This is a genomic window from Paenibacillus wynnii, from assembly GCF_030812855.1.
Taxonomy (GTDB): Bacteria; Bacillota; Bacilli; order Paenibacillales; family Paenibacillaceae; genus Paenibacillus_AQ; species Paenibacillus_AQ wynnii_A.
On the sequence record NZ_JAUSTK010000033.1, the window covers coordinates 1 to 56,500 of the forward strand.

Genomic DNA, 56,500 nt, shown 5'->3' on the forward strand with positions numbered 1-56,500 from the left:
ATCACCCGATTTTAATTGTACAAAGTACATCTAAATGTTTGTGACAATAGCTTTATGCAATGCACCAGAATAGGACGGCAGTAGACGTAAGAATTTTGGAGTTGGAAGAGCGGCAGCGACCGCCACGAGGGGTGTCCCATTAGCCATGAAATGGCTACTTAGGACACCCCTCGTTTTTGGAGTTGGATAGATGGTTGTGCTTATAAGGACGCTCCGCGAACGGATCGTTGCTATAATCGCTGCCCATTATCCTTTAGTGTTGCTAATGGACTTGCACTTGGCTTCATTGCTTATCCTATTGTTAAACTGGCCGCCGGACGAAGAAAAGAAATATCGGCTACGATGTACGTGATCGCCGTCTTCTTCTTGCTTTACTTTATTCTTGGAGCGATATGAAAGATCGCCTATGTAAATACAGGTAAATAACAAGAACAAAAGGTTTTTCTAAAAAGAATATCTATTCTAAGGGTGTCTTGGAGTGTAAACTCCCGGGGCACCTTTTTTGATGATAAACAAAGGTATGTTTCACTCTCTATTTGTAAAATTATGCTATAATGACCTCACAGTTTTTGAGGACAAGCCGCCGGCCCATTTTGGTGATAGGGAGAGGGAGAATCGATGAGCACTACGTTGTTGTATATTGAGGATGATAGAGAGATCGGCAGCGTGGTAACTGCTGATTTAAGCGATCGGAATTACACTGTACGGTGGCTGCGGAGCGGAGAAGAGGCCACAGAGCAGGCAGAGGGCTGCCAGTTAGCGATTCTTGATGTTATGCTGCCCGGCTTGGATGGTTTTACGGTGGGCCAGCGGTTGAAGAAGGCGTATCCCAAGCTGCCCATATTGATGCTTTCTGCCAGAACCTCTATTGATGATAAGCTGCAGGGACTGCAATTTGCAGACGACTATTTAACGAAGCCTTTTCACCCTGAAGAACTGGCAGCACGGATAGAAGTGCTTCTTAGACGCGCAGGATCTTCTGGCTCAGGCGAATTATTATTGAAGCATCTTATTATATATGAAGAAGAAAACCGAATTGTCCATGCCGAGAACGGAGAAGAAATTCGGTTAACGGGCAAGCAATTTCAGATTTTCTTTTATTTATTGCGGCATTTAAATCAGATTATGACGAAGGAACAGATATATGAAGCGGTATGGGGTGAGCTGTATATGGAGGGTGATAAAACCTTGATGGTCCATATCCGGTATCTGCGTGAAAAATTGGAGTTGGATCCCGCTTCACCGCAAATCATTGAGACCATTCGCGGTGTGGGCTATCGGGTAAGGGCATGACAAAAAACAAGAGATTTTACCTGTTCAGACAATCGCTATTATTCCGCTACCTATTAATCATTATGGTGGCGTTACTCTTTCTGCCTATTATTTTCCCGATGAGCTATATCCTCTATAACCTTGTGAATGAATTAGTTGTGGGTAAACCCACATCCACCCTGACAGCGGAGGCAGGGCTCTATAACAACGGTCAAAAGCTGGAGCAAATGTGGCACACGGAAGCACTTCACTTAAAGGATGCCTCACCTGAAGAGGTAAATGAGCGGCTGCGGCAGCTAAGTGAAAGCTATAGCCGTGCTTTGATGTTCTGGGTGAATGGAGTAGGGGAATTAGAACATGTTTTTTCTCCACTTGATACCGCTACAGTAGAGGATGCTATGGATGAAGCTCATATCCCCGCTCAGTGGACTGCAACCGAGTCTATCGCCTTTATGAAGGCAAGCACGGACAGCAATCCGTTTACTGTAGTTGCCTTTGTTGGGGATAAGGCTGAGCTTGGGCAAGGCTTCATGGTGATGCAAATTCCCCGTTCGTTGATTAAGGCCGTGAGTTCTCCGGCCCCTGTTATTATATACGGTACGGTTCTGCTGGTTTTATTTCTTGGCTTCGCAGTTGTGTCCTGGCTGTTTTTTGATAGAATTCGCAGACGGTTACTGCGTTTGCAGACCGCCATGACAAGGGCTGAGAAAGACGGTTTTCCCGGTCTGATCCAGAAGGGTAAGACTGATGAAATTGGCAAGCTTGAGGAAGCCTTCAATACGATGGTAATTGAGCTTAAGGACAGCCGCAGGAGAGAATTAGATGAGGAACAACTGCGCAAGCGTCTGATCTCTGATTTGTCCCATGATTTGCGGACTCCGCTTACGGTTATTCGCAGTCATGTATATAATCTGGGAAAGGAAAAGCTGTCAGAAGAGGGTGCACGATCCCTAATTCTTATGGATGAACGTATTGCCGACCTTAGTGTTCTAATGGACAATCTGCTGTCCTATAACCTGCTGACAAGCGGCAGAATTACATTGAAGCTGGAGAGAAAGGATATACTTCGGCTGTTGAGAGAAAGTGCAGCGGCATGGTATCCGCTTTGGGAGAGGGAAGGATTCTCTGTAGAAATCGAACTGGACGAAGAATCACTCTATTGGCAGGTTGATGAAATCTGGTTTCGACGTGTTCTTGATAATTTATACCAGAATATTATGCGTCATGCACACGGGGGTCTTTATGTGGGATTATCCACGCAAATTCGCAACGGGGTACACGCCATTGTTATCTCCGATCACGGAAGCGGCATGAATAGCGATTCCAACACGAAAGGTGCAGGACTGGGATTATCTATCGTAGATTTGCTCCTTTCCCGAATGAACCTGAAATGGGAAGTCAAAAGTTCGTCAACGGGCACCTCGATTGTGATTTATTCGTCTGCTCTTACGAATATTTAACCAAAACTTAAACTTAACCCTGCCATCCTTTTAACCTCGGAGAGCTAAGCTGTATACCGAGGTGAATACATTGAGTGAAACAATCATTGAAACAAAAGGTTTGTTGAAGAACTACAAAGGCCGGGCGGCTGTGAAGGATTTGAATCTGAACATCCGTAAAGGTGAGATTTACGGTTTCCTTGGACCAAACGGTGCAGGAAAGACTACAACCATACGCCTGCTTCTGGGTCTGATCGCGCCATCTGCCGGAACGATTGAAATATTCGGCAAGGATCTTAGACATGAAAAGATGAATATCCTGCGTAAAGTAGGGTCTTTGGTTGAATCGCCCTCTTATTATGGGCATCTTACGGCGATTCAGAATCTGGAGGCTATTCGGCGGATATTGAATGTTCCCAAGTCTAGAATTTCAGAGGTATTGGATATTGTCTCGTTAACGGGGGAAGAAAAGCGTCCTGTGAAAGGATTCTCACTTGGTATGAAGCAACGTCTTGGCATAGCCTCTGCACTGCTTGGGAATCCGGAGCTGCTTATTCTGGACGAACCGACCAACGGACTTGATCCATCCGGCATTCAGGAAATTCGTGATCTCATTAAGCGGATGCCGCAAGAACATGGGATAACGGTTCTGGTGTCCAGCCACCTGTTAAGTGAGATTGAACTGATGGCAAATACCGTAGGCATCCTTCACCAAGGAAGCATGGTTTATCAGGACAGCATTACCAATCTCCAGCAGCGGGCAGCCGGAGAGATGAGACTGGTGGTCTCCGAACCGGAGATGGCGCTATCCTTCGTGGAGAATCGAGGATATACAGGAGTACTTCAGAATGGAACACTCTGCTTCACCCGGATGAATGACACCACAGTGGCCCAACTGGTTAAAGTCCTGGTAGAGAAAGGGCATGCGATTTACCGTGTGGAAGAACGAAGACAATCGCTGGAGGAATTCTTCCTGCAGGTTGTGGGCGGGGTAAGCCATGATTAGGCGCGTGATGTCGGCGGACTGGCTGAAAATTCATGGCAAGGGTCTTTGGTTTTTGGCAGGTCTGGGGCCGCTCGGGCTAGTAGCGATGCAGGCCTTGAACTTTGGCTTACGCTACGATTATATCAAGCAAGAGTATGCAATGGACTTATGGGGAGCACTCTTGGAAAACATCTCTTTTTTTGTTCCCGTTGCTTTGTACTTAGGCAGTACACTTATCTGTTCGTTAATGGCGAATATTGAACATCAGACTAGCTCATGGAAACAGCTTCTGGCGTTGCCGATATCTCGTGTTACCGTATTCTCGTCCAAGTTACTTCTCTGTCTAATTCTGCTGACCATATCTTGTGTTCTCTTATCAGCAGGGGTAATGATCCTAGGACTTGTCCTGGGCTTTGGCACGGATCATATTCCTTACGGAGAGATCGTACGCATCGGCCTTTGGCCTTATGGTGCAGCCTTACCCATTCTTTCCTTGCAGCTATGGCTGTCGTTGACATTCAGCAATCAGGCAATATCCGTTTCATTTGGACTGATCCTATCGATAGTGTCGCTGTTCTCTATTTATTTACCGGAATGGGTCCCCTTGGTCTGGCCGTATCTGGCTTGGAACAGTCTTCAGCCTATGTTCTACTCCATATTCGGAATTCTACTGGGAATGCTGCTTCTTCTACCCGGAGCACTGCACTTCGCTCGGAAGGATGTGATCTGAGTATGAGGACTTTAGGTAGAGTATTGTCTGCAGAGATTGTGAAAATGTCCAGCCGCTATTTATGGCTTCTTATTCTGGCCAGCCCAGCGTTTGCCGTACTTATAGGGATGTCGCAATCTGAGGAGGGGCCGATTTCATGGGAGTTTATACTGTCTGTGATGGGAGCTATTCATGGAATGCTGTTTTTGCCGATATTGTCCGGCCTGTTCACAGCGCTATTATGCCGCTATGAGCATCATAATGGAGGTTGGAAGCAACTGCTCTCCTTGCCTGTATCCAGAGGATCGGTCTATTTATCCAAGTTTATAGTAGCAGCGGTTCTGCTGGCTGCAGTACAACTACTATTTCTCGTATGTTTCCTGGGAGTAGGTTGGTGGCGTGAAGCCGGAGGGCCTCCTCCTTGGGAGATGGTGCTTCCGCGTATTCTTGGCAGTTGGCTGGCGACATTACCGCTTGCTGCGCTGCAGCTGGCTGTATCTCAAGCGTGGAGCAGCTTCGCAGCTCCTCTAGCCCTCAATGTAACCTTTACAATCCCGAACATGCTGGTGGCAAATTCCACCACATACGGCCCCTACTACCCTTGGGTACAGCCGTTAATAGCAATGTCTCCTTATGGAGCGGATGGGAATTTTGGCGCGCTTAATTTACCGCTTGAAAGTCTGATGATCGTTGTGTTAGGGAGTTTTGTATTGTTTTTCACAGCAGGGTTGCTCTCCTTCCGGCGCAAGGCCGTATAAATCTCTCCGAATGGACTTTGCAGGCAGTTTTCCATATAATTATGTAAAGAATATGGAGCCGGCAGTGCCGGATGATTCATCGGGGGGCGAGGAACGTGGAACCGGCAACAATTGAGGAATGTGACAATACCTGCAACGGATCGGAGCTGGAACTGGAGTCTTTGGAGCTGATCCTGCCGGACCGGGGAACGACCGACAAAATGGCGGAGATGTTCAAGGCACTGGGTGACCCTACAAGAGTGCGGCTTATTTACGCTTTATCCCGAAAAGAACTGTGTGTACATGATTTGTCGACCATTCTTGATATGGGGCAGTCAGCGGTATCCCACCAGCTTCGTTATTTGCGGAACCTGCGGATCGTTAAACGCCGCAAAGAAGGCAAGACCGTCTATTACTCGCTGAATGATGCCCATGTAGAGCAGATTTTTTTGCAGACACATGAACATATCAGTCACGAATAACCACATACAAAGCTAAGGCCGCCTTCGGGCGGTTTTTTTTATTTTAAAATAGGACCCAATCCTACCCGACAGACATTGACACTGCTGAAGGATAGGGAATATAATACAAGTAAGAATAACATATGAATAAGTGCTCATATATACAGTGATAGGGGAGTGGGACTACATGAATACCATTCAACAGAACTTGAAACGCCAATGGATATTGGAAGGTTTGGATTGTGCAAACTGCGCGATGAAAATTGAAGACAAAGTGAAGAACATTGAAGGTGTTTCCGACTGCTCCGTTAACTTTGCAACAAAGACACTGACGATGGAGACTGCCGCAGGTTATGCAGAATCTGCCTTATCAGAAGCGGAGAGAACCGTCACCGCGCTTGAACCACATGTGAAACTGAGAGAGAAGCAGGCTGGAGCTAGCTTGAAACATCAACATGCCCATGTTGATTCGGAGGGGCACAGTCATACTCATGAGCATGAGGAGAATAATACGCGCCGTACAATACTGCGTTTGGCAGGCGGCGGTATTCTAGCGGCAGCAGGAATGCTGCTCCCGGTAGGTGGTTTGACAGAGCTACTGATCTTCCTGCTGGGCTATTTTGTGGTAGGCGGTGAAATTGTATGGCGGGCAGCTAAGAATATCGTCCGGGGTCAGGTGTTTGACGAGAATTTCCTGATGGCACTGGCTACCATTGGTGCCTTCGCCATTGGTGAATATCCTGAAGGTGTTGCGGTTATGCTGTTCTATCAGATTGGTGAATTATTTCAGGGATTAGCTGTTAACCGCTCCCGTAGATCGATCACTGCATTGATGGATATTCGCCCCGAAAGTGCGAACCTTAAGGTGGGAGAGGATACACGGCGTGTCTCACCGGAGGAAGTTTCTATTGGAGACCGGATTGTGGTTAAACCCGGTGAGAAGGTTCCTCTGGACGGCATTATCCTTGAAGGCAGCACCATGATGGATACATCGGCTCTTACGGGAGAATCCGTACCACGTTCCGTTGGGCTTGGCAGCACTGTATTAAGCGGGTTCATTAATCGGAACGGCGTAATTACCGTAGAGGTAACCAAGACGTTCGGCGAATCAGCGGTTTCCAAAATATTAGAATTGGTTGAGAATGCATCCAGCCATAAAGCGAAGACTGAAAACTTCATACGTAAGTTTGCGCGGGGTTATACACCTGTAGTTGTAATTACAGCGCTGTTACTAGCCATTGTTCCTCCGTTGTTGATCAGCGGGGCCACCTTTTCAGACTGGATTTACCGTGCACTGATCTTTCTTGTCATCTCTTGTCCTTGTGCGCTTGTAGTTTCAATTCCACTCGGTTTCTTTGGCGGGATTGGAGCGGCCTCAAAAAGCGGTATCCTAATCAAAGGAAGCAACTATTTAGAGGCGCTGGGCGATGTTAAGGTTGTGGTTTTCGACAAAACAGGAACGTTAACAAAAGGGCAGTTCAAAGTCACCGGAATCTTTCCGGCTGAGGGACGCTCAGCGAACGAGCTGCTTCAAGTGGCTGCTTATGCAGAAAGCCATTCCAGCCATCCTATTGCAGAATCCATTCGGGAAGCCTACAATGCCGTCATCAATAATGAGCTTGTACGCAATTATAATGAAATATCCGGACATGGTATTGAGGTATCCGTGGACGGAAAGACTGTGCTGGCGGGAAATGCAAGATTGATGGAGCGTGAGGGTATTCCTTACCGGGTACCTGCGCAAGCGGGAACCACTGTTCATATTGCTGTCGACAAGCAGTACGCAGGTTCTCTCGTCATTGCGGATGAAGTGAAAGAGGATGCTGCCCGGGCGATTCAAGCCCTTAAGGGGCTGGGTATCACCAAGACGGTGATGCTGACGGGCGATACGGCTTCAGTGGCAGAGACTGTAGCGAAACAGTTAGGGCTGGATGAAGTCTATTCAGAACTATTGCCTCAGCATAAAGTCGAACAGATCGAACGGTTGGAGTCACTTAAAGCACAACGGGAGAAAATTATCTTTGTCGGAGACGGGATCAATGATACACCTGTCCTGGCAAGAGCGGATGTCGGGATCGCAATGGGGGGATTGGGCTCAGACGCAGCCATTGAAGCGGCGGATATCGTGATCATGAACGATGAGCCGTCCAAAATCGCGGTTGCCATCGGTATTGCCAAGCGTACAAGATCCATCGTATGGCAAAATATTATCTTCGCACTGGGAGTCAAGGCCATCTTCCTGCTATTGGGTGCCTTCGGATATGCTACCATGTGGGAGGCAGTCTTCTCAGATGTAGGGGTAACCATATTGGCTGTGCTTAATAGTGTTCGGGCATTGAAGGTAACGGATGTATTTCATTCCTAAATTCATTGAGTCTGTCCCACCATCCATTAGTATGGATGGGGCAGGCTTTTTTAAACTTAAACCAAATTGGAACACGTCATAGATCTCTGCTCAAAATGAATGCGTAAGCTTAACGGACCCAGCGGACGCTATTTACTCCATTTACCTGAATTCCCTATCTATGCGGACTCACTTACTTTTACACTATATTCAGCTCCGGTAGCTCGTTCCGCCCATTATGATGCACTTATACACTATATTCAGCTCCAGTAGCTCGTTTCTGCCAGTTATGATGCACTTTTACACTATATTCAGCTCCAGTAGCTCATTTCCACCAGTTATGAAGCATTTTTACACTATATTCCGCTCAGGTAGCTCGTTTCCGCCATTTATGATGCACTATCTGCATAAATTACTTATAGAGGTGTAACCCTTTTCTTTAAACATAGCCCGTTTCTTCTTGGTGTAAAACAAAGAATGACAATATTTATTACTATATAGTAAAATATTAGGGAATCAGTATATTACTGCGAAAGAGGCGATGAGTCTGGAATTGCAAACGACTACAAGCGTTACACCTCTGAGAAGACCGAACTTCTACAGAAGACGCAACACTGCAGCCTATACTTTTATGGCGTGGACGGCTTTTGTCCTTGCAGCAGGCTTTGAATTCGTTGGAATCTACACCCTTAAAGAGCCCTTGTCTGTTCAAGGATATTACGCCGTAAGTGGTGTGCTGATTATCATTTCCTCATTTATGCTTCAGAAGGTTGTCCGTGATAATGATGAAGACGAGTTCTTGCAGGAGCAGAACATGAACCACCGCAAGCGGAATACCTCAGCGTTTACGTTCCTCTCTTGGTCAGGCTTCGTCATTGCCGTGCTTTTCGAATACATAGGATTATATACATTGGAGGAGCCGCTATATGTAAAAGGCTACTACGCAATAGCTGCTGCCTTCCTGATCGTATCTTGCTTCGTACTGCAAAAGACAATTCGCGATAATGAAGAAGATGACTTTAACCTGGGAGCTAATCCGGCAACCACGGAATAAAAATAAGACCGCACCCTTTAATTAGGGTACGGTCTTATTTTTGGTGCAAGGATATTAACCTCTTTCTTTTAAGTGAAGGCTGTGGATACCCGCCCGAATGATATCACAGGAAGCGCTGAATTTACCAACTTCCTCCGCATTCAGATTAAGCTCCAGCAATTCCTTGACTCCATCGCTGCCAATGATAGCAGGGACGCCGGAGCAGACATCACTTTGCCCATATTCTCCGTCTAGAATTGACGAAACGGCAATGATTTTATGTTCATCGTTTAGGATAGAACGGGTAATATAGGCCAATGCGCTGCCGATTCCGAAATGAGTTGAGCCTTTGCGGGTGAAAATCTCCCATCCGGCATCCTTGGTTTTGCGGGCGATATCCTCGAGATCCAGATGGCTGAACCGCTCGCGGTGCTGCTCGATAATCTGCAGAATCGGTTTGCCTCCAATCGTTACATGCGACCAGGCCACAAACTGGGATTCGCCATGCTCCCCAAGAGCATAGCCGTTAACACTGCGTGGATCAATGGAGAACACATCCGAGAGCAATGTCTTCAGACGCGATGAATCAATAGAGGTTCCTGTACCAATGACCCTGTGACGCGGTAAACCCGATATTTTCCAGACCATATAAGTTACAATATCAACTGGATTAGCGGCAATAACGAAGATACCGTCAAAGCCTCCAGCCATAATTTTGCGCACGATGTCTTCCGTAATGACCGCAGCAGCATCTAATACATCCAACCGTGTCTGTCCATGCTTCGGATTGGCCCCGGCTGTAATAATGATAACATCCATAGCGGAGCAGTCTTTGTAAGTTCCAGCGTATACCTTGGTGCGTGTACCTGTGAAATCCATACAATGGGAGAGATCAAGAGCTTGTGCCATCGCGCGGTCATAGGTGCGGTCAATCATCATGATCTCATCACAGATGGCCTGATTAACCATGGAGTAGGCACAGCTTGAGCCGACCATGCCGGAGCCTACGATTGCAACTTTCCTCGATTTACTTTTCAAATCCAATCCCCCCTCTCTATAAAAATTTGCAATGCCTATGCGGTGTAAGGTATTGCTCAGAGCAAGAACCTACTTCGGTTGCATATGCGTAGTTTTGCTCTTATTTTAACGTATCCTGCCGTAACTTACCTGACATAGGGAACAGGAAATCCGTGTACATTTATTTATAATTGACATTAACTATACGGATGATGGGAACTAACCGAACAGTTATATGTATTATTGTATGCGAAAAAAGTAAAGATGCGCCCAAAAAAACGCCGGAAACAGGGCGGAATGACTCAGCTCCTTGCGATCCGGCGAATGGTATAGAGGTGAAGATTTAGGGGGTAGAAGGCGATTTTTTGGGGGAGACAAGAACATTGTATCGTTTATACATGAAGAGTCTCCAGTGAACGATCATCCCGAAGGCAAGAATGAAAAAAAGTCCGCCTGATTGCGGTACCGAAATATACCGGTTGATAAATTCATGCAGTAGCGTACGGACTAAAAGCAGTCCAAGCAATATAAAGGCAAAGCTCTTGGAGCGTTGTGCGTAAACTTCTCCCTCTCGTTGTTCAAACGTTGTGCTGCGTATTAAAGGATAAGCAAAGATAAACCACCCGATGACAAAGGCGATAACGGCCCACCATAAGGGGAACCTAACCTGAGGAGCGACAAACATGGCAAAGCCGGTAGACATACCGAGCGGTGGTATCCATATTTTTCGGATAGTAACTGGACGTGCACTTGCCTTGAGGCGAATAAATATAACCATCAGAGCCATGAATACGGCACCTAAGGTAGAGCCAATATGAAGATACGAAGGGTTAATATTGCCCATGATTCACGACCTCTCTGTGATTTGAGTCACTTGTGCCTACATTATAACAGAAAAGTCGATGGCAAAACATTGAACTCATCTGCCTCGATTAGGGGGTTAATGTGTTGGGATTGTACAGGAGATCTGCATAAAAAGCAGGGGGCTGTCCCGGCAGCCATTGTTATGGCTTTCGGGACAGCCCCCCTAGTTATTAATTAACTACCTACTTTATTGTAGGCATTAAGAACGGCTTCGTCCACCGACCGAACGGAGGATTAGACTCACGATGAAGATGAGTACAATCGCCCCGATTAATGAAGGAAGGACAAAGAATCCGCCAACCTCTGGTCCCCAACTACCTAGGATCAATCCACCTAACCATGAGCCCAAAATACCGGCAATGATATTACCGATAACTCCTCCCGGAATATCACGACCCATGATCAATCCTGCCAACCAACCAATAATACCGCCAACAATCAGCATCCATAAAAAACTCATTATGCTTCAGCTCCTTTAGTTTATTGTTGTCTTGGATGGTAACTATTAACCTAATGCTGAGCGTTTAAATCAGGTGTAATATTTTGGTGAATTAAGTATTAGTATGTCCTAGAATAAGCGGAGAAATACTCAGATGAATGCAAAACCTAAACATGCTATAGTGGTGAAATATAACTATGTACCTGTACAATTTCATTCACTCTAACTTAAAGGAGTCGCTGTCATGGAACGCTCTGATCAAGTTTTATTCTATGTTGGAACTTACAGCTCAGAAGAAAAGGAATCCCTATTCTTATGCGCCTTGAATCTTGATGGAGGTGAAATGAGGATTCTTGCCGGGACCAAAGGTATAGAGAATCCTTCTTATTTAGCACTGAACGAGGCAGGAACTATTCTGTATGCTGTTAGTGAAAAAGATGCGGGAGAAATTCATGCCTATTCTGTGGATCACGACACTAAAGCCCTCATCTCTCTTGGGGGTCGATCAACCGGTGGAGGGTCTCCTTGTTATGTGTCAATCAGTCAGAAAGAGGATTACGTATTCGTCTCTAATTACTCTGGGGGTAACGTGAATGTATTTCCTGTAAATAGTGACGGCTCGCTTCAGAAGATGTCTTCCCAGGTACGGCATACAGGCCAAGGCATTCGTGAGGATCGTCAGGACGCTCCTCATCCGCACTCGATCATTCCGGACAGCAGCGGGGAGCGAGTGATGGTATGTGATCTGGGTTTGGATCAAATTATTTTCTACAGTATGGAAGGCGGTCTGCTGACCACTCATCGCGAAGTGAACTTGCCACCGGGATCAGGACCGCGCCATCTGGCGTTACATCCTTCCGGAAAGTGGGTATATGTAGTCAATGAGTTAAATAATACGGTAACGGTATTTACGAATGATGATACATTTGGGAATCTGAACATTCTACAGCATATTCCAACGCTTCCGGAGCATTATATAGCGGGAAGTGATGATACGGCAGCTGATATTCATATCTCATCCTGCGGGAGATTCCTTTATGCCTCCAACAGGGGTCATGATAGCATTGTGTTGTTCACTATTGACGATTCAAGCGGTCTGCTGACAGCTTCCGATTGGCAAACCTCAGGTGGACGGGATCCGCGTAACTTCGCGATCTTTAATAATATTATGTTGGTTGCCAATCAGAACAGCAGTACTATTACGTCTTATACGATAGATGCTGATAACGGGCGACTTATTCCTACGGGAAATGAACTGGGAGTTTCGGCTCCGGTTTGCATTAAATTTCTCTAATTAAATCGACTTATATAGACTGAACTTTTGATTTACAGGTGAATTTAAAGCCAATCAATGATTTCCAACGGATTCGCATGGATGCATCTAATAAATGTAGTAACGTTAATCCGAATGTGATGAGAACTTCTGTGAAACATGTATGAACAACAACCAGGTGCTTCATTAGTTCAGTCTAAATTTAGAAGGAATTTTTCCTACTATATAGACTGAACTTTTGATTTACAGGTGAATTCAAAGCCCATCATTAACTTCCAACAGGTTCGTATTGATGCTTCTCATAAACGTAGTAACGTTAATTCGGATACAAGGCGCTTGCTACCGCTCCTATGGTTTTCATATTACCTTTCATTCCTTCTCACTCTTTGAATTTTTTTTCTTCAGCTTATTCAGCTTATTTAGAAGGAATTTTTCCTACTAATTTAAGGATTCAAACCCTTTGGTTTTATTTAGAGGGAATCTTCCCCTCTAATATCAGGTTTTAGTACAATATAGATAATTTTGTTGAATTTATAGGGATTTTTCCCCTCTATATGTTGATTAAACGGTTTTATTTATGATTTACAGGGAAGCTTTCCCTCTAAACTTTATTTATGACAGGTACAGAGTCCTCGTAGCAAACTGGTTCTAAAACAAACTTGTAATTATCAGTTACTAGAGAACAAACAAATCTGTGAGTGGTTCTCACCGCTTGGTCCTATATGAACTCCTAAACATCTTCGTAAGGCCTCTCACGGTTGGAAACTCAAAGCCTAACATACTCCATAGTTACTACTACATTCCCAATTCCCAAGGAGTAAATCTTTTAGTACAATTTATATAATTTAAGGATTGAACCACTTATCGAGTTATTTTGAGGGAATATTTCCCTCTAAATTCAGGTTTTAGCCTCAAAAAGCATCAAAGTGGATAAATTCCTAGCATTTAGAGGGGATATTTCCCTCTAAATGTTGATTATAAGGTTTTATTTATGATTTACAGGTAAATTTTCCCTCTAAACTTTATTTCCCACGGTTGTCCTACATGAACACCTAATTATTTTCGTATGGCTGCTCTCGGCTCGAAGTCTAAACATTCGCCGTTGTTATTACACACTCCCAAAGAGAAATCTTAAGTACAATCTATGTATATAGACTGAACTAAATAACAACCTCGGGTTGGTAGTAACGAAAGGGGATTTTGGAACTGGAAGAGCGTCAGCGACCGCCCGAAAGCTTTCCGTAGGAAAGCTCGCATCGTAAGCGTAAGCATAAGCTGTCTCTGGATTTCATCCGCGGACAGCGGTACAAATCAAAGAAATCGGGAGACAATAGCGGCTGGAAGTCTAAACATTCACTGTAGTAACTACCACACTCCCAACAAGTAAGTCTTTGGTACAATTTATATAGTATTTTATACAACAAAAGAGTCCGCACCTTATCATGTATTAGACCAAGGATCGGACTCTTTTCAGAGAAATAAAGTTATATATTAGGGATGAAGATCGCTAACCATTTTTACTTCACACCTCTGTGCTGCGGACTGTATAGCCGCTATTTAAGTCTCAAGGGGTTATGCGAAACATGAAGCGGACTCAGGAGACGTTATTCCATCAAAAACATCCTCGTTTGGGAAGAAAACTGCTCAATAGTGTCCCTGGAGTCCGTTTAACTCCTCAATCTTCCGGTTTTGCTCAAATAAGGTCTTCTCTGTCCGTTTACTGACGGGCTTCTATCTTTAGGTCCAGCATGAGCCAAATAGTTATTGGTATAACGTGTCTTCGTCATAGAAGCCTATATCATCCAGCATAATTTTATCCCCGGGGCCTTGGAGGTAAAAGGTGATCTCCGTAATATTCTTCGGCTCGAAGGAGGGAAACTCCTGTGCAAATCTACTGAACGGAAGCTCATACGTTTGAAAAACGGCCTCAGATGGATCGCCGTATTTATGATCACTTATTCGATCTTCCAACCAGGGAGTCAACGTGAACAGGGTTCGTGGAAGCGGTAAAACTTCCCTAACCTCTGCAAGTGCCAGACGCGCTGTGTTATGGTTGCTGTCCCTTAACTCCACCTCTATAACAGGCGGACTTACGGAGTGGCTTGTATCCCCGGAAGTGAAATTATTAAGGTTAGACATAGAGAAGGTTAAGCCCATTGCACCGGATAATGCAGCATCCTTTACAGCACTTGATTGAAGTTGAATACTGTAAGCGGCCTTGGCATCCTTCAGGGCAGTCCGCTCCAGGACAAGTCCATAGGTGGCTTTGCTCTTGGATTCACGGTCTTTAGCCAAATCCTCCGTCCATCGCAGGCCTTCAGCAGTAGCAGTTCCGCTTCGTCCGGCTGTAGTCTTATTGCGGTCCTCATCAAAGGATACAATCTGCCTGTAACCCCCGCTTTGGAATCGGTTGTAATAGGAGGTCTCCGGCAGCCACTCCAGTCCACTGCGGTAGTCGCGGAACAACCCGAGATAATCTTTATTTCCATGAAGTGTAGTTTCCAGAAATGCAGATACATAAACCTTGGCGATTTGCCTTTGTTCGTTCGGGTCCATGATGCCGCTTCGGCTAAGAAATAACCCTGCCGGGAGTGATTGATCACGCAGTCCCCAATCGCTGTTGAATTGGCTATGGTTGGCATCAGCGATGTACAAGGAACTCTTAAAAGCGGTTGAACCCCGGGAGTAGGACGAGCGAATATACTGCCGATCTCCATAGAAATCATGTACATCTCCGTCACGGGCACCCTGCAGTGTTAAATAGTTAACATCGTTTAGCCGGGCTTGTTGGCTGTCTATTGATTTGTCGGTAGGCGCTAAGGCAATGACCGAAGTAATATGAAACTGCTTGGTTACAGCCAATGCTGAATCTCCCTTGAACCAACGTCCGGCGTCTGCAGCCATAGCGACGGCCTGCCCGCCACGGCTATGCCCCAGCAGTGCCGTTTGCCCGTAATCAACTTTATGGTAGAAGGGATTGTCCGGCTTCTCCGAATAGTCTCGAATTTGCTCCAGATGCTTCAATATCATCCAAGCCCTAACTTCGAAATCTTTGTCGGGTATGCCTGACCAAGCGGAGTAATTCAAAAAGTTCTCATCCAGAGAGACCGCGATGAAGCCGCGGCTTGCCAGCTGTTCCCCCAGGTAGGCATATCCCCCATCTGAAAAGTCCTCCATCATATGATTGCCATGCACCATGAGCAGGATGGGAAAAGGACCTTCTCCATCGGGCATCCAGACGCGCCCGTTGAGTGGAAGAGAGCTGTAATCAAATCCCCAGAACAGAGAACGCAGCTGCGGCCAATCTTTAATATAAGCAGAAGCGTCTACGGCAGAGGACAATAAGTCTGCCTTTGCTCCATATTCTTCACGGTGTGTGTCTTTACCGCTTGCATACGTAAAGCTGTGATAGGCAAAGGATCCCGGAAGACCGGGATTTAAGGCTGCCAACGGAACAACACTGTTATTAAAGGTTGGGCTGCCGCTAACAGGGATCTCCTCAAGACCACCATTTGCCAAAGCAAGAGGAGACAGGGTCAGCATAGCTGTTAACAGAAGACCCATAAGCATACGTCTGCTTCGCAGCAGGCCTATAGCCAGCCCTAAGATTGCCCCCAGCAAGGAGACCAGAACAGCTACCGCAGCTGCTGCTTCTATTTCAAGATCACTGTAATAAAGGATAATAAGAATGATGCCTATATCCGTAAGTAAACTTCCTAAGAATAAACGCGGAGCTCGTAGTCCTGTCAATGACAGCAGTACAGCCAGTAGATTTCCTGCAAACGCGAGCACAATGGTTCCAGCTCCGGCTGCCAGCGTAATGTCAGCCGGGATCCCAAATCCCGTAGGCACACCCAGCATGGTAACCGCAAAGACTAAAAAACAAGCGATCCATAGACCGGCAAAAGCTGTTCGCCATAGCACGGTATCGTATCGGTAGGTTTCCCTGATCCGTCTACCCATTTCCCCAAATATGCGCCGATGCAGCCGCGGCCTCGCCGGCGCAGGGACATATTCTATCTCCATACCCATGATTGATGTTCTCCCCCGACTTTTGCGGTGATTATTCAACTTCCCATAAGATGTAGCAATAATATTACTTTACAGCATAGATGACAAGTGGGTCTTACAGGAACATCACCCACCGTTCAGGTATGGGCAAAACGGAAGACTAATATAGAGAAAAAAAGGTTTGACAGGACAAAGGGGAATCCGTATTATTAGCTTTATAACCTACTAAGCAGGTAGGAATAATTAAATTTGATAGTTCTTACCGTACGAACGGAGGAACGCCCGTTATAAGGCTCGCAGACACGGTTGTAAATGAACCGGTTTGACCTGCTCACAATGGGCTTCCTCCGTTCTTTTTTTATTCAAGATTTAATCTGACGGTATGAATGAACCAATTTATAAGAACACAATGGGGGAGTGGTTAGGGATGAATAAGAAAATTAAAAAAGGGCTTATTACGGGTTTTGCATTAGTACTTACAGCAGGGCTTACAGCTTGCGGAACTAATAACACTCAGACTAATGCAGCCAATGCCTCAACGGCCACAAATGCTGCCAACACCGCGACGACAGAACCGACGAAAGCACCGGCAGCCAAGGATCCGGTTGAATTGCTGAATGTGTCTTATGACCCTACCCGAGAGTTGTATGAAAGCTATAATAAAGCCTTTTCTGCTTATTGGGAGAAGGAAACCGGACAGAAGGTTACCATTAAGCAATCTCATGGTGGTTCAGGCAAACAAAGCCGTGCTGTCCTTGACGGTCTGGAAGCAGACGTAGTCACGCTAGCGCTTGGATATGATATAGACGCATTGCAGGGAGCGGGGCTCATTAATGAAGGGTGGCAGAGCAAGTTCGATCTTAACAGTTCACCTTATACATCGACCATAGTATTTCTAGTTCGTAAAGGCAATCCAAAGGGGATTAAAGACTGGCCGGATTTGCTTAAGGATGACGTAGAAGTCATTACTCCGAATCCGAAAACCTCCGGGGGAGCGCGGTGGAACTATATGGCGGCTTGGGGTTATGCGCTGGATCATAATAATAATGATGAAGCTAAGGCTGAGGAGTTCGTAAAAGGGTTGTTCAAGAATGTACCCGTACTGGATACAGGAGCGCGGGGTTCGACTACAACTTTTGTAGAGCGTGGAATCGGTGATGTGTTGATTGCTTGGGAGAATGAAGCTTATCTGTCTGTAGAGGAACTGGGACCTGATAAATTCGAGATTATTAACCCGTCCGAGAGTATTCTGGCAGAGCCTCCTGTAGCCGTTGTCGATAAGGTAGTGGATAAAAAAGAAACTAGAGAGGTTTCTGAGGCTTACCTCAAATATCTTTACAGTGAAGAGGGGCAAACCATCGCTGCAGAGAACTACTATCGCCCTACCCTGAATAGTGTAAAAGAACAGTTCAAAGATAAATTCCCGGAGATCAAGCTGTTCACACTGGCAGATAAATTTGGGAGCTGGAAAGAAACGCAAGAGAAACACTTTAATGATGGCGGAATATTTGACAAGATTTACGTTCCCGGCAGCTAATAGCTTCAGCTAAGCGGTTATGGGAACTGCTAATCGGCCAAAGAGCCGAAGGCAGGGAGAGGATGAATTAAGGATGACTGTCACCAATACTAGCGCGGCACAGCGGAGAGTACTTCCAGGCTTCGGGCTTACGATGGGTTTTAGCGTATTATACTTGAGTCTGGTTGTGCTGCTGCCCTTATCTGCGCTGCTCTTCAATTCTACAGGGCTGAGCTGGAGTAAGTTCTGGGATGTAGCGACAGATCCCAGGGTTCTGGCTTCGTACCGGGTAAGCCTGGGTACAGCTGCCGCCGCAGCTCTTGTGGATGGATTTCTGGGTCTGCTTCTCGCTTGGGTATTGGTGCGGTACGACTTTCCCGGAAAGAGAATATTTGATGCCTTGATTGATCTGCCCTTTGCATTGCCGACAGCCGTAGCGGGTGTATCGCTGACCGCTCTTTATTCCGCCAACGGTTGGATCGGGTCGATGTTGGACCCGCTGGGGATCAAGGTAGCCTATACACCTCTGGGCATTACGATCGCTCTGATGTTTATTGGAATTCCGTTCGTGGTTCGCACCGTACAGCCAGTATTGGAGGACATGGAAAAGGATATGGAGGAGGCGGCGGCGACGCTGGGAGCGGGACGCTTGCGAACCTTTTTCACCATTCTTCTGCCAGAGTTGTTCCCTCCCTTACTAACAGGCTTTGCGCTGGCATTTGCCCGCGGGATTGGCGAATACGGATCAGTTGTATTCATCTCTGGCAATATGCCGATGAGAACAGAGATTGCTCCGCTACTCATCATGTCTAAGCTGGAGCAATACGACTATGCCGGCGCAACGGCTGTTGCCTTAATACTTCTACTGATCTCTTTCCTCATGCTGCTGGTCATTAACACGCTTCAGCGGTGGGCACGGAAGACTTCGAGCTAAATTTAGACACACAAAACGGTTAGGAGGAATACTTATGGCGGGTACCGTTCCCATCTATGCCGCCGCTCGTCCGAAGAAGAGTTCATCTTCACCCGCTACCACAGAATCATCCATTGTAAAGTGGGTTCTGATTGGAGCAGCCGGGCTGGTGCTCTTTTGGCTCATTGCTCTTCCGCTGATCATCGTGCTGACGGAATCGTTGAAGAAGGGGTGGGATGTATATCTGGCGGCCTTGATCGATCCTGATGCACGTTCGGCTCTTAGACTGACCTTACTTATCGCAGCTATTACCGTTCCGCTGAATACGGTATTCGGGGTCATTGCCGCTTGGGCCATTACTAAATTCAGATTCCGCGGTAAAGGGATGCTTATTACGCTGATTGATTTGCCTTTTGCGGTATCACCTGTTATTGGCGGAATGATATTTGTACTGATCTTTGGCGCACGGGGCTGGTTTGGACCTTGGCTGAGCGACCATGATATCAAAGTTGTCTTTGCCTTGCCGGGTATCATTCTGGCGACTTTGTTTATAACCTTTCCGTTTGTGGCGCGGGAATTAATCCCGCTTATGGAGGATCAGGGAACGCAGGAAGAAGAGGCCGCAATCACATTAGGTGCACGTGGCTGGCAAGTCTTTTTCAGAGTTACGCTTCCAAACATTAAGTGGGGTCTGCTGTACGGAATAATTTTATGTAACGCTCGGGCGATGGGAGAGTTTGGTGCGGTTTCTGTAGTGTCAGGACATATTCGCGGAGAAACCAATACGCTCCCCTTGCATGTCGAAATCTTATATAACGAATATCAGTTCTCCGCGTCCTTCGCGGTGGCTTCGCTCCTGCTGCTGCTGGCACTGGTAACGATGATTATCAAAAGCTGGGTAACTCGTAAAAGTGTACATTGACAGCAGTTTTGTTCCATGCTAGCTTAAAGCGTAGTATGCAGGTGGGTAATAACGGAATTGATATGGGATAAACCCCCGGTCCGGGGAAAGGGAGGCTGGAGAATGGCTAAACCGCTGAAGGTGGATGAAATATGGCTGGAACGGATTGCAGAACTTTTGGATGATATGGAATTCGGCTCATTGCATATTGTTGTGCATGAAGGCCAGATCGTACAAATGGAGCGAACAGAGCGTAAACGTTTTGAGAATAGCTCAGCACGAATTAGTGGAGAAGCCGGAAGCCGGCGGACCGATTCCCGTTCTGTAGGGCGGGGTTAGTGATCCCGTCAAGGGAATTCAGGGAATTTCATAGTATAAAGAAGAAGGGGCTGTCCTATAAGTAGAATTTTCTACGAATGGGACAGTTCTTTTGTTTTTAAAATAAAGTACTATATAGACCGAATTTTTGATCTATAGGTGAATTCAAAGCCGATCATTGACTTCCAACGGGTTCGCATGGATGATCTCTTAAACGTAGTAACGTTAATTCGGATACAAGGCGCTTGCTATCGCTTCTATGGTTTTCATATTACCTTTCGTTCCTTCTCGCTTTTTGTAATTTTTTTTTCTTCAGCTTATTTAGAAGGGATTTTTCCTACTAAATTTAAGGATTCAACCCCTGTGGAGTTATTTAGAAGGAATTATCCCCTATAAATTCAGGTTTTGGCTCAATATAGATAATTTCGTTGAATTTATAGGGGATTTTTCCCTCTATATGTTGATTAAACGATTTTATTTATGATTTACAGGGGAACTTTCCTTCTAAACTTTTTTTATCACAGATACAGAGTCCTAGTAGCAAAATGGATCTAAAACAAACATGTAATAATCGGTTACTTGAGAACAATCAAATCTGTCAGAGGTTCTCCCCGAGTGGTCCTACATGAACGCCTAATCATTTTAGTAAGGGCTCACGGTTGGAAACTCAATTCTAAACATACTTCATAGTTACTGCTACACTTCTAGGGAATAAATCTTAAGTACAGTCTATATAGACTGGCGAGGGCATTAAACTAACGGGCAGGATAGTTGTCTTAATTCACAATTTTCAAATCTCTTTCTTCAAAAATTTCTTTGGCAACAAAAACGGCATTAAGAACTCTTGGAAAACCAGTATAGGGAATGCAATGCATAATCGCTTCAATTACTTCATTGGGCGTAAGTCCTACATTGAGAGCTGCGTTGATATGCACGTTAAGCTGTGGCTCGCATCCGCCTTGTGTTGTAAGCGATGCGACCGTTATTAGCTGACGCTGTTTGAGATCAAGAACTTCCCTTGAGTATATTTCTCCAAAAGCAAATTCAACAACGTACTTTCCCAGGTCGGGAGCAATGTCCCTCATTGACTCAATAACACGTTTTCCTCCTTCACCGTCTATTTGCATTAGTTTTTCCCAACCACGTGTATAACGTTCATTTGACATATTTTATTCCTCCTCTGTGTAACTTGAATTAAATGTTACACTTTAGAGTGCACTCTAAAGCAATGGCTTTTTTTGATGTGCTATAATTATATTTATGGAACCTAATTTTTTTACAATTCAACAAATCTCAGAAATGACAGGGCTTACTGCTCACACATTGCGCTATTATGAGAAAATCGGATTGCTATACGGGGTCCATCGAGATACAAATGGGTATCGCCAGTATTCAGAGTCTGATATCTCGTGGATTCATTTTTTACTCCGATTGCGGGTAACAGGAATGAAAGTCAGCGATATGAAGCGATTTTCTGATCTGCGAAGTCAAGGTGAAGCTACAATAAGTGCAAGAAGAGAGCTGTTGGAAGCCCATCAAAGAAACGTTCTTGCTCAAATTAATGAACTGAAGAACAACCTGAAGATGATTGATGAAAAGATAGAATCTTATAAATGGATGGAGGAGCAAGATTAAATTAGTCATTACGCTAACGGAGAACGTTAGTTCAATGAAACAGCGACAGTCTAGTACTTTATTTCTCGTCCTTAGCTGTTGCTGTTTCAATTTCTAGGGTAAGTCTAATAATTATTTTATGGAGACTGACGTATGACAATTCTAAAAGCCGCCTGGGATAAAGACATTCAGTTTTTCTGCTCTGCGTTATTGGTCATTGGCTCTTGCTTCGGCAGATTATGGGCAAGCGAATTCCACCCGGCCTCAGGGCTCACTTTCTCCATACCGCGAAGAAGAAATCTCGGAAGTCCCGGTTGTTTTCAGTTGACCATACACACTTTCAGGTTCTGTCCTTCGACGCACGGCTAAGCCGTAAGCTTCTTCACTTCGTAGAAATTGGATGTACAAAAGAAACCTCTCCTTTGAAATGGTTGTGTGGTAACTCCATTTTGCCAAAGAGAGGTTTCTTTTTGTGATTTTTGGAGAAATTTTAGAAACTTTATCCGCTTAAACAGCGATTAGCAACGGTCCGTTCGTAGAGCGTCCTCACAAGCACAACCGTCTATCCGACTCCAAAAACAAGGGAAGTCCCAGTAGCCATTTCGTGGCTTATCGGACACCCCCTTTTTCATGTCTTGCTTAATAACGCGGTGTTCGCCGGGAAGTAGAGATACCCTCCACAAGCAGTATGAGGGCTGTAATTCCATGCATAACCCATCCCACAATAGGGATAAAGCCTATGATAGAGGTAACCACACCGACAATGTTCCCGATCACAGGTCCACGTTCCTTAAATAATACAACAATAGCAATAGCATGAAGCAGGAATGCAATGCCTAGCGGAATCCATCCGTTAGCTAGGACAAATAATCCGCCGATAATCGGCAGGGCGAGGAAGGCCTCGTAGGCAAAAGTTCCCCATTTTAACAGCTTGGCTAAAGGAGACATCTTAGTTCACCAACCTTTTTTAATGTATATTGAAAGTATGTGTTTTAATAACTGCTTTTACGGCTGAAGACAGGATTCGTTTCATATTAACATCATTCTATTACAAAAGGGTTTCGGATTGTGGATATAGGATAAATTATGATGAAGGCCAGACCATGCCTTAAACAAAGAAAGCGAGGAATTTAAGATGAATGTTGTATTGTTTGGTGCGTCGGGAAACATTGGACGGGCTATATTGCAAGAGGCCCTGAAGCGGAAGCATGAAGTTACGGCGGCAGTACGTCAACCGGATAAATTGGATATTGTGCATGAACGTTTGCGTACGTTGAAAGTGGATATTCTGGACCCTGCGTCAGTGAGCGCTGCTGCCCAAGGGCATGAAGCTGCCATTAGCGCTTATGGACCGGAATGGGGAAAGGAACGGGAGCTGCTTGAGGCTGCCACTTCGTTAGTAGAAGGACTGACTGCCGCAGGACTTAACCGACTGATTATAGTGGGAGGGGCAGGCAGTCTGCGGACGGAGTCAGGAGAAATGTTGATGGATACACCTGAGTTCCCGGCAGAGGTAAGGCCGTTAGCTGCTGCGCATTCCGATGCCTATGAGATCTATAGCGGTTCGGAGCTGGATTATTCTTATGCCTCACCTGCGGCTGTTATTCAATCGGGCCGCCGTACAGGGCAGTTTCGTATCGGTCTGGATCAACTGGTAGTAGATGAGAACGGGAACAGTGTGATAAGTGTGGAAGATTATGCGGCGGCTATCATCGATGAGCTGGAAGAAGGTAACTACAGCCGCGCCCGATTCACGGTAGCTTATTAGAAATCTTAATAAGAGAAGAAGAGAGAAAAGAGAAGAGATAAAGGGCAGGTGAAAAGTGTACGTGAAGAGGCTCAATCTTAAAATCAGAGGTTGACTGTATGAGCGAACAGAGCGATGGGTCGGAGGGATTCTGGAGAAACGGCAGTCTTCGCCTTTAAAGCCGATTTCAACCTGTATAATTTATTTTATAATCCAGAAATCAGGCTTTAACAGCGATCGCAAGAACCCTCCGAACCCGTAGCGGTTTGTTTCACAAACGGTCAACCACTGATTTTGGTTTTGAGCCCGTGAAGATGCAGTGAAAGTGTAAGTGAACGGAGGGATAGGCCATGTATGTGGTGACTGTAGAGCAAATGCGTCAATTGGACCGTGAGACCATTGAGGGCCTGGGTATTCCGGCGATTGCGTTAATGGAGAACGCCGGACGGGCCATTGCGGAGGAGATTATTGCGCTGTGCAAGTGGCAAGAGAAGGTAGAGCCTGCGGCTTCTTATGGGAGCCGCGATGGGTTCCGTGTCAGCGGAGATTCCTCGCTGACACTGGGCACTGCCGCCGCCGAGCGATGGCTCGTCCTGGTCGGCAAAGGCAATAACGGCGGCGACGGACTGGCCGCCGCAAGGCACCTCAGCGAGGCGGGCATCGCCGTCACGCTGGTGTATGCCGTGCCGCCGGAGTCGCTGACCGGCGAAGCTGCCTTGCAGCGCGATGCCGCTGCGGCGATGGGCCTGTCCGCCGTAGTCTACGGCAGGGACAAGCTGGATATCGCCGCATACAGCGGCATACTGGACGCGCTGCTCGGCACCGGTGCCGCGGGTGCCCCGCGCGGCACCTATGCGGAGCTGATTGCCGCCGCGAACAGCAGCGGCAAGCCCATCGTGTCCGCGGACATCCCTAGCGGGCTGGACGCGGACACGGGGCAGACGCATGAGCCGTGTATTCATGCGTCCGTTACGGTATGCCTCGCGTTTCTCAAGCGAGGCCTGCTGCAGTACCCCGGCGCAGGAGCTGCCGGGCACATCGTGGTTCGCTCCATCGGGATTCCATCCGCTCTGGCGCGCAAACAGGGGTCAGCCGTGTACTGGCTGACCCCCGCCGTCCTTCGTGATGATCTTAACGTGGATACTTCACGCCATCGTTCGCCCGAAGGCCATAAAGGAACCTACGGGCATGTACTTCTTGCAGGTGGCACCCTGCGGATGAGCGGTGCGGGTCTGCTTGCTTCCCGGGCAGCACTGCGTGCCGGCTGTGGATTGGTGACTTGGGCGCTCCCGCGGAAGCTGCTTCCCTATGCCGTAGGTCCTGTACCTGAGCTTATGCTGGCAGAGGTTGGCGGCGAAGAAGACGGCAGTTGGAATAAGGATACCGCTCGGGAGGTGCTGAAGCTTAGTGCCGAGCGCGATGTTACCGCTGTCGGCCCCGGACTGGGTCGGTTTGCGGGAGATACGGATTGGCTGCGTTCCATCTGGGAAGGTACGGACTGCCCACTGGTGATCGATGCGGATGCCCTGAATATCCTGGCTGAAACCGATAACCGGCTTTGGACAAGCCGCCGCCATCCGGTTATTTTGACTCCCCATCCCGGTGAGATGGCCCGACTGGCAGGTGTAACTACGGTTGAAGTTCAGCGGAACCGTATTCAACTGGCTCTGGATTATGCCCGAGAGTACGGGGTTATTCTAGTGTTAAAAGGAGCACATACCGTCATCGCAACCCCGGAAGGACAGGCCTTTATTAATACAACCGGCAGTCCTGCAATGGGTACCGGAGGTGCCGGGGATGTGCTTACCGGTATGATTTCCAGCCTGCTTGCACAGGGGTTGAATGCGGCACAGGCTGCGGCATTCGGTGTATACCTGCATGGACTGGCCGGAGAAAGAGCATCACATCAACGGCATGATCCGTCTGCATTAATTGCTGGGGATATTATAGAAGCGTTATAAGGCATGGGATCACATAAGCAACAGGTAAAGAAGTGGAGCAAACAGCGCGAATACGGGGAGCAGCAGTGGTGTCCGCTCTGTTATAACCTCTGTGGCATAGAAGATTACCAGGAGCAATACCCCCGCTACGGCGCATTGCAGCCACACGCCACCTTCCTCCGCAGCTACCCAGAGTCCGGCCCCGAGGCCCGAAAGTCCATACAATGTCAGGCTTAAAACCATAGTTTTATGGGACAGTAGGCGAAGAAGTGCGTCGGCTGCGAGTGATGCGGTCAATCCATAGACATAGACGGCGTAGGGGATGGTGACCGGCCATCCCTGAGGTTTGCCTTCAATTTCCGGCACCCAGAGTACGTATAAAGACAGCAGAAGAAAAGTCAGCCCCGCGCATGCCAATTTACTGAGGGCATACATTCCGGCTGTCAGGCGGACGGACGGAATTTCGTCAAAATGGGTTTTGTTCATACTGGTTTTGTCCCCTCATAGGGAGCGAGATCCACCCTTCACATGGAGCCGGCGGTACTCCTCCCGTTGTGATAACTTGATGTGCTCGTATATTTCTATTCACCCGCCCAAAAAAGGGTGCAAGCGACAGGGAACGCCTTCTGAATTTCCGTAAATTTGTGATAATTACTAATGAACTTCGTCCAATGCCTTGTAGATTAGGTCAACTGGTACATGTTACATTGATTAAATCAATAGAACATTCTATGGCGCGTGAAGGAGTTGAAGTAGCATGGAATTACAGATCCGCAAAGCCTCCAATGAGGATATCAAGGGCTTATGTCGGTTAATGGAGCAGTTGAACGGAAGACCTCTTTTACCCGAGGAGATGGAACGCCGTCTTGATTTTATCGATAGGAGTCCTACAGAGGAGCTGTATGTGTGCACTGAGACTACCGGCGGGGGGAAAACGTCTGTGTTGGGGGCGCTGGGGTTCAGACTCCGGGAAAATAATGAAAAGGGCCGTTACGGGGAAGTTTCCCTGCTGGTTACCGATCGGAGAGTTCGAAGACGCGGAATTGGTAAAAGTCTTATCGCTTATGCGGAACATTTGGCTTCCGAGCGAGGTTGCATAGGTACCTGGCTGGCGAGCGGTATGGGAAGAGTTCGTGAAGCCCATATTTTTTATGAGTCAATGGGCTATCAAATTACAGGGTATCGGTTCGTGAAGAACCGTTAGGGAGAGGAGCGAGAGTCATGATTTATAGAGAAATGTTGGCACAAGATTATTCCGCTGCCTACAAGTTATGGGAGAACACAGAGGGTATGGGGCTCAGTGCAGCCGATTCTGAAGAAGAAATCACGCGTTACTTACAGCGCAATGCCGGTTTAAGTCAGATTTGCGAGGATGAGGACGGGAATGTTGCCGGTACGGCTCTATGCGGACATGACGGGCGTCGCGGATTTATGTATCATGTTGCCGTGAGCACCTCCTGCCGGGGCCGGGGGGTTGGCCGGGAACTCGTGAACAGATGCCTGAACAATCTTCGGGAAGAAGGAATCGCCAAATGTCATCTAATGGTGATTGGAGACAATGAGCTGGGGCGGGGCTTCTGGAGTGGAGTCGGTTGGCAGTTTAGGGACGGGCTTGCTCTGTATTCTCAGGATACATAAAAATTTGTAAATGACGTTAATTATTAACGTGTAGGTACGTCGTCTGTGCAGTATACTATATTAAGCAATTCGGTTGGGTCTATATCATATCTGTCGAATTTCGAAAGTATAGTTTTGAAGGTGGAGGCTTTTGTATGAGATTTAAGGATGTATTCTCAATTATTGGTCCAGCAATGGTTGGGCCTTCGAGTTCACATACGGCGGGCGCGGCTCGAATCGGCAGAGCGGCCCGGCAGGTGCTGGGAGAAATACCGCGCTTGGCGGAGGTTATATTCTTCGGTTCGTTTGCAGCAACCTATCAGGGCCATGGAACGGATCGGGCGATTGCCGGCGGACTGCTGGATTTCTCCACGGATGATCCCCGTCTGCCTGATTCAATAGAGCTGGCTGAAGAGCTGGGAATGGAAATTTCATTCCGGCAAGGAGCAGGATTGTTTCCTCATCCGAATACAGTGCAGCTGCGGTTAACCGGTAAAGATAGCGGTAATGAGCTTACTCTTACCGGTATTTCTATTGGCGGCGGCAATATTGAGATTGTGGACATTGATGGCTTCGGTGTGAAACTGAGCGGGATGTATCCTACAATTCTAATTAATCATATGGATTATTTAGGCGTTCTGGCGAGTGTAACGGATGTTATGCGCAAGGGGAAATTCAATATCGGGCATATGTCTCTGGATCGAAAAAACCGCAGCGGGGCAGCATTAACCGTCCTTGAGTTGGATGAATCGGCTACACCGGAGCTGCTCCAAGATCTGAAGGCCTTGCCTGCAGTGAAATCGGTAACACTGGTGGATCTAAACGAGATACAAGAATTGAAGCAAGACGATAAAGGGAAGGAAAGTACATCATGAATTTTCAAACATTAAGCCAATTGGCTGTTTTATGTGGAGAACGTAATTTAGGCATCGGGGATTTAATGCTGGAGGAGCAAAGTGCGGAATCCGGGCGAACCAAAGAACAGGAATTCGCCAAGATGAGCCAGTATTATGGAGTGATGAAAGAGGCCGTACACCGCGGTATGAATGAAAATACAACCTCACGCAGCGGGCTTACAGGCCTGGACGCCCAGCGTGTCGGTATATATAATGCTGCTAGTGAACCTTGTCTGGGAGGTGCAGCCGGAGAAGCGATGGCCTATGCACTTGCGGTTTCTGAAGTGAATGCCTCGATGGGACGTATAATAGCAACGCCTACAGCCGGCTCTTGCGGTATTATTCCCGGCGTATTCCTAAGCTGTCAACAGCGCTTCGGATGGGATGATGACTTCATGGTGTACGGATTGTTTGCTGCCGGGGCTATCGGTTATGTCATTGCCAATAACTCTTTTGTATCAGGTGCAGAAGGTGGCTGCCAGGCTGAGGTAGGCTCGGCTATTGGTATGGCGGCGGGTGCTTTGACGGAGCTACGTGGCGGAACTCCGGCTCAGGCCATGCATGCCGTTGGATTGGCACTTAAGAATACTTTGGGACTGATCTGCGATCCTGTTGGAGGTCTGGTGGAGATTCCGTGCATTGTCCGTAACGGTTTCGGTGCAGTCACGGCACTTGCGGCTGCCGATATGGCATTGGCTGGTGTGCGCAGTGTGATTCCCTCTGATGAGGTCATCAAAGTTATGCTGGAGGTAGGCTCAGCAATGCCTGAGAAGCATCGCGAGACCGCCGGTGGCGGATTGGCACAAACCCCGACGGGTCGCAAAATCATGGAAGATTTACGGCGTGAAAAGTAAGATTCAGCTTAGTGCATCTTAAACCGTGTCAGCTGATCCCAGAGCCCTTCCTGCCGAAGGATCTCGGGTTGTTTAGGACCGATGAGGTCAAAATGGGGAAACGGCGATCGATTATGAATATGCTGTGGAGGCAATCCGTTAGTAATACACCAGGCTGCAAGACGATCGAGGTCAGCGCAGCCTACCTTGGTGACGGTAGTGATACTGGGAAACCGCGGATCCAGCCAATAATGGGTTAAAAAGGCGATCTCCCCGTTAGAGACCGCTTTTTTCCATGCGTTTAATTCTTCTCTTTTCACTCCGAAGGCCATGGCTGTCTCATTCCCATCTATAGATAAGTTGGCTTCATTATAACGCCATTCATTCTTTTGGTATAATGACAGCAAGAGTAATTTCCACTCAAGAAAGGGGTGATCGTAATGAATGGGCAAGTAAGAGCAGATATCCGTGCCGGGCTTGAGGTTGATATTGTACTGAAGCAGGACCAAGCCACCGGGAAGCTCACCCATGGCATAGTGAAAGATATTTTGACAAACTCCCCCCGCCACCCTCATGGGATTAAAGTTCGTTTGACGGACGGACAGGTCGGAAGGGTTAAGAATATTACTGCATCCGCATAAGCTGAAGGAAAACAGGATGAGAAATAAATCATCAATTTAATCCCCGAGGTAAAGGAGAATGAATATGGATGAGAGATATCCCATAGGCAACTTTGAATTCGAAGGAGACATTTCCGATCAGCAGCGTGAAGCCTGGATTCAGGACATTGAGGGGCTGCCAGGCCAATTAAAAGCAGCTGTACACGGTCTTAGTGACGAGCAACTTAATATTCCGTATCGTCAGGGAGGTTGGACCAGCCGGCAGGTTGTGCACCATATTGCAGACAGCCATATGAACAGCTACATCCGTTTCAAGCTGGCACTAACGGAGGAGGTACCTACCATTAGGCCGTACTATGAGGACCGGTGGGCGGAGCTCCATGATTCTACTGCGGATATTGAAATATCCTTGGCTTTAATAGAGGCGCTGCATACCCGATGGGGTATTCTGTTAAGATCGATGAGTGCTCAGGACTACAAAAGAACCTTCCATCATCCAGAGTCCGGCAAGACTACGCCTCTTGAGTACAATTTAGGGGTTTATTCCTGGCATGGTAAACATCATGTCGTACATATTACAGAACTGAGGAATAAGCTCAATATCGCAGAGGGATAAGCCACTGAGATTGGATGATCCGCGAAAAATATCAGGAATTTATCCAGCTAAAAAGAATAGTTACATGCACGGAATATACGTCTGTTGATGAGCTGAATTATGGTAGACAAAACCATGTATTAGCTAAATAAATCTTCCACTCTGGCGGTAAGCATAAATCAGTAATGCCGTGTACAACTGCCCGTATACTGCGTTCGGAGTCGTTCCGAACACTGTAGGGATGTTGAGATGTTGCTTAATCCAGCGGGAAAATACTTCGATCTGCCAACTTTTCTTTTAGATATCAGCGATTCGCTCGGCGGACTGCATCCTGTTCAACGGTTCCCGTAATAGGGCGTTTGCGTTTTCTTGGAATCGGATCATGAAAGGTCGTATTATCGCGAATCCGAATCACAAAATATTAGCGATTCTCCTGTTCTTGGTAGCTGTCAAATAACTTATGCTTGCCATAAGCCCGGTCCGCCACCAAAATAAATCTCCAGTCCAGAAAGTTCGGACGGCTCTTCAGATCAGGCTCATATGCGGTCTTTTCGGTAATTTTATGCAATTCACCTTGCTCCCCGATAAGTGCGCCGAGCGCACGCCATGTCTTTCGATTCCACAGCCCAATCATGAGGCCCAACAGGCGTTTGAATCGTTCAAAAGGAACGCCTTTCGCTTTTTTCGAGAGGGTCGAGTGATCGACTGAACGTTGTCCACAAGACCCATTCTCTGTTCGCCGTCTCGATATCCACCCTACTGCTGGAACGTAGCTTCGCCCAAAAACAGAAACAACTGATAGACCATGAACTTCCTGGCCACATCAATCTACCCCAGTTCTTCTAGAAGAGGCAGCACCTTTTTTCGGTTAATCAACAGGCCTCTATTGATTATAATTAACGGCTTGGAAAACCGCATACTCGAATTCAGGCAGAGACAGGTTGAGCAATTCTTTGGCGGTTTCTGTCCGCTCCTGCGTGTTCAGGTTTACCCATTCTGTGCTCGCCCCGGATACCGGAATGAAGACGTCGGCTGGAGTGTCGGCATTGTTCAACACAATCACGAAACGGCCTTGTTCGTCCCATCGCTCATAAACAAGCAGTCTTGGATGCTCCGGGATCTCCAGAGTTTTAAAGCCGCTTCCGCGAAATGCGGAATGCGATTTACGCAGACTGATCGTCCAGCGGTAGTATTCGAGCAGTTCCCTGTTCTGTTTCCGTGAGTCCCACTCCATACATTTCCGGTTGTCCGGATCATATTCACCCTCCATGCCGATTTCATCGCCATAGTAAATACAGGGTGTCCCTTGAAAGGTCATCTGGAACAGGACGGCCAGTTTTAACCGCCGGATGTCACCGCCGCAAAGTGACAGGAAACGTACCGTATCATGGCTATCTAGCAGATTGAAGGCAGCCTCCGTAATCTGCTGCGGATAATTGGCCAGCATTGTAGCGACCGACTGAGAGAACTGTACAGCGTTGGTCAGCCCGTGGGCGAAGAAATTGATTTGCATATTCGTGAGCGGATAATTCATGACGGCGTCAAACTGGTCGCCGAGCAGCCATAGCAAGGAATCATGCATGATTTCACCTACGAGATAGGCTTCCGGATTAACAAGTTTGATCGTACTGCGGAATTCCCGCCAGAACTCATGGGAGACCTCATTGGAGACATCAAGCCGCCAACCGTCCATGCCGATTTCCTCGATCCAATAGCGGCCTGCATTCAGCAGATATTCCTTGACTTCAGGATTCTCAGTGTTGAATTTAGGCATGATAGGTTCAAATGCAAATGTGTCGTAAGTAGGAATTCCATCATTTACCTGCGGCGGCCACTCACGCACATGAAACCAATCCGCATAACGGGAAGAACGCCCGTTGGCAAGCAAATCAACAAATGGCGGGAAGGTATGGCCGCAATGATTAAAGACACCGTCCAGGATGACACGAATTCCTTTGGAATGGCAGGTGTCCACAAGTTCTTTCAGCAATTGATTAGTTCCTAAGTTAGGATCAACCCTGAAGTAATCCTTTGTGTCGTATTTATGATTGGTGGTTGCCTCAAAGAGAGGATTGAAATAAATGGCATTGACGCCCAATTCACAGAGATAATCCAAATGATCTAATACACCCTGTAAGTCTCCTCCAAAAAAATTCCGGGGACTCGGCTTGCCGCCCCATTCCAGCACGTCTTCCGGGTCGTTGGTGGGATCACCATTCGCGAAACGCTCCGGAAAAATTTGATAAAATACGGCATCTTTCACCCACGGTGGCGGCGTGTGCACATCTTCACGGTTCAAAAAAGGAAAGTCGAACAGCCCTTCATATACGATAGACGGAGGCTCTGGGAAGAACCCTTTTTCCAAATAATAAAGAACTTCATCTCTTGCATAAAGTGCAAAGTAATAAGCGAGTCTGCGGTAAACCGGACGGACGGCTGCCTGCCAGTAATCGAACAAACCGTCAGAAGCCAGGCGCTGCATCGAGATCACCTCATGCGTTTTGTCCCATCCATATTTGTCTCCGCAGAAAAGATCGATCCGTGATACGTTGTCCCGTTTGGTTCTTATGCGAATATGTAGCGTAGATTCGTCGTAGGCATAGGACCAATTCTGTCCCATGCGATGATAAACGGCTTCCGGTTGAATCATACTCACTTTCCCATCCCTTCGTGGCAGCTAAACGCAAAGAAGGGCCAACCTCATTATGATAGGAGGTTGAACCCTTGGCGGTTTCATTGCCTTTAAATTTGTCTGAATCGTACCATACCCTTCAAGATCAATGCAAGCAATTATTTTTACATAAATTTGGGGCTCAACGTTCTTGACAGGTGACGAGAAAGACAGAAATCCGTTACGCCCAATAGAGGCGTTTTCTCCCTCTATTTCTGCACCCGCTACCCCGTTTGGGCAATTAGAGGGAATTTCGCCCGCTAATTTTGAGGATATACCTCTTTGGGACGGTATGGGTAAGATTATAGGGATATTTTCCCTTTAATCTCATATTCATGGCGTTTCGGTCGGTATTAGCGGGCATTTTCCCCTCTAATTCACCGAAGGACGGGTCCGCAACCCGGATTCGCTACCTGTAAGACGTAGTTACCCCAAACCCGGTGAAACATCAGGCGAAGTTAAATCGAAATCGTTCCCGGCACAGTGACGTAAACGGAAAATCAAGCATTGATTTCGAGAAAGAGCCAAATTTGGAGGAAGAAATATTTAGTATATAGCTATAAATGAGCAGATTCACTTCCAGTAAACTGTAAAATACAAAAGAATAGAGACAAAGTGCTTTCCTTGTGATAAAAAAGTAGTCACCACAACGCTGGTCCATCGAAATCTTCTTTCGCCAGTCCAAAAATAACTTGGGTTTTGACACCTACCAGGTTCGTTCTGCGCAAGCAGGTTCAGCAAGACCGCCTTCGGTATGTCTACGAGTGCGTCCAAAAGGGCGTTCCGTTTCATACGGTTTGTGAGCTGCCTAAATATCTTTTAGAATTTTCTGTATCCGTTTTTGCTCAATTTATAGTATATAATAGAAATGGAGAGGAAAATAAAGAAAAAATATCATTAATATCATAAAATCGTCCAATTTGGACTTATTTAATTATTGCAGTAGATTTCACGGATATTATAGAATGAGGGCGAACGAACTTGATTTTTCATAACACGCATCCAAATTAAAGGCACTGCTACCTGAGAAGGTACAACCTCGGCACTTTGTGCAAAGAGGTTGTACCTTTTTTCTATGCTTTTTTTACTATGCGTGTTAGGTTTGATCACTCATGAATGAAGGGGAGATGAACAAATGAAGAAGAGTAAACGCTCCAAAATGCAAGCGGTAACATTTAGCTTGGTCCTGAGTCTGCTGTTGGCTTTGTCGGTCACTGCTTGTGGTTCAGGCAATGGAAACTCCGCGTCAAAACCTGACTCGAGCCCGAACTCCGTCGTGAACGATCCAGAGGCGACCTCGAATGAGACGAATGCCGAGGATGAGGAAATGAAGCCAGAAGCAGGGGCCAAACTGATGGTCTGGGAAGCCAAGGAGCAGCTTGACTACATGAAGCAGGTTGCCGCTGATTTTGAAAAAGAATACGGCGTACCCGTCACGGTGGAGGAAATGGCGGGCGGCGATCAGGGTGCAAGATTGGCTACGGACGGCCCTTCCAAACTAGCCGCCGATGTGTTGACTCTCCCACATGACCAGATCGGGCAGGCCGTCAAAGCAGGGTTGATTTTGCCCAATGATATTTTTGAGGAAGAAACGAAATCCACCATGGTGGAGACGGCTGTGCAGGCATCGTCTTACGACGGCATTCTGTACGGTTATCCTAAATCGGTGGAAACCTATGCGCTGTTCTACAACAAGGACCTGATTTCCGAGGCTCCAAAAACCTGGGATGATGTGATTTCTTTTGCCAATACGTACAATAATCCGAAAGAGAACAAATTTGCGATCATGTGGGAATTCGTTGGATATTACAGCTATCCGTTCATCGGCAGCTTCGGCGGATACATCTACGGTGACAACAATACGAATATCAAGGATATCGGTCTGAATAACGAAGGCACCGTCAAAGGATTTACCTTTCTTCAGAGCCTGAAAAACATTCTGCCGCTGAATGCAGGCGATATTACTTATGACGTAAAAACACAATTGTTCCAGGAAGGCAAGCTGGCGATGAACATTGACGGGCCTTGGTCCGTAGCGGCGTTCAAGGATCATGTAAACCTGGGCGTGGCTCCTCTTCCGAAGGGGCCTGACGGACAAGACAGCTTTTCTTTTTCCGGTGTTAAATCGTATTATGTCAATTCCTATACGGAATATCCGATCGCAGGCCGCTTGTTCGCGCATTTTGCAAGCAACAAGGAGAATCAGCTCAAGAACTTTAAGATGACAGGGGCGATTCCTGCGAACATTGAAGCTGGAGAAGCGCCGGAAATCAAAGATGATCCAATTATCGGCGGATTCTTCGATCAGTTCCAAAATTCCGTGCCGATGCCTTCCATTTCGGAAATTAAATCCGTCTGGGAACCGCTAAAGGCAGCATTTGTATCCCTGTGGAACGACCCGGGTCTCGATGTCAAGAAGACGCTGGATCAGACAGTAAAGACGATTCAGTCCGATCTGGAGTCGAAATAAAGGACAGGTGGTTTGACTTATGCAAAAAAAAACAGGCGCAGCGCTACTTTCGGCTGTTATTCCAGGACTGGGCCAGTTCTACAACCGACAATGGCTGAAAGGATTGGTATTCCTGCTGGTGGGGTCTGCCGGGATCTATTTTATCGCCCATGATCTAGCCGGTCATTTGCGCGGTTTGATCACACTTGGTGAATTCCCGAGCCGAATGGTCAAGGTAGGGAAGCTGACCCGGATGGTGGAGGGCGACCATTCCATTTTTATGATGATTGATGGCCTGATGGCTTTGCAGGCGCTGCTCTTTTACACAGCTTTTCATTTGCTGAACATCAGGGACGCCTTCTTGGTTGGAGCTGCGCAGGACCGGAAAGAGCCAATTCATTCATTCGGTGAATCGCTCAGATATATGGGCCGCAGAAATTTTGCCTATCTTGTGCTGGCGATTCCCTTTGTGGCCGTGGTTTTTCTGACGATATTGCCGCTTGTTTTTTCGGTGCTCCTGGCGTTTACGAACTATGCCGACCCGATTCTGCCGCCTGCGCATCTTGTAGAATGGGTGGGATTCGGAAATTTCAATAAAATGATTACTCTGGATGTTTGGAGTTCCACCTTCGGTGGAGTGCTGACTTGGACACTGATCTGGGCGGTCATTGCCACTGCGACGACTTACATTGGAGGTGTGCTCATCGCTGTGCTTATTCACCAGCCCCGTGTTCGGTGCAAAAAGCTTTGGCGCACGCTTCTGATCGTTCCCTTCGCCATTCCCAATATGATCTCTTTGCTCGTCATGCGCAATATGTTCAATAATCAGTTCGGACCGATCAATAGTTATTTAAGAGCCTTGGGACTCGAGGGTGTGGCGTGGCTGACTAATCCGTTTTGGGCTAAAGTCACGGTAATTCTGGCTAACATGTGGATCGGAATTCCAGTTACCATGATCCTAGCCTTTGGGGTGTTGACGACTATTCCAAGGGATATGTACGAAGCGGCCGAGGTGGACGGAGCCGGGTCATTCTTTAAATTCCGCATGATTACGCTGCCCATGGTGTTGTTCGCGACTTCTCCCATCCTGATCATGCAGTTTGCCGGCAACATTAACAGCTTTAACGTCATTTATCTAATGACCAACGGAGAACCAGTCAATCCCAATTACCAGTACGCGGGCCACACCGACTTGCTGGTTACCTGGCTCTATAAACTGGCGCTTAACCAGTCGCAGTACAGCTTTGCTTCTGTAATCGGGATTGTCATCTTCCTACTGGTCGCGACCTTCTCCATCTGGAGCTACCGCCGGACGCGATCCTACAAAGAGGAGGATATGATTGCATGAAGCTAAGACTGACGGAAGCGATAAAAACATTTGTAAGCCATTTTCTGCTGATTGTGCTCAGTTTCATCAGCCTGTTCCCGGCCTTCTGGATTATTATGTCTTCGTTCAAGACGGGAAATAGTCTGTTCAGTGACTCATTGATTCCTAAAGAATTTACATTTATTCACTACAAGGAACTGTTCGAGCAGACAAAATATCTGTTATGGTTCCTGAATACACTTAAAGTCGCGGCGTTGTCAACGCTGCTTGGCACCTTCCTGCTGCTGCTGACTTCGTATGCCATCTCCCGGTATCGATTCACGGGCAGAAAAACTACGCTTACCGCGCTGCTGGTTCTGCAGATGTTCCCAGGATTCATGGCCATGATTGCAGTTTACGTGCTGTTGAACACACTGGGGCTACTGAATTCCCATTGGGCGCTTGTGCTCGTATACAGTAGCGGTGCAATTATCACGAATGTTTTTGTGGCTAAAGGTTTTTTTGATACCATTCCTAAAAGTCTGGAAGATGCTGCACGAATGGATGGGGCGAGTCATATGAAAGTCTTTATCTCCATAATGATCCCACTGTCCAAGCCGATGCTCACCTATGCCAGTCTTATGATATTTAACGGTTGCTTTGTGGACTTCATATTTGCTGACCTTGTATTGCGTACGGAGGAGACTAGAACGCTCGCCGTCGGGCTTTTCCGGATGGTGAATCAAAGCAACTCGACAGAATTTACGTTGTTCGCCGCCGGAGCCGTGCTGGTCGCCCTTCCGGTCACGCTGCTGTTCATTTTCCTTCAGCGTTTCCTGGTGGACGGCCTGACGGCAGGTGCAAGCAAAGGCTAATACGGATAACGACCCCCTCTCGTAAGGTTGTTGCTTGTGATTGAACAGAACATGTGCTTGAAACCATAAAAACCGCTTCCTTTTCAGAAGAGCAAGGTTCTGAGAGGGGAGCTATTTTTCATCCGAAAATTACACTTATTGCTGGAGTCCTGTGTATCGTTTACCCGTTCTGCGGCAAAACAACTTCAGGATATTCCGGGCATACTTGGAAGAATTGTGGAGTATTGTGGTATCCAGCGGGAAAATACTTCGATCTACCAACGTTTCTTGTAGATATCAATCACTACAGAGCACTATAGTTTTCCTGATACAGCTGCTGTTTAACGCCCCATGAACTCTTCTACATACTGATCCGCCTTTGTCTGATTACAAAGGTTGCATGCGCAGACACAGTTCACAGGTGTGGTGTGGCCGCCCTTGGCACGCGGAAGCAGATGATCAATAGTATCACCGTATAAGCCGCAGAAATGACAGATATAACGATCCCGCGTCAAGATATAACTGCGAAAGTCCCTATTGCTGAACAGTCGGCGAATCGTGCGGCGGTTAACAACTACAGCAGCATGTTCCTTCACCAGAATGGCCGCGAGCTCCAGATCAATCTCCTGATGCCACCGCCGTCCCTTGTCGCTATGTCCCCGCATCAGAATCATGCCTTGAGCGGAGGGGACGAGCGCAGTGAAGTCCTGAGGATCAGGCTTCGGACCTCTCGGGTGAGCATAAGGACGACGCTGCTCTGCTCCTAGGCGCCGCGCGGTGCTGCTAACAGAAGTAAGCGATCGTTGCGGCTCCTGTGAGGATTGTACAGGGGGGGATGGTTCTCTTACCCCTTCCGATAGAGGCTGTAATTCAGGCAGCACCGGCACTGCTGTACCGCTGCGTGAACGCCTCGGTGAAGAACGCGGTTTAGGCTTGGCTGCAGGCGGTGCTTCAGGGATTAATGAGGACGGCACGGGCAACGTCTTTCGGGCCTCTACCTCCCGCTGTTTGCGGCAATCGCGGCAGGCACCGCGGCGGGACTGGCCCTTAGAACGTTTGCCGGTCCGGCGCCGAAATTCGGAAAGAGGCTTATCCTGAAGGCAATACGCACATATTTTGGATGAAAGCGGATGGGTATCGGTCATAAGCATGCTCGGATGGGCTGACGACTGCCCGCGTCCTGTTCACCTCGTTATTATTTATTGTTCGGGGATCAGCCCCGAAAGTTTGCATTCTTCTCTCAAGTATAACGCAAAGTTCAACTGTTCACACCCGAGCCCGAGAGTTCAAACGTCCTCTAATGTGATATGTGTCTCGGCGCTTGTGAGGGAAATATTGTAAATTTAGGTTATCTATCACGCTCCAAGGGTTAGGTATAAATGAAATGGGGGAATAGGAATGGGACGATCAACAAGCCCTGTCCACACCACGATACAACAAGAGTACAAAAGACCGGTTGCTGTCACATTATTGTATATTCTTCAAGCTTTTTTAGGTTTAGGTGCGATTGGAGGAGGGCTGGTGCTAATTATTGATCCTAGCGGAGAAATGATAGGTATGCCGGTTTCTATTCTAGAAAGATCCCCCTTCTCCAATTTTCTGCTGCCGGGTATTTTGCTGATGCTTGTATTTGGTTTACTACCTATGCTCGTGCTTTACGGATTGACCAAAAGACCGGAATGGAAATTTGCTGATAGGCTGAATCCATTCAAAGATTTGCATAGCTCATGGGCCTTATCCCTATACATCGGCTTCGGGCAGATTATTTGGATTATGGTAGAGACTTATATGGTTAATGCGGTAGAGGTTATTCACGTATTTTATATGAGTCTGGGGTTGCTTATTCAGGTAGTTACCCTTCTGCCTGTTGTTCAGAGATATTTTGTACTGGACGATGCTGCAGAAAGACGTTAAAATGTCAGTGAACAGAAAGGGCTTTCATTCTCTAAGGGCAGAGGTGTACCGGATTGACCACTATATACGACATTGCCAAAAAAACCGGTTACTCACCAACAACCGTATCTAAAGCTTTCAATAATTATTCGGATGTTAGGGAAAAGACCCGACTGGATATACTCAGAACGGCTCAGGAAATGGGATACGTGCCTAACGCACATGCCCGAACACTGACCACCAAGAAATCATGGACCATCGGAATCCTGTTCGTGGAAAGTACGGGAGTCGGTATTAGACATCCATTCTTTAGTGCAGTGATCGAGAGCTTCAAGCAGGTTGCTGTTGCCAAAGGCTATGACCTCATGTTTATCTCCAAGGACGTAGGAGGGAAGCAAAGCGGCTATCTGGAAAATTGTCGAACTCGTGGAGTCGATGGGGTTGTTGTCTTCTTGTCAGATTATACTGATCCTTATTTCCAAGAGCTGCTGAACAGTGATATCCCGACAGTTATTATGGATTTTGAGACCACTCAGTCCCATACGGTCTGCTCCGATAATTCAGCGGGTGCACTTCAGGCGATGGAATATCTGGTCTCGTTGGGTCATCGTAGAATTGCTCATATCTCGGGCGGTATGAATACTTTTCCGGGACGCAGGCGTCAATTGGGATATGAGAAGGCGCTGGATCAATGGGATTTGGAGCGCCAGGAATCATATATCGTGACCGGCGAATTCTACACGCTTGAGAGCGGTTATGAGGCGATGAAGCAGCTGTTGGAGCTCCCGGAACGACCGACGGCAGTCTTCGCATCAGGTGATTTACTTGCACTCGGAGCTATAATGGCAGTGAAAGACAGTGGCCTAACTGTCCCTGGCGACATCTCCGTCATGGGATATGACGATGTGGATTTGGCAAGGTATGTTTCGCCGGCTTTAACGACCGTTCGTCAAGATACAGCCCTGCTTGGAAGTCGAGCGGCGGAGGTTCTTTTTGATACTATTAATGGGTCTGAAAAAGGTCTTGAAGCATTAGTATTGCCTACACAAGTTATCGTGAGAGATTCATGTGCACCTCCAGCTGTAACGGGTCGCTAGAAGGATTAGTGCCACTTTGTGCGGAGGCGCATTTGCTTTTTACAAGAAGTGATTTTTTTTCGATTAAATCGAAACCGGTTTCGACTCTATTGAAATAAGGAGATGAGCGTAATGGCAAAGGTTCAAACGACTCTAACAGCAAAAAATACAGGGGATCGATTAAGTCCTGCACAAGGCATCGTCTTTACGGCAAAAGTTCAAGGGCAGCAAGCCGATATCGTGCTGCAGCCGGAGGTTGGTTACCAGAAGATGCTTGGATTCGGAGGGGCATTCACTGAATCCGCCGCTTATACGCTATCTCGGATGAGTCCAGAGAAGCGGAGTGAAATCATTCATCGTTATTTCCATCCGGTAGAAGGACTGGCTTACAGCATGGGTAGAGTACATATTCACAGCTGTGATTTCTCACTGGGCAACTTTACTTATGTGGAAGACAACGATAAGGAACTGGCGACCTTTGATATTTCCCATGATCATAAGTGGGTGCTGCCGTTAATCAAGGATGCCATGGAAGTGCGAGGCGGGGAATTCACGATGCTAGCTTCTCCATGGAGTCCGCCGGCCTGGATGAAGAGCAATGGAGAGATGAATAACGGAGGTACCTTATTACCTGAATATGCCGATTCATGGGCGCGTTATTATACCAAATTCATTGAGGCTTACGGTAAGGAAGGTGTACCGATCTGGGCGGTTTCTGTACAGAATGAACCGGCTGCAGTTCAGGTATGGGACTCTTGCGAGTACACGGCTGAACAAGAACGGGATTTTGTCAAAAACCATCTAGGCCCGGTGATGCATGAGGCAGGGTTAGACGCAGTCAACATCGTGATCTGGGATCATAACCGCGATATCATGGTCGAGCGTGCTTCCGTTGTTTTATCGGATCCCGAAGCGGCGAAGTATGTATGGGGAACGGGTATTCACTGGTACGGCGGAGAAGAGTTCGAGAAGGTCGGGCAGGTTCATGAATTGTTTCCTGATAAGCATTTGCTGTTCACGGAAGGCTGTCAGGAGGGCGGGGTCAAGCTGGGTGAGTGGTTCACCGGTGAACGCTACGGGCGGAATATGATCGGTGATTTAAATCAGTGGACGGAAGGCTATCTGGATTGGAATCTGGTGCTGGATGAGACGGGGGGACCGAATCACGTAGGCAATCTATGCGATGCCCCGATTATTGCGGATACGACTACAGATGAGATCCACTATAACAGCTCCTATTATTATATCGGCCATTTCAGCAAGTATATCGCACCTGGCGCGGTTCGCATCGGGCTGGACTCGCAGGCAAAGGGTGTATTGTCGACAGCCTTCCGGAACCCGGATGGAAGCCTTGCCCTTGTACTGATGAATGAAAGTGACGAGGCCTGTTCCGTCACCTTAGAGCTCAGCGGTGACATTGCTGAATCACATTTGCCGCCGCACTCTATCGTCACTCATGTAATTTCTGAATAATAAAAAGTTTGGGAGGATACTACTCATGACTAAATATTTTTTTGATGCCGGGAAATTCGTAATTGAGGGATTTGATGAAGGGAAGCCGTTTGCCAGCTTTCTGCCGGGTCTGGCCGGGCTAAAAGGCATTCCGATGTGGACCTTCTATGTGAATCGGGGACAGGGAATATGCAGCTTCGGCGTTAGGGATAAAAACTCTCCGATCATGGAGTTTTCTCCGGCGAACATTTCGTATAAAAACGTTGCGGCTACGGGTTTCCGCACCTTTATCAAACTCAAAGGAGAGCAGGAAGTTTATGAGCCTTTTCAATCCGCCCGGCCTGATGCGGCGGCGAAGCGGACTATGACTGTTCTTCCGAATGGATTAATCATCGAGGAAAGCCATGCCGGACACGGGCTGAAGACCCGTATCCATTACTTCAACCTGCCCAATGATGATTATGCGGCATTGGTACGGCGGGTAGAAATTGAGAATATCAGCGGGCGGGATATAGAGCTTGAGCTGCTAGACGGTCTTCCTGAAGTCCTGCCTTACGGGGTTGAGAACAGCAGCTATAAGGAGATTGGCAACCTGCTCCGCAGCTGGATGGATGTATACAATTTGGAGAACGGTATTCCGTTCTACAAGCTGCGTTCCAGTACGAACGATGATGCACAGATTAGCGAAATCACGAGCGGTCATTTCTATTTGTCCTTTACGTCAGAGGGAGAGAGAATTGCGCCGATTGTTGATTTCGAGGTTGTGTTCGGGTCGAATACCTCGCTTGCTTATCCCGACCGTTTTGCCGAAATGCCGCTCTCAGAGCTCGCGAAGCTGCCGCAATATCCAGTGAATAAGGTTCCCTGCGGCTTCAGCGGAGTGACACGTACTTTGTCCTCCGGCGGCAGTCTAATCCTTAACACACTCGTTGGGCACGTTAATGATATCGACAAAATCAATCAAAAATCCAACTTGTTATGTACAGAAGCTTATATAACTACCAAAGCGCAGGAGGCTGAGAATCTAACCGGGGAGCTGACGGCAGACATTGCCACACATACTTCGTCGCCATTGTTCGATGCCTATTGCCAGCAATCCTATTTGGACAATTTCCTGCGCGGCGGATATCCGTTTATTTTTGATAATGGAGCGGATGGTAATGTGGTACACCTATATTCGCGCAAACACGGGGATATGGAGCGGGACTATAACTTTTTCTCATTGGCACCGGAGTATTATTCGCAGGGAAACGGAAATTTCCGGGACATGAACCAAAACCGTCGCAATGATGTTTTCTTCAATCCAAAGGTAGGAAGCTTTAATATCAAAATGTTCTATAGTCTGATCCAGGCAGATGGTTATAATCCGCTGAGTGTGCAAGGGACGAGCTTTGAAGTGAAGGATGAGCATACAAACAAGCTGGAAACCTGGCTTAAAGAAGCTGCACCTGATCATCATAAGGAGCTGGTCAAGCTGTGCAGAGGGAAATTCACTCCGGGACGGCTGATCAATTACATTGCTGACCATAACCTTACGCTGACAGTGAGCGAGGACGAATTCCTGACGTTCATACTTTCTCTATCGCAGCAGAATATAGAAGCTTCTTTCGGTGAAGGCTTCTGGTCGGATCATTGGACGTATAATCTGGATCTGGTAGAGGGTTATCTGGATATTTTCCCAGACAAAAGGCAAGAACTGCTGTTTGGCGATGAGAGCTACGCTTTCTATGACAGTCCGGCGTATGTTCAGCCACGCAGTGAGAAATATGTGTTGAACGGAGATAAGGTCCGGCAGTATGGTGCTCTCTTGGAGGATGAGGAGAAGTTGCACAAGCTGCATCGAAAGGCAGGGGATACCCATTGGCTGCGAACGGACGGCGGACATGGCGATATCTACCGCAGCAATTTATTTGTGAAGATGTTTTCGCTTACTCTGAATAAGTTCGCTACCCTTGATCCATACGGACTGGGTGTAGAGATGGAGGGCAACAAACCGGGCTGGAATGACGCCATGAACGGATTGCCGGGACTGTTTGGTTCAGGGATGAGTGAGACGTTTGAACTGAAGCGAAACGTTGTCTTTTTGCTGGAATTGCTCGCAGATCGGAAGAATGCCGGGACGACCGTAGAATTGCCGGTGGAAATGTCCCAATTCCTGGAGAGTGTTAACCAATTGGTGATTTCCGTGCTGAATGGGGAGCTTACGCAATTCCGTTATTGGGATGCTGTTGCAACGGCGCGTGAGGTTTATCGTGAATCTATCCGTTTTGGCATTACCGGCCTGCAATCTATGGTTTCACTTGAGGATCTTAGAGGGGTTCTTACTAGATTTCTGATCAAAATCGAGGAAGGCATCAGCCAAGCGATAACGCTCGGCAACGGGCTTACGCCGACTTATTTCCGCTTTGAGGCTACGAGATTTCACCCGGTTACCAATGAAGAGGGGAATCCGGTAATCAGCGCTTACGGACTTCCAAAGGCTGTAGTAGAGGAATTCGAAGTCTTTGCACTACCGTATTTTCTGGAAGGACCGACACGCTGGCTGAAGACATTGAAAGACCGTGAACAGGCAAAGAATGTCTATGATTCTATCAAAAATACAGGGTTGTACGATTCCAAAACATCCATGTACCAGACCTCTGTCAGTCTTGACGCTGAATCCCATGAGATCGGACGCATGCGGGCCTTTACACCGGGCTGGCTGGAACGGGAATCGAACTTCCTTCATATGTCTTACAAGTATTTGCTGGAGCTGCTGAAGGCAGGGCTTTATGAAGAGTTCTACGGAGAACTCCAGACTTCGCTAGTACCGTTCCTTGATCCTGCTGTGTACGGGCGCAGCACTTTGGAGAATTCATCGTTTATTGCTACCGGAGGGAATCCGGATCCCGGTGTTCATGGCCGAGGGTTCGTGGCCAGACTTAGCGGTTCCACAGCTGAATTCCTCAGCATGTGGAGAGTCATGATGGCAGGTAAAAAGGTATTCTCGGTTATGAATGGAGAGCTTGCCTTAAGTTTGGCTCCAATATTGCCGGGTTGGCTGTTCGATGAGCGCGGAATTCTCTCATTTATTTTCCTGGGAAGCACTGAAGTGACCTATTACAATCCGCGGCGGGCAGATACCTTTGGCGAGAACGGAGCTGTAATAAAGAGTCTAATGCTCGTATACCAAGATGGAACTGTGGTCGAAGTTTCCAGTTCGTTGCTGTCAGGAGGACATGCGGAAGCCTTGCGCCGTGGGGAGATCAAAGCTATTAAAGTAGTACTGGAATAAGCGGAGTGGGGGTTATTTTACGAGGTCATACAGGCAATCCGAAAAATGGACCCCCTATTCCAAAATATGAAGCCTTACGACTGCAGGCGAAAGCAAATACAATAAGTATATAGATTGTAAGCGCTTTTAAAGGAGCTTAGAGAGAAGACAGCCTGGAGGTTTGGAAGATGAAAAACAATAGAACTGAAGGGGGAGCGATACCCCTGCAAATGGATCCAATGATACCGGAGGGTATGAAAAACAGCTTGAACCCCCGGCATAAACTCTGGAGGAGAATTGTAGCCCAGCGGCATTTACAAACCATGGCTCTTCTCGGTGTAGTGTGGATGTTTATATTCAACTACATTCCGATGTACGGCATCATTATTGCTTTTAAGGAATTCAACATCGTCAAGTCGATATCCGAGGCCCCCTGGGTAGGACTTACCCATTTTAGGGAGTTTCTAGCGGACGATAACTTTGGGAATGTCATGAGAAACACATTGGGAATAAGTTTAATCAAGTTGTTTATCGGATTTCCATTGCCGATCATATTCGCACTTTTTCTGAATGAGATTCGCTCCATCAGGTATAAGAAAGCCATTCAGACGATTTCCTACCTGCCGCATTTTCTCTCTTGGGTGGTGCTTGGAGGGATTCTCGCTACATGGCTGGCGGATGTGGGGATTGTCAACCATGTTTTGATGGCGCTAAATGTTATAGACCAACCGATTACGTATTTGGCTGAACCTAAGCATTTCTGGACCATTATCATCACCTCTGATATCTGGAAAGAGCTTGGCTGGTCAGCCATCATCTACCTGGCAGCGATTGCCGGCGTGTCTCCCGAGATGTATGAGGCGGCAACGATTGATGGAGCCGGAAGGTTCCAGAAGATGTGGTTTGTTACTCTTCCATCCATCAAATCAACGATCAGTATCCTGTTTATTCTCGCGGTCAGCGGAGTGTTGAACTCCAACTTTGACCAGATTCTGGTCCTGCGCAATTCGCTGAACGATAGCTCCAGTAACGTAATTGATTATTATGTGTACCAAACGGGCCTGCTATCGGGTCGTTACTCTTATTCTGCTGCTATCGGGCTGTTCAAATCAGTTATCGCTCTCATTTTGCTGCTGATTGCCAATCAAGTATCCAAAAAAATCAACGACACATCGTTGTTTTAGGCCAAGGAGGACCTGCACATGTTTGCTCTGAAGAGAAAAACGACGGGCGAAGTCATCTTTGATCTAGCCAATAATGTTTTCATGTTATGTATATGCTTCATTACCCTGTACCCTATCTGGTACGTGCTGATTAACTCTTTTAACGATGGCAAAGACGCTATGCTGGGTGGTATTTACTGGTGGCCCCGCATGTTCACCTTTAAGAATTTCGAAGCCGTATTCGCAAGCCCCGGCATTATGCAAGCCATGTGGATTACCGTGGCCAAGACATTAGTCGGCGTAGTTGCCCATGTATTCTTTACAGCCATGGTTGCTTATGCGCTTTCCCGTAAGGATCTGGTTGGAGGCAAGGTTTATATTCTGATGGGAACAGTAACTCTCTTTTTCGGGGGAGGGCTCATTCCGAGCTATCTGCTGATTCGGGATCTACATTTGCTGGAAAACTTTTGGGTCTATATTATTCCGGTATTGTTCAGCTTCTTCGATCTGATAATTCTTATGACCTTCTTCCGGGAAATTCCGGAAGGATTAGAGGAAGCGGCCCGGATTGACGGGGCTAATGACTGGTCTATCTTCCTACGAATTGTATTGCCGGTATCCATGCCTGTCCTCGCTACCATTGCGTTATTCCATGGTGTCTATCAATGGAATGATTATTTTACGGGGATGATTTACATCAACAATGAGAGCTTGCAGCCGATCCAGACGTATTTGTACCGGGTTGTGGCGCAGTCCAGTTCTAGCCAGATGATGGTTGCCGTTCAAGGCAGCGCCCTTACCAAGACGGTAACCTCACAATCGATTAAACTGGCTACCATGGTGGTCACCACACTCCCGATTGTGTTCGTATACCCGTTCCTGCAGCGTTATTTTGTTAAAGGAATGATGATTGGCTCCATCAAGGGTTGAGTGAAGAATGGAACATAAAGTTCCGGCACAACGGTAACTCCTCCAGTCGTTTACAGCGATCCTGGAGTTATAACTTATAATTATACATTCTCAGAAAAGGGGTAAAAAAGCATGGGAATAAAACGTAAGCCAAAGAAAATGGTGCTGATGTTGCTGGCATTAATTATGACACTTTCAACAGCAGCTTGTTCCAGCGGCAACGGTGACAAGAATAACGAGGGTAAGGCTAACAACGGGAAAACGACAAATACAGCTGCAACAACAGAACCTACAAAGGCTCCGCCATCTGCAGATGAGCCCGGATGGATGTCTGATACTTCACCGATCACTTTTGACTGGTATTTGAATTTCGCTTGGTTCCCTAATAAATGGGGTGTAGACCCAACCTCCCAATATATTACTAAGAAAACCGGTGTTGATATTAACTTCATCGTTCCTGCTGGTAACGAGAACGAGAAGCTGAACACCCTGATTGCTTCCGGCAAGCTGCCTGACTTCATCACGCTGGGCTGGTATGAAGATGCTGTGAAGAAAATGATCGAAGGCGACCTCGTGCTTCCGCTAAATAAATTAGCTGATGAGTATGATCCTTACTTCTTCAAAGTATCCGATCCTGACAAGCTTGGATGGTATACTCAAGAAGATGGCAATGTTTACGGCTATCCTAACGCTTCCTCTTCTCCAGCCGACTATGAGAAATATGGAGAAAAATATGTATCGAATCAAACCTTCGTTGTCCGCAAGGATATCTATGAAGCAATTGGCAGCCCGGACATGCGGACACCTGAAGGATTCTTGAACGCGCTGAAGGCAGCCAAAGAGAAGTTCCCTGATATCAATGGCCAACCGATGATCCCGCTGGGTCTGCATGAATTTACCGCAACCGGTAACGATTCGTTGGAACAATACATTCAGAACTTCCTTGCTATTCCAAGAGAAAAAGACGGAAAGTTGTATCAACGTGAGACAGACCCAGAATACATCAGCTGGATGAAGACACTTCGTCAAGCTAACCAGGACGGACTGCTTGCCAAGGATATCTTTATCGACAAACGTCCGCAAATGGAAGAAAAAATCGCCCAAGGCCGTTATTTCGCGATGCTGTATCAACGTTCCGACTTTGCAGCGCAGCTCGGTACACTGTATCAGCAAGACCCGAACAAGATTTATATCGCTGTGGATGGGCCTGCTAACACTAACCTGGATGCACCAACTCTGAACGGCCCTGCTATTTCCGGCTGGACAGTAACCCTTATCTCCAAAGACGTGAAGGATAAAGCGCGTGCTATCAAGTTCCTCAGCTACCTGAACAGTGAAGAGGGCAATAAAGACCTTTACTTAGGTGAAAAGGGCGTCAGCTATGATACTATTGATGGCAAAGACCAATTTAAACCTGAAGTATTCGATCTGATGAATAAAGACCGTTCTGCATTCGACAAGCAATACGGATCCTCCTTTACCTTCTGGATGCTGATGAATACAAATATCACAGATCAATGGACACCTAAAGCAGTTGAGCCTTTCAAACAGCTGGAAGACTGGACGAGAGGAAAAACACAAAGTATTTCTGAATTTGACCAGATTGATCCATTGGCCAACTCTCCTGAAGGTATTATCTTAGCCAAAACGAAAGAGCTGCGCAGCAAAGTGCTGCCTAAGGCGTTGATGGCTCCGTCCGATGCTGAATTCGACAAAATTTGGACAGAGTACCTCAACAAACAAAAGGAACTGGGCTTTGATAAGGTGCTAGCTTTCCAACAAACGAAATATGAAGAGAACAAGAAAAAACTTGGCATGTAAAATAGAATTGTTCAAAACGCCCGCTGACCGCGGGCTTTTGGGCGTTTAAAATAAATGGACGTACAACAGCGAGGTGAACATTACAGCGTGGAACCGGGTAAGCGGAGTGCAGCCTTATGGGATTCATTTACGTATTGGTGGGGGAGACGCTCATTGCAGAGCCGTTTGATTGCCGCCTATATTTTCATTATTTTGGGACCCTGCTTAATGGTGTCCTTTTATTCGTATAAGGCCATCAATAATACCTACGTCCGGGATGCGATCGACAAGAACAGCTATCTGCTGCAGATGGAGAAGCTGCATATCAATAATCAGATTGAAGCGATGGAACGGGCTGTACAAATGGCGTATGAGGATAAGGATGTGCAGGATTATCTGGAAAATACGGAAGAGCCGGATTTAGGAGAGCTGATTGACTTTAATACTTATGTATTTAGAAATATGACACGCATCCAATATAATAATCCGAGCATTGAACACTTGCGCTTATATTCGAACAGCAATGTCCATGAGATTTGGCCTATTATTTTCCGTGAGAGTCGGGTGGCTTCTGAACTGTGGTATCAGAAAGCGCTAAAACTGAAAGGGAGGTTGTCATGGTCTTTTCAGAACAGTGACCGTGATTTGATGGAGCGTTTCTTCGGGCAAACCCCGAAGATTGTGCCCAAGGTATCCCTGCTGCGTGAAATGAGTATTCCGGAGGATAACCATATTGGGATGGTACAAGTCGATATGCTGCTGGAGCGGTTTACACCGAAGACCTATACCACCGTTCAGGACAGTCAGTCCCAGATGTTCCTGCTTGATGAGGATATGCAGTTGTTTACACGTTCGGACCATTCCTTTCTGCCGGATAATAAGGAAATGTCTGCAGCGATCAAAAGTCGTCTTGAATCGTACAGAAAGACAGGCGACTGGGATATTAACTATACGGAGAACGGTAAATCATTTCTATTGATTAATACACCGCTGGAGCAGATTAATGCCTACCTGCTCAATGTAGTTTCCATGGACGGTGTCATGAAGGACATCTCACATACCCGCAACTTAATTATCGGAGCCAACATCGGCTTTATTATATTAGTGACCGCCATTGCTTACGTGCTTAATGCGTTTATTCTGAAGAACCTGCGGCGCTTAACCGAAACCATGAAAAAAGTGCGCAGAGGTGAATCATACGGCGGGATCACCATCCGGGGCGGCGGGGAAGTCGGTGAATTGGCGCATCATTTCTCGAAGCTGATGAATACAATTAATACTTTGGTGGCTCAAGCCGTACAGAAGCAGGCTTTATCGAAGGAAGCGGAGCTTCGTACCTTACACAATCAGATTGATGCACATTTTCTGTATAATACACTCGAAAATATTAAAATGCTGGCTGAAATCGAGAATCAGCGGACCATATCGGACGCTCTGACTTCGCTTGGGGGCATGATGCGCTACAATTTTAAATGGTCAGGCGAATATGTGAAGCTGCGGGATGAGATACGGCATATTGAGAATTACATTGAAGTGATGAATATCCGCTTTGAATATCCTGTTGTGCTGATTTTGAATATGGAGCCCCTATATTTAGAGCTGGAGGTGCTTAAGATGTCACTGCAGCCTATTGTCGAGAATAGCGTCAAACATGCCTGGTCCGGTGAGAAAGAAGGACTCGAGGACCGGGCCATTCATATCGATATCTCGGAAGCAGAGGGTGATATTTTCATCGCAGTTCGTGATAACGGTATCGGTCTTACACCTGAGCGCTTATCGGTTCTGAACGCGTCTGTTTACGCTAAGGAGGAGTCGAATCCAAGTCTACCTGGAGTGGGCATCAGTGACCGTAGAGCAGGCGGAATCGGATTAAGAAATGTACATCAGCGTCTGCAGCTGTTCTATGGCGAAGAGTATGGGCTCGAGTTGCAAAGTGAGGCCGGAAGCTGGACAACGGTGTTCATGACGTTACCGAAAGTTCTTTTGACAGGAGATAAACAACCATGAAGAGACTGATAATCGTAGATGATGAGAAGAATATCCGCCAAGGTCTGAGAGCGATGATAGAACGGGAATTCCCATCCGGCTATACGATCGAAACGGCTGGGAATGGCGCTGAGGCGCTGGAACTGTTTCAAAGGGAACGCGCAGATATTATAATTACGGATATTCGTATGCCGGTGATGGATGGAATGAAGCTTTTGGAACATTTATCTACAGGTAGCGGGGCTGGTGAAGGCCCGGCGGTGGTGATTTTGAGCGGGTATGATGACTTCGAATATGCCAAAAGTGCAATTAAGTACCGTGTCAAAGACTATCTGCTGAAGCCCATACGCCGTGATGAACTTTTTGATATTCTGGAGAGGATCGACAAGGAACTGAAAAATCAGGAGCAGTCAGAGCTTAAATTGGAGCAAGAAGCCGAAAAATTCCGCAAGGAGCTGCGTTCCACCCGCTTACGGGCACTGTTAATGCAAAAAGATGTACAGTTGGAACGTGAAGAGCAGGAAGCTCTGAAAGATCTGGCCTTTCCTTTTACATTAGGTGTACTGAATTATTATTATAGCGACGGTTCACGGATGAAACCTGAAGAAGTAGAGGGACTGATCGAACGGTTGAACGGCCCTCTGAAGAGTATGTTTATGGAGACTTTGACGGATTGGGACGGGAAGTTAGTACTGATTGGGCGTCATAAGCAGAGCTTTGAGGAACTTTCCAAGCAGGCGGAAGCCAGGGAACTTAGAGGTCTGTTAATTGGAATTAGCAGTGAATGTCAGTCGTTTGATGATATACGATCCTGCTATTTGGAAGCCTGCCGGGCTATGCAGTACACATTTTTGTATCCTCAATCCAACTATATAGACTTCGAAGAGGTTAGAGAGGGACGACTCAGCTTCCCTGCACCGGAGGAAGAACTCCGTAAGCTGCTTAATATGTTGGGAACCGAGCGGGAGAAGGAAATGAAGAGCCTGCTTGCTGTTATTTTTCAGACGGAGCATCTTAAGCTGTTGGACTTGTCCTATCTGGAGACCGTGGGCCGCAAAATAAATGAACGGGTGTTAGATGAGGTATTTCGGGTACATGGGGAGGCCTCTGTGGAAGTGCTGAAGCTGTACCGTACGGTCGGTAATATGTATAACTACCGCCATTTTCACGACTATTATCGGGCGTTGGAGCACCTGCTCATCGACTTGAATGAATATATTATGGGAGTTAGGTCCGCGCACACCGAGCATGCCGATATGAAGGAAGCGCTGGCCTATATAGAAGCCAACTATTTCCGCCCGCTGAATATGGCTATGGTAAGTAATCATGTATCCCTGAACTATTCCTATTTCAGCGAAGCCTTCAAGGCCTACACCGGCGAGAGCTTTGTCTTATATTTGAAAAAAGTACGCATCCACCATGCCAAAAGATTGTTGGCTGGAAGCCGCTGCAAGCTTGCCGGAGTGTCGGAAGCCGTTGGCTTTGAGAGCGGCAAGCAATTCGCGCGTGTCTTCAAGGAACTGGAGGGTATTTCTCCCGGTGAATATAGAGCGAAGTCACTGATGGAAGGGTATTTCGCCCGGGATGATCAGGAGCTGTAGCTTAGGTAAAAGTATTTTGAATTAGAGGAAACAGTGCTCCTGAGGCCGAATGAAGTGTAAAAGTACATTTGAATTCGAGGAAATGGGCTCATGTGGCGGAATGAAGTGTATAAGTACATTTGAATTTGAGGAAATGCGCTCATGTGGCGGAATGAAGTGTATAAGTACATTTGAATTTGAGGAAATGCGCTCATGTGGCGGAATGAAGTGTATAAGTACATTTGAAGTCGAGGAAATGGGCTCATGTGGCGAAATGAAGTGTAAAAGTACATTTGGATTCGAGGAGAGGGGCTCATTTGGCGGAATGAAGTGTAAAAGTACATTTGAAGTCGAGGAAATGGGCTCATGTGGCGAAATGAAGTGTAAAAGTACATTTGGATTCGAGGAAATGCGCTCATGTGGCGGAATGAAGTGTAAAAGTACATTTGAATTCGAGGAAATGGGCTCATGTGGCGGAATGAAGTGTAAAAGTACATTTGAATTCGAGGAAATGGGCTCATGTGGCGGAATGAAGTGTATAAGTACATTTGAATTCGAGGAAATGGGCTCATGTGGCGGAATGTAGAGTAAAATGTCCCAGGAATGAAAGGGACTAAGTACATGAGAGGTAACCCAAATCAAACGGAACCATAAGGAGAGGGACCATTAATGAGTGTAACAACCGTTTATTTGACTCGTCATGGACAAACGGAATGGAACGTACAGCATCGTATGCAGGGGCATATGGATTCGGCGCTTACACCGCTTGGTTTGCAGCAGGCGGAGTGGCTGAATCGGGGGATGCAGGCGGTGAGTCTAGATGCCGTCTATTCAAGCCCCAGTCCTCGTGCGCTAAGGACGGCAGAGATTATACTCGGGGAGCGCAGAGTTCCTTTGAAGACAGCTGATGAATTTAAGGAGATTTGTATGGGAGCTTGGGAGGGTTGCGTGTCTTCGGAGCTCGAGTCTGAGTACACAGAGCAATACCGATATTTCTGGGAGGATCCTGACAAATTCAGTGTAGAGGGTAGTGAAACATTCGCAGAGGTCCAATCACGGGCCTTGAGTAAACTGAAGGAAGTTATCTCTAAGCATGAAGGCCAATCCGTTCTAATTGTTACTCATACGGTAGTCATTAAGGTGTTGATGGCCTATTTTGAGGGAAGAGCCATGAATAAGGTTTGGGATCTGCCTTATATTCATCCTACCTGTTTGTCCAGAATTGATTTTAAGGACGGGAAAGCGGAAATCCTGCTTCACGGGGATATAAGCCATTACGAAAAGAATCCAGGCGAGATACAATCCTAGAATTTATTATAGTTAAAAGCTTTAACGTGGATTTGGCATCCACTAAAAAAGGCGGTTCCGGGGCGTTTTTTCTGCCCCCGGGAACCGCTTTTTTCTCATGAATATGGCTGTTACAGCCGCCCCTTAGGGAGTTCCAGTCTGTCCTTGCCGTCCATATATTTACGCAGCGCAGGCGGAATGTAAATCGAGCCGTCCTCGAGCTGATGATTCTCCAGCAGTGGGATGAGGATTCTTGGTGTTGCAACTGCCGTGTTATTTAATGTATGACAATATTGCAGCCGCCCATCAGGGCCGCGGTAGCGGATATTTGAACGGCGGGCCTGAAAATCGAGCAGGTTCGAAGCCGAATGTGTCTCCCCGTAGGCATCGCGGCTAGGCATCCAAGTCTCTATGTCGTATTGCTTATGTGTCTTCTGTGACATGTCTCCGGTACAGACCGCCATTACACGGTAGGGTAACTCCAACAGCTCCAAAATGTACTCCGCATTAGCGGTTATTTCCTGCAGTATATTCTCCGAAGTGGCGGCATCATTCTCGCACATGACGACCTGCTCGATCTTTGAGAACTGATGCACTCGGTACAATCCGCGTACATCGCGGCCCGCTGATCCTACCTCACGGCGGAAGCAGGCCGACATCCCGGCCAACCGGAGGGGTGAATCCATCTCTATAATTTCATCGCTATATAGTGAAACCAACGATACCTCCGAGGTTCCGGCGAGCCAGCGGTTCTCCCCGTTCAGTTCATACGTCTGCTCTACTCCTGTCGGGAAGAACCCGGTACGCTCCAGCGCCTCCGGTCTAACGATTACCGGTACATCCATCACCGTAAAGCCGCGCTCAGCTAACACATCCAAGGCAAGCCGTTGTACCGCAAGATGCAGGTAGAGGCCTGCTCCCTTAAGGACATAGCTTCGGGGGCCGCCTGCTTTGACACCGCGTGGAATATCGATCATATCATGCAATTCTCCAAGCTCTACATGATCTCGCGGTGTATACGTGAATTCAGGCAGAACGCCTACCTGACGGATCATAACATTCTGGCTGTCATCCCGCCCTATCGGTGTATCGTCCGATACCGGGTTGGGTACCTTTAACAGCAGCTCCCGGCAGTTTCGGTCCGCTTCGATAAGCTCTGCATCAAGCCCAGTCAGACTGTTGTTTATTTCCCGTACTTGTTCTTTGAGGTTCTCACTGCCTGCTGTATCCTTCTGCTTTATAAGCCGCTCTACATCTTTGGTCAGTTCATTACGCAGCGCCCGCTGCGCTTCCGTTGTCTGCCGCAAAGCCCGCCGTTTGTTATCCCATTCCAATAGATCATCCAAAGGCAGCTCAATTCTTTTCCACTCTGCAGTCTTTCTAACCAGCTCCGCATTTTCTCTAATCCAGTTCATGTCCAGCATACCGTTCGCCCCTTTTGTCAGAAGATGAAACAGCTGCGCTGTTCTATTGGAACTTGCGCCCGTTTCTCTAAAAAAATACAAAAAACGCCCTCATCCATGGGACGAGGAGCGTTAGCTCGCGGTGCCACCCAGGTTGAACGAATCCCTGTCTTACAGGTGATCCGAACCTCTTTGGTTATCGCTGTAACGGGCGAATCCCGGTGAACTTAGAGAGCCAAACACTTGTGCTCCGGTCGCAGACGCCTCACGGTTGGATGCCGCTCATTGGCCTGATTAAATGTATTATTGCCGATTAGTATATCGCAGTATAACAGCCGATGCAAGGAGTTTGACAAACATGTGTCTTTTTTGCTACGATCATCATTAACTAATCTATAGTATTCTTGTCGGAATTGATGGTACAGCCCATAAAAGTGATAGAAGAGGTGGAAGCAGTGGCCAAAATTGTAGTTATCAACGGAACACCCTCCATGGTATCCCGTATCAACTCTGTGATTGAGTATGCGGAGGCCAACTTAAGGGACAACGGTTTTGAGGTCGATCGGATTAATGTAGTGGAGCTGCCAGCGGAAGACTTAATTCATACCAAATTTGAAAGTGAACACATTGTTAAAGCTAACGGGCTAGTAGCGGAAGCGGACGGTGTTATTGTTGTAAGCCCGGTGTATAAGGCGTCCTATACGGGTGTACTCAAGACCTTCTTAGACCTTGTTCCGCAAAAAGGATTGGCCGGCAAAATCGTACTCCCACTATTCATGGGTGGCAGTCTTGCGCATCTGCTCTCGATTGATTATGCCTTGAAGCCGGTGTTGTCCGTGCTTGGCGCACGATATATTCTGGGCGGTGTATATGCAGTGGACTCTCAGGCTGTCCGTAATGATCTCGGAGAGGTAGAGCTTGCAGATGAGCTTAAGCTGCGCCTAACAGAGGCGCTTCAGGAGTTGACCGAGGAAATAAAGCATAGAGCTTTGAGATAAAAGCTGGGGTTTTAGCCCCTACAGAAATCTAAGCATCTACAGAAGTCTAAAGGAAATAGCAAAAAGCTCCTTCTACCTGATCTCAGGCAGGAAGGGGCTTTTAAGGTTATGTGAGCATGAATGTAATTTTTTGTGTATGGTGTGTATGGTGTGTACGGTGTGTATGGTGTGTACGGTGAGTATGGTGAACGCGTTGAGCTAGGCTGCGGCTCTGATCTCTTTTAGTTGCAGTTTGTGCACTAGACATGCATAGAACCTTACACGAAATCGAAAAACTAAAAAAGTAATAATTTTACAGTTGTGTTTTTTGGATAAAGTGAAAAAAA

The 56,500-nt window shown here is 47.1% G+C and carries 49 protein-coding genes and 2 pseudogenes; 39 read left to right on the forward strand and 12 right to left on the reverse strand.

All coding sequences use genetic code 11. The features are described 5' to 3' along the window. Nucleotides 1-618 precede the first annotated feature (618 nt). The 9 genes and pseudogenes from J2T20_RS22160 (at nt 619) to J2T20_RS22200 (ending at nt 9,001) form a co-directional block, all read left to right on the forward strand. On the forward strand, nt 619-1,293 hold the full coding sequence (locus tag J2T20_RS22160; protein WP_307591645.1) for a response regulator transcription factor: 675 nt from the start codon (nt 619-621) through the stop codon (nt 1,291-1,293). Then, nucleotides 1,290-2,732, forward strand: coding sequence for a sensor histidine kinase (locus J2T20_RS22165; protein WP_307591647.1), 1,443 nt, complete (start codon nt 1,290-1,292; stop codon nt 2,730-2,732). Before J2T20_RS22160 ends, J2T20_RS22165 begins: the two co-directional genes overlap by 4 nt. Nucleotides 2,733-2,802: 70 nt before the next feature. Next, a complete protein-coding gene (locus tag J2T20_RS22170) occupies nt 2,803-3,717 on the forward strand; it encodes an ABC transporter ATP-binding protein (protein ID WP_307591649.1) in 915 nt (304 codons plus the stop codon). Further along, entirely contained in the window at nt 3,710-4,426 is a 717-nt protein-coding gene (locus tag J2T20_RS22175; protein WP_307591650.1) for an ABC transporter permease, read from the forward strand. The genes J2T20_RS22170 and J2T20_RS22175 overlap by 8 nt, the downstream gene beginning before the upstream one ends. A 2-nt stretch (nt 4,427-4,428) precedes the next feature. Then, on the forward strand, nt 4,429-5,163 hold the full coding sequence (locus J2T20_RS22180; RefSeq protein ID WP_307591652.1) for an ABC transporter permease: 735 nt from the start codon (nt 4,429-4,431) through the stop codon (nt 5,161-5,163). A 71-nt stretch (nt 5,164-5,234) separates the two neighbouring features. Further along, nucleotides 5,235-5,624 (forward strand): ArsR/SmtB family transcription factor, encoded by a 390-nt coding sequence (locus J2T20_RS22185; RefSeq protein WP_307591654.1) that lies wholly within the window; start codon nt 5,235-5,237, stop codon nt 5,622-5,624. Between the two features lie 166 nt (nt 5,625-5,790). After that, nucleotides 5,791-7,968 (forward strand): heavy metal translocating P-type ATPase, encoded by a 2,178-nt coding sequence (locus J2T20_RS22190; RefSeq protein ID WP_307591656.1) that lies wholly within the window; start codon nt 5,791-5,793, stop codon nt 7,966-7,968. Between the two features lie 610 nt (nt 7,969-8,578). After that, nucleotides 8,579-8,716 (forward strand): annotated as a pseudogene (locus J2T20_RS25855) (YiaA/YiaB family inner membrane protein); the annotation flags it as partial. Nucleotides 8,717-8,761: 45 nt separating this feature from the next. Beyond that, nucleotides 8,762-9,001: a YiaA/YiaB family inner membrane protein gene (locus J2T20_RS22200; protein WP_307591725.1), complete on the forward strand. Its 240-nt coding sequence runs from the start codon at nt 8,762-8,764 to the stop codon at nt 8,999-9,001. A gap of 54 nt (nt 9,002-9,055) precedes the next feature. Here the strand turns inward: J2T20_RS22200 and J2T20_RS22205 are convergent, their stop codons facing one another. From J2T20_RS22205 to J2T20_RS22215, 3 genes are all read right to left on the reverse strand, one after another. Next, the gene (locus J2T20_RS22205) at nt 9,056-10,018 is read right to left on the reverse strand and encodes an L-lactate dehydrogenase (RefSeq protein ID WP_307591658.1); all 963 of its coding nucleotides are present in this window, start codon (nt 10,016-10,018) and stop codon (nt 9,056-9,058) included. Nucleotides 10,019-10,340: 322 nt separating this feature from the next. Next, nucleotides 10,341-10,841 carry a CcdC family protein gene (locus J2T20_RS22210; protein WP_307591660.1) on the reverse strand — a complete coding sequence of 167 codons (501 nt, stop codon included), beginning with the start codon at nt 10,839-10,841 and terminating at the stop codon, nt 10,341-10,343. A gap of 219 nt (nt 10,842-11,060) precedes the next feature. Next, nucleotides 11,061-11,321: a GlsB/YeaQ/YmgE family stress response membrane protein gene (locus J2T20_RS22215; RefSeq protein ID WP_036650754.1), complete on the reverse strand. Its 261-nt coding sequence runs from the start codon at nt 11,319-11,321 to the stop codon at nt 11,061-11,063. A 223-nt stretch (nt 11,322-11,544) separates the two neighbouring features. Here J2T20_RS22215 and J2T20_RS22220 point away from each other — a divergent pair, with 223 nt between their 5' ends. Then, entirely contained in the window at nt 11,545-12,594 is a 1,050-nt protein-coding gene (locus tag J2T20_RS22220) for a lactonase family protein (protein WP_307591662.1), read from the forward strand. 1,740 nt (nt 12,595-14,334) lie between these two features. On the opposite strand, the gene J2T20_RS22225 is transcribed toward J2T20_RS22220, so the two are convergent. Continuing rightward, entirely contained in the window at nt 14,335-16,605 is a 2,271-nt protein-coding gene (locus J2T20_RS22225) for an alpha/beta hydrolase family protein (protein ID WP_307591664.1), read from the reverse strand. 406 nt (nt 16,606-17,011) lie between these two features. Here J2T20_RS22225 and J2T20_RS22230 point away from each other — a divergent pair, with 406 nt between their 5' ends. From J2T20_RS22230 to J2T20_RS22245, 4 genes are all read left to right on the forward strand, one after another. Further along, a complete protein-coding gene (locus J2T20_RS22230) occupies nt 17,012-18,121 on the forward strand; it encodes a sulfate ABC transporter substrate-binding protein (protein ID WP_307591666.1) in 1,110 nt (369 codons plus the stop codon). Nucleotides 18,122-18,194: 73 nt separating this feature from the next. Further along, nucleotides 18,195-19,034: a sulfate ABC transporter permease subunit CysT gene (gene cysT / locus J2T20_RS22235; protein WP_307591668.1), complete on the forward strand. Its 840-nt coding sequence runs from the start codon at nt 18,195-18,197 to the stop codon at nt 19,032-19,034. Between the two features lie 34 nt (nt 19,035-19,068). Then, nucleotides 19,069-19,935 (forward strand): sulfate ABC transporter permease subunit CysW, encoded by an 867-nt coding sequence (gene cysW, locus J2T20_RS22240; RefSeq protein ID WP_307591670.1) that lies wholly within the window; start codon nt 19,069-19,071, stop codon nt 19,933-19,935. 102 nt (nt 19,936-20,037) lie between these two features. Further along, the gene (locus tag J2T20_RS22245) at nt 20,038-20,253 is read left to right on the forward strand and encodes a YezD family protein (protein ID WP_307591672.1); all 216 of its coding nucleotides are present in this window, start codon (nt 20,038-20,040) and stop codon (nt 20,251-20,253) included. 755 nt (nt 20,254-21,008) lie between these two features. Here J2T20_RS22245 and J2T20_RS22250 read toward each other — a convergent pair. Next, entirely contained in the window at nt 21,009-21,398 is a 390-nt protein-coding gene (locus J2T20_RS22250; RefSeq protein ID WP_307591674.1) for a carboxymuconolactone decarboxylase family protein, read from the reverse strand. Between the two features lie 94 nt (nt 21,399-21,492). Between J2T20_RS22250 and J2T20_RS22255 the strand changes: the two genes are divergently transcribed. Then, the gene (locus tag J2T20_RS22255; protein WP_307591676.1) at nt 21,493-21,867 is read left to right on the forward strand and encodes a MerR family transcriptional regulator; all 375 of its coding nucleotides are present in this window, start codon (nt 21,493-21,495) and stop codon (nt 21,865-21,867) included. A 618-nt stretch (nt 21,868-22,485) separates the two neighbouring features. Here J2T20_RS22255 and J2T20_RS22260 read toward each other — a convergent pair. Continuing rightward, entirely contained in the window at nt 22,486-22,794 is a 309-nt protein-coding gene (locus tag J2T20_RS22260) for a hypothetical protein (RefSeq protein ID WP_307591678.1), read from the reverse strand. A gap of 187 nt (nt 22,795-22,981) precedes the next feature. Here J2T20_RS22260 and J2T20_RS22265 point away from each other — a divergent pair, with 187 nt between their 5' ends. Both J2T20_RS22265 and J2T20_RS22270 read left to right on the forward strand, forming a co-directional pair. Beyond that, nucleotides 22,982-23,614, forward strand: coding sequence for an NAD(P)-dependent oxidoreductase (locus J2T20_RS22265; RefSeq protein ID WP_307591680.1), 633 nt, complete (start codon nt 22,982-22,984; stop codon nt 23,612-23,614). 329 nt (nt 23,615-23,943) lie between these two features. Beyond that, on the forward strand, nt 23,944-25,554 hold the full coding sequence (locus J2T20_RS22270) for an NAD(P)H-hydrate dehydratase (protein ID WP_307591682.1): 1,611 nt from the start codon (nt 23,944-23,946) through the stop codon (nt 25,552-25,554). A 9-nt stretch (nt 25,555-25,563) separates the two neighbouring features. Here the strand turns inward: J2T20_RS22270 and J2T20_RS22275 are convergent, their stop codons facing one another. Continuing rightward, on the reverse strand, nt 25,564-26,019 hold the full coding sequence (locus J2T20_RS22275) for a hypothetical protein (RefSeq protein WP_307591684.1): 456 nt from the start codon (nt 26,017-26,019) through the stop codon (nt 25,564-25,566). 271 nt (nt 26,020-26,290) lie between these two features. Between J2T20_RS22275 and J2T20_RS22280 the strand changes: the two genes are divergently transcribed. The 4 genes from J2T20_RS22280 (at nt 26,291) to sdaAA (ending at nt 28,900) form a co-directional block, all read left to right on the forward strand. After that, nucleotides 26,291-26,737: a GNAT family N-acetyltransferase gene (locus J2T20_RS22280; RefSeq protein WP_307591686.1), complete on the forward strand. Its 447-nt coding sequence runs from the start codon at nt 26,291-26,293 to the stop codon at nt 26,735-26,737. Nucleotides 26,738-26,754: 17 nt separating this feature from the next. Continuing rightward, a complete protein-coding gene (locus tag J2T20_RS22285) occupies nt 26,755-27,171 on the forward strand; it encodes a GNAT family N-acetyltransferase (protein WP_307591688.1) in 417 nt (138 codons plus the stop codon). A gap of 134 nt (nt 27,172-27,305) precedes the next feature. Continuing rightward, nucleotides 27,306-28,025, forward strand: coding sequence for an L-serine ammonia-lyase, iron-sulfur-dependent subunit beta (gene sdaAB / locus J2T20_RS22290; RefSeq protein WP_307591691.1), 720 nt, complete (start codon nt 27,306-27,308; stop codon nt 28,023-28,025). After that, the gene (gene sdaAA, locus J2T20_RS22295) at nt 28,022-28,900 is read left to right on the forward strand and encodes an L-serine ammonia-lyase, iron-sulfur-dependent, subunit alpha (RefSeq protein ID WP_307591692.1); all 879 of its coding nucleotides are present in this window, start codon (nt 28,022-28,024) and stop codon (nt 28,898-28,900) included. Before sdaAB ends, sdaAA begins: the two co-directional genes overlap by 4 nt. An 8-nt stretch (nt 28,901-28,908) precedes the next feature. On the opposite strand, the gene J2T20_RS22300 is transcribed toward sdaAA, so the two are convergent. After that, nucleotides 28,909-29,211, reverse strand: a complete 303-nt coding sequence (locus tag J2T20_RS22300; RefSeq protein ID WP_307591726.1) for a hypothetical protein — start codon at nt 29,209-29,211, stop codon at nt 28,909-28,911. Nucleotides 29,212-29,319: 108 nt separating this feature from the next. Here J2T20_RS22300 and J2T20_RS22305 point away from each other — a divergent pair, with 108 nt between their 5' ends. Beyond that, nucleotides 29,320-29,520, forward strand: a complete 201-nt coding sequence (locus J2T20_RS22305; RefSeq protein ID WP_307591693.1) for a YwbE family protein — start codon at nt 29,320-29,322, stop codon at nt 29,518-29,520. A gap of 58 nt (nt 29,521-29,578) precedes the next feature. Further along, nucleotides 29,579-30,115, forward strand: a complete 537-nt coding sequence (locus J2T20_RS22310) for a YfiT family bacillithiol transferase (RefSeq protein ID WP_307591695.1) — start codon at nt 29,579-29,581, stop codon at nt 30,113-30,115. Between the two features lie 400 nt (nt 30,116-30,515). Here the strand turns inward: J2T20_RS22310 and J2T20_RS22315 are convergent, their stop codons facing one another. Together J2T20_RS22315 and J2T20_RS22320 are read right to left on the reverse strand one after the other, a co-directional pair. Continuing rightward, the gene (locus J2T20_RS22315) at nt 30,516-30,662 is read right to left on the reverse strand and encodes a hypothetical protein (RefSeq protein ID WP_307591696.1); all 147 of its coding nucleotides are present in this window, start codon (nt 30,660-30,662) and stop codon (nt 30,516-30,518) included. Nucleotides 30,663-30,977: 315 nt separating this feature from the next. Then, nucleotides 30,978-32,744: a glycoside hydrolase family 13 protein gene (locus J2T20_RS22320; protein ID WP_307591698.1), complete on the reverse strand. Its 1,767-nt coding sequence runs from the start codon at nt 32,742-32,744 to the stop codon at nt 30,978-30,980. A gap of 668 nt (nt 32,745-33,412) precedes the next feature. On the opposite strand from J2T20_RS22320, the pseudogene J2T20_RS25930 reads away from it, so the two are divergent. The 4 genes and pseudogenes from J2T20_RS25930 to J2T20_RS22335 all read left to right on the forward strand — a co-directional run. Further along, nucleotides 33,413-33,563: pseudogene (locus J2T20_RS25930) on the forward strand (IS701 family transposase); the annotation flags it as partial. A 337-nt stretch (nt 33,564-33,900) separates the two neighbouring features. Beyond that, entirely contained in the window at nt 33,901-35,235 is a 1,335-nt protein-coding gene (locus J2T20_RS22325; RefSeq protein ID WP_307591700.1) for a sugar ABC transporter substrate-binding protein, read from the forward strand. 19 nt (nt 35,236-35,254) lie between these two features. Beyond that, entirely contained in the window at nt 35,255-36,562 is a 1,308-nt protein-coding gene (locus J2T20_RS22330; protein ID WP_307591702.1) for a sugar ABC transporter permease, read from the forward strand. Further along, nucleotides 36,559-37,395, forward strand: coding sequence for a sugar ABC transporter permease (locus J2T20_RS22335; protein WP_307591703.1), 837 nt, complete (start codon nt 36,559-36,561; stop codon nt 37,393-37,395). The genes J2T20_RS22330 and J2T20_RS22335 overlap by 4 nt, the downstream gene beginning before the upstream one ends. 320 nt (nt 37,396-37,715) lie before the next feature. Here the strand turns inward: J2T20_RS22335 and J2T20_RS22340 are convergent, their stop codons facing one another. Next, nucleotides 37,716-38,519, reverse strand: a complete 804-nt coding sequence (locus tag J2T20_RS22340; RefSeq protein ID WP_307591704.1) for an HNH endonuclease — start codon at nt 38,517-38,519, stop codon at nt 37,716-37,718. A 253-nt stretch (nt 38,520-38,772) separates the two neighbouring features. Between J2T20_RS22340 and J2T20_RS22345 the strand changes: the two genes are divergently transcribed. From J2T20_RS22345 to J2T20_RS22395, 11 genes are all read left to right on the forward strand, one after another. Beyond that, nucleotides 38,773-39,288, forward strand: coding sequence for a hypothetical protein (locus J2T20_RS22345; RefSeq protein ID WP_307591706.1), 516 nt, complete (start codon nt 38,773-38,775; stop codon nt 39,286-39,288). 53 nt (nt 39,289-39,341) lie between these two features. After that, nucleotides 39,342-40,364 carry a LacI family DNA-binding transcriptional regulator gene (locus tag J2T20_RS22350; protein WP_307591708.1) on the forward strand — a complete coding sequence of 341 codons (1,023 nt, stop codon included), beginning with the start codon at nt 39,342-39,344 and terminating at the stop codon, nt 40,362-40,364. 111 nt (nt 40,365-40,475) lie between these two features. Further along, on the forward strand, nt 40,476-41,816 hold the full coding sequence (locus J2T20_RS22355) for a glycoside hydrolase family 30 protein (RefSeq protein ID WP_307591710.1): 1,341 nt from the start codon (nt 40,476-40,478) through the stop codon (nt 41,814-41,816). A gap of 25 nt (nt 41,817-41,841) precedes the next feature. Continuing rightward, nucleotides 41,842-45,069, forward strand: a complete 3,228-nt coding sequence (locus J2T20_RS22360; RefSeq protein ID WP_307591712.1) for a cellobiose phosphorylase — start codon at nt 41,842-41,844, stop codon at nt 45,067-45,069. Nucleotides 45,070-45,302: 233 nt separating this feature from the next. Continuing rightward, nucleotides 45,303-46,232 carry an ABC transporter permease gene (locus tag J2T20_RS22365; RefSeq protein WP_373457844.1) on the forward strand — a complete coding sequence of 310 codons (930 nt, stop codon included), beginning with the start codon at nt 45,303-45,305 and terminating at the stop codon, nt 46,230-46,232. Between the two features lie 18 nt (nt 46,233-46,250). Continuing rightward, entirely contained in the window at nt 46,251-47,141 is an 891-nt protein-coding gene (locus J2T20_RS22370; RefSeq protein WP_307591714.1) for a carbohydrate ABC transporter permease, read from the forward strand. A 111-nt stretch (nt 47,142-47,252) separates the two neighbouring features. Beyond that, complete coding sequence (locus J2T20_RS22375) at nt 47,253-48,941, forward strand: extracellular solute-binding protein (RefSeq protein ID WP_307591716.1); 1,689 nt, start codon at nt 47,253-47,255, stop codon at nt 48,939-48,941. 54 nt (nt 48,942-48,995) lie between these two features. Continuing rightward, complete coding sequence (locus tag J2T20_RS22380) at nt 48,996-50,927, forward strand: cache domain-containing sensor histidine kinase (RefSeq protein WP_307591718.1); 1,932 nt, start codon at nt 48,996-48,998, stop codon at nt 50,925-50,927. Then, on the forward strand, nt 50,924-52,507 hold the full coding sequence (locus J2T20_RS22385; RefSeq protein WP_307591719.1) for a response regulator: 1,584 nt from the start codon (nt 50,924-50,926) through the stop codon (nt 52,505-52,507). Before J2T20_RS22380 ends, J2T20_RS22385 begins: the two co-directional genes overlap by 4 nt. 49 nt (nt 52,508-52,556) lie before the next feature. Next, nucleotides 52,557-53,072, forward strand: a complete 516-nt coding sequence (locus J2T20_RS22390) for a hypothetical protein (protein WP_307591721.1) — start codon at nt 52,557-52,559, stop codon at nt 53,070-53,072. 83 nt (nt 53,073-53,155) lie between these two features. Further along, nucleotides 53,156-53,794: a histidine phosphatase family protein gene (locus J2T20_RS22395; protein WP_307591722.1), complete on the forward strand. Its 639-nt coding sequence runs from the start codon at nt 53,156-53,158 to the stop codon at nt 53,792-53,794. A 110-nt stretch (nt 53,795-53,904) separates the two neighbouring features. On the opposite strand, the gene serS is transcribed toward J2T20_RS22395, so the two are convergent. Next, the gene (gene serS, locus J2T20_RS22400; RefSeq protein ID WP_307591728.1) at nt 53,905-55,197 is read right to left on the reverse strand and encodes a serine--tRNA ligase; all 1,293 of its coding nucleotides are present in this window, start codon (nt 55,195-55,197) and stop codon (nt 53,905-53,907) included. 434 nt (nt 55,198-55,631) lie between these two features. Between serS and ssuE the strand changes: the two genes are divergently transcribed. Then, on the forward strand, nt 55,632-56,174 hold the full coding sequence (gene ssuE / locus J2T20_RS22405) for an NADPH-dependent FMN reductase (protein ID WP_307591724.1): 543 nt from the start codon (nt 55,632-55,634) through the stop codon (nt 56,172-56,174). Nucleotides 56,175-56,500 lie beyond the last annotated feature (326 nt).

Coding starts and splice junctions, on each gene's coding strand:
- J2T20_RS22160 (WP_307591645.1), top strand. CDS start 619: ATGAGCACTACGTTGTTGTATATTGAGGATGATAGAGAGATCGGCAGC.
- J2T20_RS22165 (WP_307591647.1), top strand. CDS start 1,290: ATGACAAAAAACAAGAGATTTTACCTGTTCAGACAATCGCTATTATTC.
- J2T20_RS22175 (WP_307591650.1), top strand. CDS start 3,710: ATGATTAGGCGCGTGATGTCGGCGGACTGGCTGAAAATTCATGGCAAG.
- J2T20_RS22180 (WP_307591652.1), top strand. CDS start 4,429: ATGAGGACTTTAGGTAGAGTATTGTCTGCAGAGATTGTGAAAATGTCC.
- J2T20_RS22185 (WP_307591654.1), top strand. CDS start 5,235: ATGATTCATCGGGGGGCGAGGAACGTGGAACCGGCAACAATTGAGGAA.
- J2T20_RS22190 (WP_307591656.1), top strand. CDS start 5,791: ATGAATACCATTCAACAGAACTTGAAACGCCAATGGATATTGGAAGGT.
- J2T20_RS22200 (WP_307591725.1), top strand. CDS start 8,762: ATGAACCACCGCAAGCGGAATACCTCAGCGTTTACGTTCCTCTCTTGG.
- J2T20_RS22210 (WP_307591660.1), bottom strand. CDS start 10,841: ATGGGCAATATTAACCCTTCGTATCTTCATATTGGCTCTACCTTAGGT.
- J2T20_RS22215 (WP_036650754.1), bottom strand. CDS start 11,321: ATGAGTTTTTTATGGATGCTGATTGTTGGCGGTATTATTGGTTGGTTG.
- J2T20_RS22220 (WP_307591662.1), top strand. CDS start 11,545: ATGGAACGCTCTGATCAAGTTTTATTCTATGTTGGAACTTACAGCTCA.
- J2T20_RS22225 (WP_307591664.1), bottom strand. CDS start 16,605: ATGGGTATGGAGATAGAATATGTCCCTGCGCCGGCGAGGCCGCGGCTG.
- J2T20_RS22230 (WP_307591666.1), top strand. CDS start 17,012: ATGAATAAGAAAATTAAAAAAGGGCTTATTACGGGTTTTGCATTAGTA.
- cysT (WP_307591668.1), top strand. CDS start 18,195: ATGACTGTCACCAATACTAGCGCGGCACAGCGGAGAGTACTTCCAGGC.
- cysW (WP_307591670.1), top strand. CDS start 19,069: ATGGCGGGTACCGTTCCCATCTATGCCGCCGCTCGTCCGAAGAAGAGT.
- J2T20_RS22245 (WP_307591672.1), top strand. CDS start 20,038: ATGGCTAAACCGCTGAAGGTGGATGAAATATGGCTGGAACGGATTGCA.
- J2T20_RS22250 (WP_307591674.1), bottom strand. CDS start 21,398: ATGTCAAATGAACGTTATACACGTGGTTGGGAAAAACTAATGCAAATA.
- J2T20_RS22255 (WP_307591676.1), top strand. CDS start 21,493: ATGGAACCTAATTTTTTTACAATTCAACAAATCTCAGAAATGACAGGG.
- J2T20_RS22260 (WP_307591678.1), bottom strand. CDS start 22,794: ATGTCTCCTTTAGCCAAGCTGTTAAAATGGGGAACTTTTGCCTACGAG.
- J2T20_RS22265 (WP_307591680.1), top strand. CDS start 22,982: ATGAATGTTGTATTGTTTGGTGCGTCGGGAAACATTGGACGGGCTATA.
- J2T20_RS22270 (WP_307591682.1), top strand. CDS start 23,944: ATGTATGTGGTGACTGTAGAGCAAATGCGTCAATTGGACCGTGAGACC.
- J2T20_RS22275 (WP_307591684.1), bottom strand. CDS start 26,019: ATGAACAAAACCCATTTTGACGAAATTCCGTCCGTCCGCCTGACAGCC.
- J2T20_RS22280 (WP_307591686.1), top strand. CDS start 26,291: ATGGAATTACAGATCCGCAAAGCCTCCAATGAGGATATCAAGGGCTTA.
- J2T20_RS22285 (WP_307591688.1), top strand. CDS start 26,755: ATGATTTATAGAGAAATGTTGGCACAAGATTATTCCGCTGCCTACAAG.
- sdaAB (WP_307591691.1), top strand. CDS start 27,306: ATGAGATTTAAGGATGTATTCTCAATTATTGGTCCAGCAATGGTTGGG.
- sdaAA (WP_307591692.1), top strand. CDS start 28,022: ATGAATTTTCAAACATTAAGCCAATTGGCTGTTTTATGTGGAGAACGT.
- J2T20_RS22300 (WP_307591726.1), bottom strand. CDS start 29,211: ATGGCCTTCGGAGTGAAAAGAGAAGAATTAAACGCATGGAAAAAAGCG.
- J2T20_RS22305 (WP_307591693.1), top strand. CDS start 29,320: ATGAATGGGCAAGTAAGAGCAGATATCCGTGCCGGGCTTGAGGTTGAT.
- J2T20_RS22310 (WP_307591695.1), top strand. CDS start 29,579: ATGAATATGGATGAGAGATATCCCATAGGCAACTTTGAATTCGAAGGA.
- J2T20_RS22320 (WP_307591698.1), bottom strand. CDS start 32,744: ATGATTCAACCGGAAGCCGTTTATCATCGCATGGGACAGAATTGGTCC.
- J2T20_RS22325 (WP_307591700.1), top strand. CDS start 33,901: ATGAAGAAGAGTAAACGCTCCAAAATGCAAGCGGTAACATTTAGCTTG.
- J2T20_RS22330 (WP_307591702.1), top strand. CDS start 35,255: ATGCAAAAAAAAACAGGCGCAGCGCTACTTTCGGCTGTTATTCCAGGA.
- J2T20_RS22335 (WP_307591703.1), top strand. CDS start 36,559: ATGAAGCTAAGACTGACGGAAGCGATAAAAACATTTGTAAGCCATTTT.
- J2T20_RS22340 (WP_307591704.1), bottom strand. CDS start 38,519: ATGACCGATACCCATCCGCTTTCATCCAAAATATGTGCGTATTGCCTT.
- J2T20_RS22345 (WP_307591706.1), top strand. CDS start 38,773: ATGGGACGATCAACAAGCCCTGTCCACACCACGATACAACAAGAGTAC.
- J2T20_RS22355 (WP_307591710.1), top strand. CDS start 40,476: ATGGCAAAGGTTCAAACGACTCTAACAGCAAAAAATACAGGGGATCGA.
- J2T20_RS22360 (WP_307591712.1), top strand. CDS start 41,842: ATGACTAAATATTTTTTTGATGCCGGGAAATTCGTAATTGAGGGATTT.
- J2T20_RS22365 (WP_373457844.1), top strand. CDS start 45,303: ATGAAAAACAGCTTGAACCCCCGGCATAAACTCTGGAGGAGAATTGTA.
- J2T20_RS22370 (WP_307591714.1), top strand. CDS start 46,251: ATGTTTGCTCTGAAGAGAAAAACGACGGGCGAAGTCATCTTTGATCTA.
- J2T20_RS22375 (WP_307591716.1), top strand. CDS start 47,253: ATGGGAATAAAACGTAAGCCAAAGAAAATGGTGCTGATGTTGCTGGCA.
- J2T20_RS22380 (WP_307591718.1), top strand. CDS start 48,996: ATGGACGTACAACAGCGAGGTGAACATTACAGCGTGGAACCGGGTAAG.
- J2T20_RS22385 (WP_307591719.1), top strand. CDS start 50,924: ATGAAGAGACTGATAATCGTAGATGATGAGAAGAATATCCGCCAAGGT.
- J2T20_RS22390 (WP_307591721.1), top strand. CDS start 52,557: ATGAAGTGTAAAAGTACATTTGAATTCGAGGAAATGGGCTCATGTGGC.
- J2T20_RS22395 (WP_307591722.1), top strand. CDS start 53,156: ATGAGTGTAACAACCGTTTATTTGACTCGTCATGGACAAACGGAATGG.
- serS (WP_307591728.1), bottom strand. CDS start 55,197: ATGCTGGACATGAACTGGATTAGAGAAAATGCGGAGCTGGTTAGAAAG.